Below are 57671 nucleotides of genomic sequence, written 5' to 3'. Positions count from 1 at the left end.
ACCGACTGGAAAGATGGACTTGCCAGCATGTGATGCTGATGCGAATTGGGTAGCTTTCCAAATATCTTGCGCAAACGTATCATCGTTAGATAACCAAGCACGAGCGCTATATATTGTTGCATTAATGGAAAATTCTTGGTCAAGTGAGACGGCGGGTTTCGGTTCTTTTGGTTCTTGCGGTTCATCTGGAAGCTGGGCGAGAAGGCCGGCGCACATATATTTCACCTACTTTCAATAGTAACTGTTATAGCATATTAAACATGTTGTTTATAAGGCACGACAGTTACCTATTCACGTATAAGTTTGTGCAACAAATTTGAAGATAAAATTCTCTTTCTTTACAATGGAGGTAGGTGTTATTTCTATAAAATATGGAAAACGTAAAGAGTATGTAAAAAAGAAGGAGTGGTAAAGTGAACTATGTCATTATTGGCGGAGATGCAGCTGGTATGAGTGCAGCGATGCAAATTGTTAGAAACGATGAAAATGCAAATGTTGTAACTTTAGAAAAAGGTGAAATTTATTCATACGCTCAGTGTGGATTACCGTATGTCATTAGTGGTGCTATCGCTTCAACTGAAAAGTTAATCGCGCGCAACGTGAAGACGTTTCGTGAGAAATATGGAATTGATGCGAAAGTGCGTCATGAAGTAACGAAAGTAGATACGGAAAAGAAAATGGTGTACGCAGAGCATACGAAGACGAAGGATGTCTTTGAATTTCCATATGATCGATTATTAATTGCGACTGGAGTGCGTCCTGTTATGCCAGAATGGGAAGGACGGGAATTACAAGGCGTTCATCTTTTAAAAACAATTCCTGATGCTGAGCGCATATTAAAAACGCTAGAAACGAATAAAGTTGAAGATGTAACGATTATTGGCGGTGGTGCAATCGGACTGGAGATGGCAGAAACATTCGTCGAACTTGGTAAGAAAGTAAGAATGATTGAGCGAAATGATCATATCGGTACGATTTATGATGCAGATATGGCGGAGTATATACATAAAGAAGCAGATAAACATCATATTGAAATTTTAACGAATGAAAATGTAAAAGCGTTCAAAGGGAATGAACGAGTAGAAGCAGTTGAAACGGATAAAGGTACGTATAAAGCGGATCTTGTTTTAGTATCTGTCGGAGTGAAGCCGAATACTGATTTTCTTGAAGGAACGAATATACATACAAATCATAAAGGGGCAATCGAGGTAAATGCATATATGCAGACGAATGTGCAAGACGTATATGCAGCTGGTGATTGTGCGACACATTATCACGTGATAAAAGAAATTCATGACCATATTCCAATTGGAACAACTGCAAATAAACAAGGGCGACTTGCCGGACTGAATATGCTGGATAAACGAAGAGCTTTTAAAGGAACGTTAGGTACAGGCATTATTAAATTTATGAATTTGACGCTTGCAAGAACAGGCTTAAATGAAAAAGAAGCAAAAGGACTACATATCCCGTATAAAACAGTCAAAGTAGATTCCACAAATATGGCGGGCTATTATCCAAATGCGAAACCACTTTACTTAAAATTACTATACCGTTCTGACACGAAACAATTATTAGGTGGACAAGTAATCGGAGAAGAAGGTGTAGATAAACGGATTGATGTAATCGCAATGGCACTCTTCAATAAAATGAGCATTCACGATTTAGAAGATGTCGACTTAAGTTATGCACCACCATATAACAGCGTGTGGGACCCAATTCAGCAAGCGGCAAGGAGAGCGGAATAGCACTTTTTAAAGTGCTATTTTTTTTACAATGAGGGAGTAAATAAAGTTTCACTTTATTTTGAATATACCGTGCCCCCTTGAAAACATCGTACGTATCGCTTATATTTTCATATAGTATTTATTTTTTAAACGAAGCAATGAACGAACCAGGGGGCGCAGTATGGCAATTAACATGAAAACAATCGAAGAATGGATTGCTGAATCAAATGCAAGACATGAAGAAGATTTTGGACACGTTGTGGAAGAAATGAAAGAAGTATGTGTCGGACTTGATAACGCGACATTAATTTATACGAAAAATGTATTTTGTTTCGGTAAAAAAGTAGAAGTATTTTTCTTCTTCCAAGACCATGTCGTGATTGGACAAGAAAAAGACGAATATGTTGAGATTGAAAAATTAAAGTATGATGCCATTACAAATAGTAACTTAAAAACAAATGACAAAAATACAACGTTAGAATTAAAGTTTGCTAACGGACAATCTATTAATTTAGATAGTTTAAATGATAACTACGGTACGAAAAATTGGTTATTTGCTAGACAAATTAAGAGTATTTTTAAGTTAATCTAGTAAAAAAGCACGCCGTCCATCGGCGTGCTTTTAACTATGCAAAGCCCCTTTTAACCAATTCCGCGCCCGATATGCCCCAACTGGAACTTGAATAAGAGATGTTTCATTCCCAGCATCAATACCGTACAATTGATCACATGAATTTGTATCAAAACTTAGTAACGGATGCCCGCCCATCCCCATAGCAGTTGCAGCAAAAACGAGTTTATGAACGAGTATACCAGCTTCCATTTGGTGAATGCGGTATCCTCTATAGCCTAATGCATTTGTATAGTAATCTTTCTTTCCGACTACATGTAAGCAAAGTGGTACTTGAAAAAGGTTCACGTTATCCATCGTCATACTAGACTGAAGTGGGTAGCGAAGGTCTCCATATCGAATTGGTTGTATGGAATGTGTTTTACTGTTATAAGCGTAAGCCCCGTTTTTAATATTTTTCACGTTATAAAAACATCCATATAAGGAGACGCGTGTATTTTCATTTGTATACTTACCGTCAAGATCGTTGTAATAGGGGAAGGAGAGACTCGCTTCTTGTAGTAAAGTAGCGAGCTCAGCTGCACCCCATTTCGTTAAAATAAAGTCAGCATCAGGGGAATACCGTTTTCTGCAAAGTTGTAAGAAATCATAAGATAAACGCTCTACTTTCGGCAGTTGTACAGCGTGCGCATGATGTTGATAGTGCTCTTCATGAGCTAGTGTTTGGAACTGTGCTGTCGATTCGATCATAGAAGCCTCATTTATTTTTGTTATCATCGGATACTCATTTACATGCTTTGAGCGAACGAAATGTTCATGTGCGAGCGGCGGAATTTGTTGCAACAACTCATGAGAAGTAACTGTTTTATTTTCACGGTAATCATTGTGAAACCAATTAGTTTCTGGCTCTGTACTTAAAGGAATAACGGCATACACACTTTCTTCACCTTCTGACAATCCGAGTAAATGATTCAGTGCACGGTCTAGAAATTGAAAGTATACGCCGTTCGTATAACCGAACTGTTTTGCACATTCTAGTAATTGTCCAATGAGAACCCCGCTATCTAATCCTTGAAGTCGATATGAAAAGTTATTGTATTTAAAGAAGTTTTTCCAAAACATAGTGGATACAAATGCAGCACCGAAACAATCATGTATATTACAGCGATTACCGAGTGCGTCTGCTAAATAAGAATCGAAATTTCCTTCGCGAAGTAAAATAAGTCGGTGATGCGCGGTGTCATAATGGTAAATGCCGTTTGGATAATCGTCAATCTTTAAATAGATATACAATTCATTCGGGTATAAGGCACCGCCTGAAGGAATGGATCTACGTAATACATTTCTCTCGCTATTTAGCTGACATAATTGTGTTACACCAAATGAATACCAAAGGTAGTGACCAATCTCATTTAGAGTAGGTGTAGTAGAAGAGTTCGATAAAGATAACGGGATTTCTAAGGAGAGCGGGATGGTAGGTACATTTCGATATAATTTATAAGGAAGCGGTGCGTCTTTCCAGTCCACCTCATGATTCGGCATAATTTCGTCAATAGAGAAATGGAGATGATGTAAAAAAGTATCTAGCTGCATGAAATCCCTCCTTTACTATGGAAACGGATGTGGATGTGGATTTAATCTTTCATTCGTTAAAGGTTCATCTGTATATCCAAGTGTCATCGGTACGGTATATACACGGTCCAGTCCTGTAACCCGAGTAAGGTGGTGTCCGAACGTCATCGGTAGCATGCCTGGAATAATAACTTTTACACAATGCAATCCGTTCTTTTCTATAAGGGGAACAGTTTGATCTACAACGATTATTTCAAGATTAGATTGATGCAAACGATTTAAAAGTTGGTGGAGATCGGATGTTAAATCCATATCAAATGACTGTGATACATTCATTTCTTGGAACGTTTGCACCGGTGCATCTTCTCGTAAAAGGAAGTAAAGACGTTCTTCCGTTTCTTTCAATCCGTACAGCATACTATGGTCTTCCATTTTATTAACGAAATAAGGATCTTGTAAGCATTTTTCGTAGTATTCTCTTTTGTGCTCGAGCTCATCGTCCGTTATAAGTAACATGCCTGCTATTTCTTGAATGGCGCTTTTTAAGGCTCGAATAGGATCTAAATGAGCGCCTCCCGCACAAACAACGTTCATTCCATTTTCACGCGTATTTTTTGCAATTACCCATAAGCTCGGGATGCCGTGTTCCATCGTCGCGTTAAAAGCGTGTAATTCATATCCGGTAATCGTACGTAACCGCTGGATCATTAATTGTAATTCCGTATCATTTGCTGAATTAAGATCAAGGCGGGGAAGAGGTAATTCGGCATACCAAGTGAGTAAGAAGGCATCACGCTCTACAATTTCTAAAATGCCGTGAAAAATCGCTTCTTCTAAACTACCGCCAATTGCACATCCATTTGATGTTTCATACACGAAAGCATCTCGATGACCGAGGCTATAATAAGCAATTGATTCAGGAACTAAAAGCGGTCTGTTTTGTGATAAAGAATATCCCCATACCCAGTTTTGCTCATAATCAGGATCAAACGGCTTAAATGGAAAATTATCACGATTGTAATGTTCATTTGTATGTACACCGAGTGTGAGGGGATTTAGTGCATGTTCCTCTAAATCATGAAAACTACCATGCACATTTGTCTTTTTCCCGCGAGGCGACATACCGCAATATCGTTCTAAACCTTCTAAAATAGCAGTTGCTTCACTCACTGCAAATGAATGAGTTCGGCCTGCAACACCTTCATTTCCGAACATTAATGGCATGTTTATAATGACGTCAGCGAATGGTAATAATGAATGCTGCATTTTGCCGTTCAACATACCGACCCGATAATCTAAATAGTCTCTCGTTAAAAATGTGTTTAATTCATGAATAGAACGGCAGCGATACGTTTCGGTGCTTACTTTTAAACTCGGTTGTAAAGAAATTTCCGCTGCATCCGCAGTATCATTAGGTAAATTACTACATACAGGACAGAGAGGATCTGGAAGAAAAGAATGCCGCGTACATTGTAATGTTTGTAAGTTTAGTAAAATAAGTTCATTTTCTAAAGAAGAATGGTTATGAGTTAATATTTTTTCTGTTTCTGCGCAAATAAGATGGCACATTTGTAACATTCCATTTTGGGTGGCACGTACATCACGCCTCGTTACATCATCTGCTTTAAAGGCATATTTCCGCTGTAGTTCCCACATTTCTTTTTGGTCAAAGCCAGCGATAAAACGGCGTCCATCAGAACAATGGGAACATCCGGGCGTAAGAGGATGAATGTAAGGACCGATAATACCTTCGCCAAATGAAGTAAAACCACGTAGCCATGGAATATGATTTGACCGAAAAATTAGCTCAGCGTCATGATGAATAGTAGAAGGAGATCCGTCATGTAATACGAGAGCGAGATGAATATTTTCAGGAAGTACTTCTGGAAGGGTATGCTGACGAATGATGGAATATTGTTTGCATAATTGATCATGTACATAGTCTGCAAGAAGGCCATCTCCTATAAGCAATATATTTTGAGTCATAGACCGTCCTCCTTTGCAATTAATACCCCATACACACCGTCTAAGTTTTCTTTCAAAAATGGTTCGATTGCTAAATCAAACACGAAGGGATAAAAATTATGTTCTTCTAAATGCTGTAAGGCAAGCTGTAAAGATTGTGCGCTTGGAATTTCTTCTTCCGCTTGTATTTCCACTCTAAAAGAATCCGTGTCATATAAAATAATAGATGATTCAGGCAAGATATTAGCTCTGTAAGGAGTCTCTTCACTTTGAATGTGGAGCAGTGATAGTTGTAGTGCGTTCCGTAAGGCTAACGTCATATTAATATTAGATGCACCGTACCATCTATCATTTATACCAACCCAAATGACTGGAAAACTGAGAATCTCTTCACTCATTGCAATTTTAGGTGTTTCATGAATTGTAGCAAGAGCATCGTAATAAAATCTACAATGTTTATCGTGAATATCAGTTAAATCAATCGTTGTAAGTTCTTCTAGCATATGTGACTGCCGCTCATACAGTTTATTGTTTAAATGTTGTTGTAGTGCCCGGTAAAATCCTTCTGTCATCGTTTCTCCAGCACCGATACCGATATCGTTATGTTCAGGAATAAGGCGGTGAATGATTTCTGCTACATATGTTTCAATTCCTGTTAAACCGGCTTCTCGGCGTGCTTCATTATGAGTCAATCCACTGCAAGTCATAAGAGGCAGAAGGGGAGCTGGGCCATCTGATAGTGGAGTGGCTACTTGAATATAGCACTGTGATAACGGTAATTGATATGAATCTTGTTCATCCCATACATGGAATATACCGGCTTCTTTAGAAGTTAATGAGTCGAAAAAGCGGAATATATCAGTTGAAGTATGTTGGCCATACCGATGCTCAAGTTTTTCAGAAAGATTTTCTATCGTATCAATTGTAAAACTTTCATCAGTTGCAAGAGGGTGTTTTATAAAAGGATGCCACGTTCCTTCAAGTGTTTCATAGTTTAATAAAAAGAATTGTGATTCTTTTTCACGATAAGAATCATCCGCGACATGTTTAAACAATTCAAAAACGATTACATTTGCTAACATGGCAGATGTAATTTGTGAGAAGGAATCCGATGAATTTTCATTTTGCAAAGTCGTTTCATGTAGCCGATGCCATGCGGATTCCCAGCATTCATCACGGTTTTCCATTACGACAGGTCCAGCTATACCGAGTGTTGATAAACAAATAGCTGGTATAAAATTCTTTTTCGTTTCTCTACAAATAGTGTGAACTGTTTTTAAACCGTCAATGTCTCCATTTTGAGAAACATATAAAATCCAATCAAAAGGTTCGAATACTTCATGTAAGGGACGGTCAATTGTAGTATCGATTTCTTGAAGGAGTACACTGTTATCAACTTCATATGCACGTTCTATTAGCTCATGTATTCTGTCATAGTTTGTTTCATCTCGATCTGTAACGAGGTAATGAAATGTAGGTAAACCAGATTCTAATAAAGAAGAAACTAAGGAAGTGAGCATATCCCCAGAACCAAGTACAAGGACATTTGCTCCGCGGTACGTTTCGAATTTTAAAGCACCTGAATGAGAATCGGCTTCTAAAAATTCAATTTGCGAAGCATATCTGTCGAGTAATGTACTGTTTAATTCATGAGGTGCATCTTGATTTGCATCGCGAACGAAACCATTTTCATATAAAATCTCTCCAATTTCAAATACACGATTTTGATAGGGGAGAGGGAGTCCATCAGTTATTTCTGCTAAAGAATAATTTCCGTTAAACATTGGCATTAATTTTTCAATCCAGTCATAAATTCCATCACCGTCCATGCGAAATGAACTGGCGTTATTTCGAAAATAGACACCCCCGTTTGAATCGGGAAGGAAGAAAGTATCCTTATTTACTTTAAGTTTTGCATGAATTGGAAGGTTATTCATTTTAATCCTCCTTACGTTTAGGCATACATTATTACTTTATGTCATGAAATTTGTCCCGTATGAACACAATAAAAAAAGGCTGTAGAATGATTCATTCTACAGCCTTTAATAGATTTTTAATCTATCAACCTTCTAATAATAATGACTTTGGATCTTCAAGCATATCTTTAACAGCAACAAGGAAGCTAACTGCTTCTTTACCATCAACAATACGGTGATCGTAAGATAAAGCAATGTACATCATTGGGCGGTTTTCCATACGCTCGTTATCAATTGCAACTGGGCGCACTTGGATTTTATGCATTCCTAAAATACCAACTTGAGGGCTATTTAGGATCGGTGTTGACATTAGAGAACCGAATACACCACCGTTTGTAATTGTAAATGTACCACCTTGTAGTTCTTTTAATGAAAGTTTGTTATCGCGTGCTTTTTTACCTAATTCACGAATTTCGCTTTCGATTTCAGCGAAGTTTAATTGGTTAGCATCGCGTACAACTGGAACAACTAATCCATCTGGAGCTGCTACTGCAATACCGATATCATAGAATTTTTTAATGATAAGCTCGTCACCTTGAATTTCAGCATTTAATAATGGGAATTGTTTTAATGCTGCAACAACTGCTTTTGTGAAGAATGACATGAAGCCAAGACGTACATCATGTTTTTTCTCGAAAGCATCTTTGCGTTCTTTACGTAATTCCATGATCGCACTCATATCAACTTCGTTAAATGTTGTTAACATTGCAGATGTTTGTTGAACTTCTACAAGACGTTTTGCAATTGTTTGACGGCGGCGGGACATTTTCACGCGCTCAACTGGTTTTTCGAATTCCGTTTTTGCAACTGGAGCAGGAGCTGGACTCTTTGGAGCAGCTGGTGCTTCTTTTGGTGCTGCAGCATGAGCTTGTACATCATGTGGTCTCACGCGTCCAAGTGGATCTGTACTACGTACGTCGTTTAAGTCGATTCCTAATTCACGAGCCATCTTTCTAGCAGCTGGTGATGCGATAGGACGGTTTGTATTTGGTAACCCTTGTAGTGTTGCAGTTTGCTCAGCACTTGGTGCCGCAGCTTTCGGTGCTTCAGCTGTTTCTTGTTTTGGTTGCTCAGCAGCCGGTGCAGGTGTACTTACTGCAACTGGTGCTCCATTAGCATCTAAAATTGCGATAGTTGCGCCAACTTCAACTGTATCCCCAGGTTCGCCTAGTAACTTCGATACAATACCTGAATCTTCTGCAATGATTTCTACATTGACTTTATCAGTTTCAAGCTCAACAACGCTGCCACCTTTCTCAACTTTGTCGCCTACGTTGATAAGCCATTGTGAAATAGTTCCTTCAGTAATAGATTCTGCAAGCTCAGGTACTTTAATTTCGATCATTTTAAATGTCCTCCCCTTATTTGCCTAACGGTGTGTTTTTTCTTCTTTTGTCTTCGGTAATCTCCATTTGTTAGCCTGGCCTTGGGCAGATATTCTGCCCAAGGAACAAGCTAGAAACCTTCATTGTTACTTTTTAGTTGCTGTAAACTTCAATTTCTTGTTTATCTTGACGGAAGTTATACTTCACATCTAAAGCATGTGCAACAATTAGCTCTTGCTCAGCTTTGTGAGCGAATGGATCGCCGCCAGATGGACTAGAGCGATCAGGACGTCCAATGTAGCCTGTTTTCACTTTATCTCCAGCAAGTTCGAACAGAATTGGAGCCATGTAATGCCATGCGCCCATATTACGAGGTTCTTCTTGAACCCAAATGATTTCTTCTAAGTTTTTAAAGCGTTTAATAATAGATTGAACTTTCTCAGCAGGGAATGGGTACAATTGCTCAATACGAACGACATGAACTTCGTCTAAGTTGTACTCATGTTTACCAGACTCGATTTCTGCTGCTAAGTCAATCGCCATTTTACCTGTGCTTAAAACAAGACGTTTGACTTTATTTGGTTTCATGCCAAGGTTTTCTTGTTCTAAAGCAGGTTGGAAACGTCCTTCGCTTAACTGACTAGCAGTTGAAAGCGTAAGTGGGTGACGTAATAAACTCTTCGGCGTCATCAGTACTAATGGTCGAACAGCTTCTGTTCCTAAGATAGATGCTTGACGACGCAGGATATGGAAGTATTGAGCCGCGCTCGTTAAGTTTGCAACTGTCCAGTTATTCTCAGCAGCTAACTGTAAGAAACGCTCTGGACGTGCACTAGAGTGTTCTGGCCCTTGACCTTCATAACCGTGTGGTAATAGAAGAACTAAGCCAGATTTTTGACCCCATTTTGCTCTTCCAGCTGACACATATTGATCAAATAATGCTTGCGCAGTATTTGAGAAGTCACCGTATTGCGCTTCCCACATAACAAGAGTTTCTGGAGCGAATACGTTATAACCATATTCGTAACCAACAACAGCAGCCTCTGATAACGGACTGTTATGAACAGAGAACGATGCATTAATGTTTGGTAAGCGATGTAACGGTGAATATGTTTCATTTGTATCAGTATCGTGTAATACGATATGACGGTGTGCGAATGTACCACGCTGTGAATCTTGACCAGTTAAACGAATTGGCGTACCTTCTTGTAAAATAGAAGCGAATGCTAACGATTCAGCAAGTGCCCATTCAATTTTACCGTTCTCTTCAAGAGCATCTTTACGGCGCTCAAGAATTTTCTTCACTTTCGGATATACGTTAAATCCTTCTGGCCAAGATAGTAGACCTTCATTAATTGCACGAAGTGAGTCAATCTCAACACCAGTATCAATTGGTTGAATACCTTTTGCAACAACATCTGGTACTTTAACGTGAATTGTTGCGTCGCTCGTATCAGCTGGTGGTACTTGTGCATAATCGGATTTTAATTGCTCTTGTGTAAACTGTGTAATTGTTTCAACCTCATCTGCATTTAGAACACCAGCAGCTTGTAGTTGATCTGCATAAATTGCCCTTACAGTTGGATGGTTTTTAATTTTTTTGTATACTTGTGGTTGCGTAACTGCTGGATCATCCATTTCGTTATGACCGTAGCGGCGGTAACCAATTAAATCGATTAAGAAATCTTTTTTGAACAACATGCGATATTGAATCGCAAGGTTAGCAGCTGCAAGACAAGCTTCCGGATCATCAGCGTTCACGTGAACAATCGGAATATCGAAACCTTTTGCAAGGTCACTAGAATATTTCGTAGAACGAGAATCATAGCTATCAGTCGTAAAACCAACTGCATTGTTTGCGATAACATGAATCGTTCCGCCTGTTTGATACGCGTTCAATCTGCTTAAGTTGAGTGTCTCAGATACAATACCTTGACCAGGGAATGCAGCATCACCATGAACTAAAATTACGAATGATTTTGAAGTATCTTGATCTGGAAGACCAGATTTTTTACGATTCTCTTGAGCAGCACGTGCGAAACCTTCTACTACAGGATTCACGAACTCAAGATGACTCGGGTTATTTGCTAATGTCACGCGAGTGCTAACTTCTTCGTTACTAACGACTTGTTCTCTACCTAGGTGGTATTTCACATCGCCAGTCCAGCCAGAATTAGCCACTGCGCCTTCTATTTTTGCATGTTTGAACTCAGCAAACATGTGGCTATATGGTTTTTCTAATACGTGAGCAAGTACGCTTAGGCGACCGCGGTGAGCCATACCAATCATGACATCCTCAACGCCGTTTTTAGCACCTTCTAGAACAATTTCATCTAAAACAGGTACAAGCATATCAACGCCCTCGATAGAGAAACGTTTTTGCCCAACGAATGTTTTATGCAAGAATTGCTCGAAACCTTCAACAGCTGTTAAACGTTTTAAAAGAGCAGTTCGTTTTTTATTTGATAGTGGTTGACGCAATGAATTTGATTCCACCATTTGATGCAACCACGCGCGTTCTTCACTATCTTGTATATGAGAAAATTCATAAGCTAAAGATTTTGTATAAACGTCTTTTAATCTATGAATTACATCAAGTGCAGTGTGAATACCTTCTGGTGCATCTGGCCATACTGTTTTCGCTGGAATCGCTTTCAAGTCAGCATCGCTCAGTTCGTTCAATGCTTTCTCAAGAAGAGATTGTCCATTTGCAGCATCTTCCATCGGGTTGATGTGAGCCAACGTGTGCCCGAAAGAACGAATCTGCTCAACAAGTTGAACGACTTTAAGAATTTTTTCAATGTTACCTGTGTTTTGAGGAGAAAAATGTGTTGCTGTGTTGTCCCCTGTTACGACATCATCTTGAAACGAAGGAGCTCCAAAAATTTCAAAAAGCTCTTGTAATTCCGGATCAACAGAACCTGCTCCAGTTACGTAAAGATCATACTGCTCAATAACATAACCAAGGTTCGGACCGTGGAACTTGGCCCAAGGGTTTGTCGTTGTATTCTTCCTCGTCATTTGTTTAAACCTCCCAATGCATATAATCCTTTTCCATACAAAGGTGCATTTTGCTCTTTTTCAATAAGTAATAAATCAATAATCAATGTAAATGTTTTCTTTACTCTTATGTTATTACAATAATTTACATAATACCAAACACTATTACTTATCTGTTTTGTAAAAAAACATTCACAATAACTTATCACCCAAGTTAATCTTTCATGTTATAAAGTAATTTTACAGAAAAATGGGGTGGATATATTTGGTATGCCTATACTAATAGCTATAATTGTTGCATTTAAATATAGGTATAATAGTTAGAATGTTTCGATAAAATTAGTTTGAATTATGTATATTGAAATAATAAGCGCTTTCATAGATATTATACAACAATATAACGGAATATAGTATAAAAAATAAAAAATTATGAATTTATCGTAAACTTTATTTAGATAGTGTTAAATATTGAAAGGAAAGTGAAGGATTTCTACAAAAAAAGTTGCTAAACATAAAAAATGCTCCATAAACAGTTAGTTTCTATAAATATGACGAAAAACACCGTAAAACAAATAACGTATTTCGTGAAATAAAGAAATAAATGAAATGTTTTAAAAGGATAAAACAAATATGGAGATATTAAATTTTAAAAAAAGAAGTGAGGAGATATAGTAACAGTTATTTACAGTGTTCCGTGTTTCGCTTCAAAATAGACGTGCTGAAATTGAAAAAAAGTTTCTTCTATATAAATAGCGTGAATAATAATCAAAATATATGTAAAGGGAACTTGACGTAAAGTTTCCTTTACATATATACTCGGTATATGGAAGGAGGGAGAAATTTCCTTGGAAAATAAAATGGTCGAATACCGAAAAAAATTTGGACTATCTCAAGAAAAGTTGGCTGAGAAACTTGGAGTTTCCAGACAAACCATTATCTCAATTGAAAAAGGGAAATACGATCCATCACTTCCGCTAGCATTTGAAATAGCGAAAACATTTCAGACAACAATAGAACATGTATTTATTTATAAAGGAAAAGAAGAGGGGGAATAGGGATGAATTATTCACAAAAGTACTTTGTAATTATGGGGATTATTTTTCTATTTATGAGTGGATTTATGATATTAACAGGTATAATGACGCATTCTTCACCGCCAGCCATAACGTATCCATTGCTTGGGATGATGATTATGAGTTTCTGTCTAAGCTACTTGCACCCGCAATTTAAAGAAAAAGATGAGCGAATGAAACTTATTCGTTATAAAGGAATGTTTGTAACCTTTTTTGCGTTAACGGCATATTATCTTCTTTTCTCTATCGGCTTAAACTTAAAAATACTTACACTATCTGCTACTGAATTATTAAATATACTTATGGCACTTACAATGAGTACAGTTTTTATCTCATTTGTTGTTTTATCAAAAAGATATTAAGATGGAAGAGAGAAAGGAAGATTAACATATGCAAATGATGTATGCTTTTGGCATTGGGCTTGTATTATTTTTAGCCGTATTCTTATTTATTCGTAAAGACGTTCAAGGCGGGACGTTAACGAAACGAGGATTTTATAAATTAATCGCCTGTTTAGTTGTTATGCTTATAGCGATTATTGTAATGATTGTTTTAATAAGTCAGTCACTATAGAATGTAAAAACGGAACCTTACTTCGGTAAGGTTTTTTTATATTATTCAACCTAAAAAATACCATTAAATCCATTTACTATAAATAACTTATATTATATAATCCAATGAAATGATAGATAAGGAGTGTAGTATATGAATAAAAAAACTATCTTCTATTTATTAACTTGTCTACTACTTGTAGCTAGTACTACTTATATAATATGTAACAAAAGAGAACAAGTGCCACCTATATTAGTATGGGACGAACAAGAATATTATGTTACGAATGAACCTGCCAAAGTAGAAGAAGTTGGGCGAAAACTTGGCGAAGTAACAAGGGAAATTAAAACAAGTAAAAAACCTACTAAAAATAGAGAATCTAATACATTACAAGAGAAAACAGAAGTATTCACAATGATTGAGGAAGAAAAAAGTGAATATCCGCCTTTAATCATAAAGGAAGCTTATAGTGATGAATATAGGGTAGTGAGGCCGATGTCGAAGCAGGTATTGTGATGAAAAGGAGATTCTTTTGTAGACATTAATTTCGTATCCGTGGTGGTTGTGCTCTACCTAAAAAATCCTTAACATCACAATTTCCATCAAAAGAGATGGGTGTCTCCTTTTTTATATAAGGGGTACTCTCGACGAACTATAACATTATATCTATTGGAAAGGGGGGAGTAAAACTAACACTCCTGCAATCAGAATTGAAATTATCACCGTATAAAATGAAAAAAGTGATATTAACAGACATTATTTTCACATGTGTTAGACAGAACATATTACGATTTGTTTTGTGATATATAGTACATTTAAGCACAAGTGTATAAGCTGCATATCATACTTTAGGGTCATAAATTTATTGAGCACGCATATTATTTTAAGTGAATTAGTCAGCTAACCGTAGATAAATTAGAAGTGGAGGTGTTTGATTTGAAGGATAAAAATGAGTTGATAAAAAGTATAGAACAATTCCAATTAGAGGTCTTGGAACAAGTAAAGGTAGAAGAAGAATCTTATATTATTAATGAATTAAATAACATGGTGGAGACGCTTACTGAAGCAAAAAGCCAATTGGAAGTTGAAAAGTATAAAATAGTTTTCATTGGGGAGAAAGGAAATGGAAAAACTACCCTTGCATCTCACCTCTTTGATTTGATTTCTTACAGTAAACCAAGTTCCAAAGAGAGAAAGTTATTAGGGGATGAGGTTAAGAAAGTGAATGAATTACTCACGACAGGGTCTGGTGGTACAACAATGAGTGAGGTTGTTATTGTACCAGATTCTGAAACATTTATTGAAATTAAGAAAATGGAAAATAGTAAGGTAATCAGCTTATTAGAAATACTTTGTCATTCGTATTGGAGTGAAGTAAAGGAGGATAAGGGTAATAGTTCTACTTTACCTGAAGAGTACAATAGAGGACTGAGAAACCTTATTAGATTAACAGAAGATGAAATTATAAAACTAGCTTCAGATTGTAAAACTGTTGGTGATTTTATTGAGGAAATTGTAACTCGAGCTAATCTTAATCATCGTACGACCGAAAAAATTGTATATTGTGGTGAAGGAACTTTGGAGGGACAGAAAGATTGGCTTAGAAGGGAGTTTGGATTAATAAATCGAGTTGCACGTGAAGATATGAGTATCCCCGAGGTTATCAACGTACATGTAAATAGTGCAGTCCTTAATGATAAGGCTATTTTGAAAGTAGAGAGCATTATTGATACAAGAGGACTTGATTCAAAAGGATGGGAAGCTAGAGAAGATTTACATAACTACCTTAATAAACAGAAAAATACAATTTGTGTTTTTGTTGGAGGGTTTAATAATCCTATTACTTATAATACAAAAGGTTTAATTGATAATGTTATTGTTAATCCACCTCATAGCAATAAATCCAATTTAGTATTGCTTGTAAATTGGGAAGAAGGACAGCCAGAGAATACCATTGGAGATAACGGAGTAGTTGAGGATGAGGAAGAAGGGATAAATCATAAAAGAAATGCTATTTGGAGAGAATTGCATGACTTAGATTTTGATAAAGAAAATATATTATTTTATAATCCGTTTGGTTGTTTCGTAAAGGGGAAAGTGATTTCTAATTCCAGTGTAGAAGTTTATAATCAGGAAAAGATCCCTTTCATTGATACAATTTTTAGTGTTATAAGGAAAAGGGAAGAAGGTTTGATTAAATATATCTATAAGGTGAATGCAGACTTCCGCAGGCTAACAAATGGACGCATAACCAAGAGTGATATGCAGTATATAGAAGTCATAAAAAGGAATGTTGAGTCATTAAAGCTAAATAACAATTTTATAAAAGTTGAAGAATTTAATGAACTATTAACACAATGCATAGCTTCTTGGCATCCAAGTACTATTAATGCCACAAATAAACTTTTTGGTGAATGGTACAATGGCAATGTTTATCAATCTGGATATACAGTGATGGGTCAATTTGTTGATTCAATATTTGAGAAGGAAATATTAAAAGTGGTCCACCTAATATCATCGCAGAAACAATATAACATTAGTCGTTCTTGTCGCACTTTGCTAAGCCTATGGGAAGAAAATATCATTAAATTGTATAATGAGTTTAAGGATAGTCTTGGTGAAAAGACTAAGAATTATTTAGGACAACATATTTTAAGTCCAAAGGTTAATAGTAGTCCATTTTGGAGTTCTGTTATTAGCAGATATGGTAAAGGGAAAGGATACGTTAAAGATGTAACACATATATATAAAAAGGAATTAGATACTAAGAGTGGTCTTATATATAGATTATTCGTTGCTTGTTGGGAAGAAGAATTTTTACTAAAGATAGATACGCTTATTAACTATAAGAAAATTAACATTTGAACAAATAAGAAGATAATATCTCAGTAAAGATATTATCTTCTTATTTGTTCATTTAATATTTGTATGAAGTGTATTAGGTGTTATATCTTCATGATATTCTTCTAAATATCGGTGAAATACTAAGAACTATTCCTTCTTATTTTCAAGGGCTCTTCTTGTGAGGCCTTCTGCTTTTTTTTTTGCAAATATATAAATGTTAAATAACTCTTGGAACGTGTAAGTTTCAATCTGTGTAACCTCAATACTTGTACGACTTAACTTTGCTGTACTGTACCTCTTTTATCTGTTCTGGACAAAATAAAACGCCTCGTTATATCGGTAATTTGGTTTACCGTATAAGAAGACACGAATGACCTGCACCCTACAAAATAAGTGAACGCAGCACTAGGGTGATTTTGGGTGTGCAAAGGATAACGCCTTAACACTTACAAACTTTTGTAGAGCTATGGCCTTTTTAAAGGATATGACCCCGGAGAGGCTCGAACTCACGACCGCCACCCTGTCAAGGTGGCGCTCTCCCTGCTGAGCTACGGGATCCCAACTATAAATGTTACCATCAGCAATGTGTTTTCATTTCATTCGTGTAATCGGAGGATTTTTATAATTTATTGAATATTGTAACATTTGATGTATTTCTATAATAGCAACAAACCTTAATAGTGTAAAGATTTAATTTTCTGAATATTATCATTCTAATTTGTATATATAAAAAATAAGCCCCGAAGAGCTTATTTCAATAATAATAATAATAATATCACCGCAATTATCAATGATATCATCAAAAATACAAGTATAAATAATGGAGCTTGTTCATGAATTATCTTCCTGTAAGTGTCATTGAAGCTGTATAAATTGTATCTACAGAACCGTCAACATTTTTAATTTCAACTTTGTAACGATATTCCCCGTTTTCTGAAAGTTGTCCACCCCAACCAGTTGTATTGTAAAATTCTTCGTTTGTTCCAGCTGGTAATTCGGAGCCGAAATTGAAGTCAGTTTCATAGTAACCCCAGCCACTTGCCCATTTCTTTTCAATAGTTACACGATAGCGCACATCTTCAGCTCTATCATTTGTGATTTTTGCAATCATATTTTGGCCGTAGCTGTACTCTGTAGCGTGTACTTGAACTGTAACACCGTTCAACGTTTCGCTAGGACCACAAATATAACGACAGAACTCGCTTGCTGCGTCAGCATGTGCTTTTGGTGTTTCAATGTTCATAACCGTTAAACCGCCTAAAGCTAATGTGCCAGTTAATAATACTTTACTAAATGCCTTCACTTGAAATTCCCCCTAAGTATATTCTCAATTCGTTCGATAGGCGTCACATTAAATAGTTTTATAAGATTAATCTAATCGAACACTTTTTTCCTCGAGTGTATTCGCTATGAATCTTTCATCTTGTAGTAATCTAACCTCTACATAAAATTTCATAGTTTTGATTTCATATATGTATCATGATTTACATAGAACAAATCTGTTAATACGTTTTGGTTATTTGCTTATCCCACTACTCTTTATTACCTTTTATTGGTAAAACGTTGGTTTTATTATATACCATTATTATCTATTTACAAGAGAAAACAATACTGTATGCAAAAATGCATAATAAAAAACACTACTTGTATTCTGAATTACAGAATACAAGTAGTGTTGGGTTTCAATTAATATTTAATTGGAACCTAATGCTAATTTTTTATGTTTAACAGTATACATATATCACTGTTTTTTTAGTCATAATTGATAAAATTTGTTCAGGGGACGCTCTTCCTGTTGAGCTATGGGATCTTTAAAAGGGAAAGTATAAGCGATTATGAGAGTAATGTATGAAGGGATAATGATGAGAAGCGAATTTAGTAGAAAGTAGTCTTTGGATGTAGAGGTTATATTATTTCCGATACCAATCCAAAGGACCTTCATCACTCAAATCAACAAGAAAAGGGAACAAGAAGTGTAAAGGTAAGCTTATAAGTTCTGGCATAGCGTTCACTGTTTTCTTTGATAGATATTGCCTCCCAAAACAATACGGACAATCTTTTTCAAATGTCACGAGTATTGACCATACATCTTTTACTTTCCACTTCGTTTTACAATACGTACAACGCGCCATTGAGTTCCTCCTCAGTTTAAGGTGTTTTCTAATATATTCTACTTTATTGTACGAAAGTCATTTGAATTTGATGTGGTAAAATGCAAAACAAGCCTAACCTCGTTCTACATTCAGGGAGGGGTTAAGCTTGTTTTAATTCCGTTCAAAGTCTCTTTGTATCAGGCTGTTTATACATTGCCTAGATAGCTTCGTGTTAAATTCGGGAGAATAATTTTTCCATCTTTACTGTATTTTTCGAATAGCTCTGATAGGAGAAAAATAAAGTTTTTATACTGTTCGTCATTTTCTTTCGGAGCATAAGATGCTGATAAATTCCTTCCCAAAAACCCTTCATAATCAAAAAGTAAATCATTTTGATATTCTTTAAAATCATACTTTCCATCTTTAAAAAAGTTGTTAAATACTTCTGGAGTTTCATCTATTCCACCGCTAAAGCCTTTAAAGTTTGGACAGGTTTTCTGGCAAATTTCTGCATTCTCTTTAATAAGTGGACTAGTTAAATCTCTACTATTCCAAACAAGTGCAACATTTGCTTTTATGGATTGAAAACGAGAATATAGTTTTAACGATTGCTCAGCGATCTTCCTCATATCATCATTTGGTTCAACTCCAATAACATGTAAACCACTTTCAAGCAGCTGGTGGCTAAATATCCCCGTACCTGAACCAATATCAGCCACAATCCGATTCCCTTTCAGTTGGTTAGCTGAAAGCAAGTAATCAATATATTCATTAGGATAACTAGGGCGATATTTTGCATATATATCGGCCCTGTCAGTAAAATTTTCTGTTGTTTTCACAGTACTACCTTCTTTCTTACGATATGATGTACAGAAATAGAAATTAAATATGAATTCAGGCATCAGTCTTTAAGTCTACAACTTAAGAATCCAGCTAAATAGAGGGCCTCAGTTTCTTTATTCAAATATCCTTTATCCGTTTAGTATACTATTTTAGATAATATCTTCCAAAAGACTAGAATGGCTTACTCAATTATGTTTTAAAGTGTATATTTTTATGGATTTATTTAATAATTTATGAGCGATTGTATGTCGTATTACGTTTACGTAGGTAAGAGATTTTTATTTTTGCTATTTAAATTGGCCAATATATCCTTTTTACAATTTACTGAAAATCATGTATAACAGAGATACATGATTATTTTATCTCGCTATTTGTGGGCAGTAAGATCCCTTACCTCGAAATTCAGCAAAAGTAAAGAAGTTAGGTTCGGGTCGGAATGCCCGTAAAAGTCCGATTCGTGAGGGTTGATGAAAGTTTCACTTTATAAATATTCAGAAGTAGAGGGAGAAAAGTTGTAATGGTAAGAAAAACGTTCAAGATGCGCGTGTCTAAAAATAGAACGATTTCGATTAATGGATCGATTCTTGATGTGGATGTTACACATGATGAATTTTTACAAGAGTTTGTTGAGTGGGTTGATTCTAAAGGTTGGTCGTTTATGGGAATAACAGATGAGATTACGCCCGAGGAAGCTAGTCAAAAGTTAATAGATTCGTTGATTGATGAGAAGGATAAGAAAGAGTAATTCCTTCTTATTTTTATTGTATATTTATGTTCTTTATCGTAAAAGTATGATATAGTAAAAAATAGTGAAATTTCTTCCAATATAATACAAATTACATATAATTGGTAGATTTATTATTTTGTTAAGGAGTAAATGGAAAAGGGAGAGTCATATGGTAAATTTTAAGAAAATTTTGGTTTTTATTACAGTTATTTGTTCGTTTTTTTTGACGCCCATAACATTGCGTGCTGAGACGAATATTGGAGTAAATCCAGAACAAGTTGCACCACCACCTGCGGAAGGACCGAATGTTTTTAGTCAGTTTGCAACGACAATTGATGCGAAAACAGGAGATGTTTTGTATGATAAAAACGCATATCACCGAGCATATCCTGCTAGTACGACGAAGGTGTTAACAGCGATTTTACTCATGGAGCATACAAAGCCAGAGGATCAATTTACATTTTCACAATTAGCATTAGATCAAGAGAAGAGTAATTATCAAATTGAGTTTCAACCTGGAGAGACAATTAATAGAAATACTGCGCTTATGATTTTAATGGTGCTGAGTGCGAATGATGTGTCGTATGCGATTGCGGAGCGGATTGGCGGGAGTGTTGAGAATTTCGCTAATATGATGAATGAGAAAGCGAAGCAATTAGGAGCGAAAGATAGCCATTTTGTAACACCGAATGGATTGCATGATCCGAACCATTATACGACGCCGTATGATATGGCTATGATTACGAAGGGTGTGCAAAAGTATCCTGAAATTTTACAAGCGATGAATACGAAAAGAACGACAGTTACGACGTCTAGGCAGACGGTGTCTATTTTTAATAAATCTAATTTTTTTGAAAATCCATATAGCATTGGCGGTAAGACAGGGTTTACGAATGAAGCACGTAATACACTTGTTTTATTAAATGAGAAAGATGGAAATCGTATTATAAGCGTAGTAATGGCTTCTCAAAGACCTGAAATTTATGAAGATTTGAAGCAGATGGCGGAATATTCTTTCGGTCAATTTACGAAGCAAATGGTGCTTGATAAACATAATTGGCATCAAAAAACAACATATTTAAATAAAGATGTTAATTCTGAGTTGGAACAAAGTGCGGAGCTTATGCTTAAGAAAGATGAAGGGAAAAATGTGAAAACTATTTTCCGGGCGGCTTCATTAGATAAAGAATCTTTATATCATAAAGGAATACATCGTGGTGAGGTAGTTGGTGCAGTTGATATTACGAAAAATAATCAAACAATTGCGACGGTAAATGTTCTTTCAACAGAAGATGTCACTTTTACGATGCCTAAAAAAGATACAACTATGCCTGAAGTAAAAGACTCAAATGTGAAAGTAATAAGTGTTGGGATAGGTGCGATTATATTATTTGGAGCAATTTTATATGTAGTGTTGCGCCGAAATACAAAAGGAATGAAATCAGAAGGTAAATAAATTACTAATAAAAAGACTGTGTAAAATTTTGGCACAGTCTTTTTTCTATATTTTAAATAACTAATAATTGTAAATTTTCTTATTGCAATAACTTAAAGTTCGTTATATCATTTACTTGTGTTCTTGTTAAAGAACAAAGTGGATATTGCATACTTCAAATAATATAAAACAACGGAGAGGGAGAGAGACGATGAAATTAATATGGAAGATAATTAGCAACGCGATCTCATTTGTTTTATTTGCATTGATGGTTTTTTTAGCTTTTGTAGTTATTTCTTCAAAAGCAAGCGGTGGTGATCCGACAGTGATGGGATATCAATTTAAGAGCGTTCTTTCAGGATCAATGGAGCCGACGTTTTTAACAGGATCAATCATTGCAATAGAACCAAACAAAGATGGTTCTAAATATCAAAAAGGTGATGTTATTACCTTTAAAGAGAAAGATCAAAAAATTATCACTCACCGTATTATCGGTGTGAAAGATACAAATGGAAAAGTAATGTATGAAACAAAAGGGGATAACAACAACGGACCAGATTTAGAGCCAGTACTTGCAGAAAATGTAGTTGGAAAGTATGCAGATATTACAGTTCCGTATGTTGGTTATTTACTGAATTATGCGAATTCAAAAGCGGGAGCAGCATTGCTTCTTATTATTCCAGGAGTCTTTTTGCTTGGTTATTCCGCTATTTCTATTTTTGGTGCTATTCGTAGCATTGACGGAGAAAAGAAAGATAAAAAAGTAGAACAATCCGTCTAGTTCGTTTGGTTATACTTTCCGTTTAGGAAGTTAACAAATATATATTAAGGGGATATGGACATGACTTTAAAGAAAAAATTAGGAATGGGTATTACATCAGCAGTATTAGGAGCAGCTTTAGTTGGTGGAGGAACATTTGCATTTTTCAGTGATAAAGAAGTGTCAAACAATACATTTGCGGCTGGAACACTGGATTTAGCATTAAATCCATCAACAGTTGTTAACGTATCGAATTTAAAACCTGGGGATACAATTGAAAAAGAATTTAAACTAGAAAATAAAGGTTCTTTAGATATTAAAAAGGTTCTACTGAAAACAGATTATAATGTAGAAGATGTAAAGAAAGATAATAAAGATGATTTTGGTAAACATATTAAAGTAACATTCTTAAAAAATGTAGATAAGCATGAGACAATTGTGAAACAAACTACTTTAGATAAATTAAAAGGTGACACACTTACAGCTGTAGATAATGATTTATCGGCTTGGTTCTGGGATGAAAAAGGTATTTCAGCAGGTAAATCTGATAAATTCAAAGTGAAATTTGAGTTCGTTGATAATGGAAAAGATCAAAATCAATTCCAAGGCGATAAGTTACAATTAAATTGGACGTTTGATGCACAACAAACAGCAGGTGAAGAAAGATAATAATAAAAAGGGCTATCACATGGATAGCCCTTTTTCTATTTTTCTAGTATTTGTCTATCAATTTTAATAGTTCTTTACTATAATATAGATAATGTTCTGTATAAAGAACGTAATGTTCGATGGGAGAGATTAAGATGCTGAAAAGACCGCGTAATTTTAAAAAGATGCTTATATTGCCGTGTATGTGTTCTATTACGTTTTATTTAGGATCTCAAATTATGACGCATACAGAAGCGGCGTTCATTCATGAAACGAAAGTAGAAGCGACGCTTTCTACAGCAATTATATTTCCGAAAACAGTTAATACGTTAAAAGAGCAATCTGAGAAACATAAACAGTTTATTGAGCGTGAGTATGGAACGATGAAGGGGAAATCGAAAGCAACTTCTATTGAAGAAATAAAACAGGCGATTTCTGTATGGCAACAAGGGCGTGAGAAAATTGTTGCTGAGAAGGAAGCTCTGCAAAATGTATATACTGAAATAGAAGCTCCTTACAATCAAATACAAGAAGAATTAAAGGTAAATAAAGATGAGTCGATGCAGCAAGTGTCCATATATGTAAATGAAGGCTTTCGCAGTATCAAAGAGAAGCGTGACTATATTGAGAAAGAAATTAGCTTGAAAGCTATTGATGAGCAAATTCAGGCTCTTCAGCAACAATTAAACGTTGCAATTGAAGCGGAAGGACAAAAGAAAGTAGAAGAACAGAAGAAAGCAGAAGAACAGAAGAAAGTAGAAGAACAGAAGAAAGCAGAAGGACAAAAGAAAGTAGAAGAACAGAAGAAAGCAGAAGAACAGAAGAAAGTAGAAGAACAGAAGAAAGTAGAAGAACAGAAGAAAGTAGAAGAACAGAAGAAAGTAGAAGAACAGAAGAAAGTAGAAGAACAGAAGAAAGTAGAAGAACAGGAGAAAGTAGAAGAACAAAAGAAAGTAGAAGAACAAAAGAAAGCGGAAGAACAGAAAAAGCTAGAAGAGCAGAAGTAAGCAGAGTAACTGCTTTAGTGAAACAGCTGGAAAACAAGAATGTGGTGTAAGAGAGAGTGAACGAATAAGCAAGACTAGTAATATTTATACGAGTGTGAGGGAACGTTAGCCCTCACCTCTTTATTTTTCTTTTTTCTTATAGTATTAAATGATTTGAGTGTGAAAAAAGATATAAATTATCAATATTTTTCTGAAAAGTCTGAATGATATTGAGAAATAAAAATAACTGAAAATATTAATAAATATGTGTTGTGTTTATATAGGATTGTTCGTTATAATGAACATAAGGTTTTTAAAAAAGAACACATATTAGCTAAGCTAATATAGTTTTCTTTACATCTCTTATTGAAAAATAAGTGATAAAAATATAAAAAAAAGCTAGGGGGAATTGATTGTGAGTCTGAAAAAGAAATTAGGTATGGGAGTTGCATCAGCAGCATTGGGGTTAGCTTTAATTGGTGGAGGAACATTTGCATTCTTTAGCGATAAAGAAGTATCAAACAATACATTTGCAGCTGGGACGTTAGACCTTACATTAAACCCTAAGACGCTTGTAGATATTAAAGATTTAAAACCAGGGGATTCTGTTAAGAAAGAGTTCTTATTACAAAACAGCGGTTCGTTAACTATTAAAGACGTTAAATTAGCAACAAAGTATACTGTTAAAGATGCAAAAGGTGATAATGCTGGTGAAGACTTTGGTAAGCACGTTAAAGTAAAATTCCTTTGGAACTGGGATAAACAAAGTGAGCCTGTATACGAAACAACTTTAGCAGACTTACAAAAAGTTGATCCAGATCTTTTAGCTAAAGATATCTTTGCTCCTGAGTGGGGAGAAAAGGGTGGATTAGCAGCTGGTACAGAGGATTATCTATGGGTACAATTTGAATTTGTAGATGATGGAAAAGATCAAAATATCTTCCAAGGTGATACATTGAATTTAGAATGGACATTCAATGCTAACCAAGAAGCTGGGGAAGAAAAATAATAAAAAAGCGGGTATTCCCGCTTTTTTTTATAAAGAAAAAGAAGTGCTGGTTGTAAGCACTTCTTTCTATTATTATTTTTGATTTTGCTTCCACTTTGTAAATTCAAGAAATTCACGAAATTGTTCTTTGGAGACACCAGAGTTCATTGCATCTTTAACGAGTTGTGTCCATTCGGAGTCTAGGTTAGTTTCCTTTGTTGTTTCATCATGAAGTAAAGTATCAACTGGAATTTGTAGAACTGCTGCGATCTTTTCAAGAAACTGAATGGAAGGGTTTTTTTGTAAATTTCGTTCTATAGAACTAATGTAAGATTTAGCAACGCCAGCTTTTTCGGCAAGTTCAGTTAATGAAATACCTTTTTGTAAACGAAGGCGTTTTATACGTTCTCCAATCATATTTGCGCACCTTTCTATCAATATGTAGTTGTCTTATGATGTCATTATTATAACATAAACTTCGTTAAAAAGAACAAACCTATTGAGCCTGACTGGATGGCTTCATACGTTGGAAAAATTGCTCGATGTCTTGCATGGCGATACCAGCATCTAGAGCTTCAAGTATTAAATCAATCCATTCTTGATCCAGTGCGTCTGTCTTATCTTTGTACAAATGTAATTCCTCCCTAATTATCGGTCATAATTGCTGCTACAGAATACATGATAATGCAATCCGATTTTTTGTTTTATATAGTGAATTATCAAATATTGTGTAGATGAAACAAAGATAAAATCCCCATTAAACTCCCTCTATGGAAATTATAAATTGTTCGATAAAAACTTTCAATATTTTCAGAAAACATTGTTGAATTGTGATATATTCGTATGCTAACTATGAAATTTTTACAAATATATTAAAAACATTACATAATATGACTAAATATTGAAAAAATATTGAATTTTTAATAAAATTCAATTTGTAATACATATTATTTATTAGGGGAGGAAATATGGGATGAACAAGAAACCGTTCAAAGTTTTGTCATCAATCGCTTTAACAGCTGTATTAGGCCTTTCATTCGGAGCTGGCACTCAATCTGCATATGCTGAAACGCCTGTGAATAAAACAGCTACGAGCCCAGTTGATGATCATTTAATTCCGGAAGAACGTTTAGCAGATGCATTAAAAAAACGTGGGGTAATTGATTCGTCAGCTTCAGAGAAAGAAACAAAGAAAGCTGTCGAAAAGTATGTAGAGAACAAAAAGGGTGAGAATCCTGGGAAAGAAGTACCGAATGGGGATCAACTTACGAAAGAAGCATCTGATTTTTTAAAGAAAGTGAAAGATGCGAAAGCAGACACGAAAGAAAAATTAGATAACCCTGCAACAGGAACACCTGCAGCGACAGGACCAGTTAAAGGTGGTCTAAATGGTAAAGTACCAACATCTCCAGCAAAGCAAAAAGCGTATAACGGTGATGTACGTAAAGATAAAGTACTCGTTTTACTTGTAGAGTACGCTGACTTTAAACATAACAATATCGACAAAGAGCCTGGTTATATGTATTCGGAAGATTTTAATAAAGAACATTATGAAAAAATGCTATTCGGTGACGAGCCGTTTACATTAGATGATGGAAGTAAAATTGAAACGTTTAAACAATATTACGAAGAGCAATCTGGTGGTAGTTACACTGTAGATGGAACAGTTACAAAATGGTTAACAGTTCCTGGTAAAGCTGCTGATTACGGTGCAGATGCTGCTAGCGGCGGTCATGATAATAAAGGACCAAAAGGACCACGGGATTTAGTAAAAGATGCATTAAAAGCAGCTGTAGATAGCGGTCTTGATCTATCAGAGTTTGATCAATTTGATCAATATGATGTAAATGGTGATGGAAATAAAAATCAACCGGATGGTTTAATTGATCACTTAATGATTATTCATGCAGGTGTTGGACAAGAAGCAGGTGGTGGTAAATTAGGTGATGATGCAATTTGGTCACATCGCTGGACAGTTGGACCAAAACCATTCGCAATTGAAGGTACACAAGCGAAAGTTCCATATTGGGGTGGAAAGATGGCAGCGTTCGACTACACAATTGAACCAGAAGATGGAGCAGTTGGTGTATTCGCGCATGAATATGGTCATGATTTAGGTTTACCAGATGAATATGATACACAATATAGCGGTGCTGGTGAGCCAATTCAAGCTTGGTCTATCATGAGTGGCGGAAGCTGGGCTGGTAAAATTGCAGGTACAACACCAACGAGCTTATCACCACAAAATAAAGAGTTTTTCCAAAAAACAATCGGTGGTAACTGGGCAAATATCGTAGAAGTAGATTACGAGAAATTAAATAAAGGTATCGGCCTAGCAACATATTTAGACCAAAGTGTTACGAAATCTAACCGTCCGGGTATGATTCGTGTTAACTTACCAGACAAAGATATAAAAACAATTGAGCCGGCATTCGGAAAACAGTATTACTACAGCACAAAAGGTGATGATCTTCATACGAAGATGGAAACACCACTGTTCGATTTAACAAATGCAACGACTGCAAAATTTGACTTCAAATCATTATATGAAATTGAAGCAGAGTATGATTTCCTGGAAGTACACGCTGTAACGGAAGATGGTCAACAAACGTTAATTGAAAGACTTGGTGAGAAAGCAAATAGTGGAAATGCAGATTCGACAAATGGAAAATGGATTGACAAATCATATGATTTAAGCCAGTTCAAAGGTAAGAAAGTAAAATTAACATTTGATTACATTACTGATGGTGGTTTAGCATTAAATGGTTTCTTACTTGATAATGCTTCATTAACAGTAGATGATAAAGTAGTATTCTCTGATGACGCAGAAGGTACGCCGCAATTCAAATTAGATGGTTTTGCTGTTTCTAACGGAACAGAGAAGAAAAGCCATAACTACTATGTTGAGTGGAGAAACTATGCTGGTTCAGATAACGCGTTAAAATTTGCACGTGGTCCAGTATATAACGCTGGTATGGTCGTATGGTATGCAGATTCAGCTTACACAGATAACTGGGTAGGTGTACATCCAGGACACGGTTTCCTAGGTGTAGTTGATTCTCATCCAGAAGCAATTGTAGGAACTTTAAATGGTAAACCGACAGTGGAAAGTAGTACGCGATTCCAAATCGCAGATGCGGCGTTCTCATTCGATAAAACGCCAGCTTGGAAAGTTGTATCTCCAACGCGTGGAACGTATACGTATGATGGTTTAGCAGGTGTACCGAAGTTTGATGATTCTAAAACGTATATTAATCAACAGATTCCAGATGCAGGACGTATTTTACCGAAGCTTGGTCTGAAGTTTGAAGTAGTAGGACAAGCTGATGATAATTCTGCAGGTGCTGTTCGTTTATATCGTTAATACTGTAAAACTACCGAGAGATTTTCTTTCGGTAGTTTTTTTGTGAGCAATGAATTTTATATAGCTGAAAAAGTCATATATAATGTAACTTTAAGAATAGAAATTTGTTATATATGAAGTCTATATAAATAATGAAAGAATTGGATAAAAATAGTGGGAGAAGGTGAGTGAATGAGTATTTCCTCTATTGTAAGTAGGCAAAAGGAATATTTTTTAAAAGGGCATACGAGAAGCATCGAAATGCGAAAGAATAATTTGAAGAAGCTTTATGAAGGCATTCAGCATTTTGAAGAAGAAATATTTCAGGCATTGAAATTAGATTTAAATAAGTCAGTTCACGAGTCGTTTACAACGGAAGTTGGATATGTATTAAAAGAAATTTCCTTTCAATTGAAACATATGTCATCGTGGAGTAAACCGAAACGAGTTCGAACAGCACTTACTCATTTTGGATCAAAAGGAAAAGTAGTGCCAGAACCGTATGGTGTGACACTTATTATTGCACCGTGGAACTATCCTTTTCAATTAGCAATTGCACCACTTGTAGGAGCACTGGCAGCTGGAAATACAATCGTTTTAAAGCCGTCAGAGTTAACACCAAGCGTTTCAAAAGTGCTTAAGAGAATGTTAGATGAATTATTCCCAGAAGAGCTTGTAGCGGTAGTAGAAGGTGGCGTTGAAGAGAGTACATCTTTGCTGAGGGAACCATTTGATTATATTTTCTTTACTGGTAGTGTTGGCGTTGGAAAAGTTGTAATGGAAGCAGCAGCGAAACAGTTGACGCCGCTCACTTTAGAACTTGGCGGGAAAAGTCCTTGTATTGTACATAAAGATGCAAAGATAGAGATGACAGCAAGAAGAATTGTTTGGGGTAAGTTTTTAAATGCAGGGCAGACGTGTGTAGCGCCTGATTATATGTATGTGCATTCTTCCGTGAAAGAAAAGCTAATTGAGGCACTGCGACATGAAATTATAGAGCAGTATAGTAAAGAACCTTTGCAAAATGAAAATTATGTGCGTATTGTAAGTGAGCGTCATTTTGAAAGATTATGTGGATTTTTACAAGATGGTCAAGTCGTAATTGGTGGAAACTATAAGAAAGATACATTACATATTGAACCGACAGTACTAGCGGATATTACATGGAAAGATACTGTTATGGAAGATGAAATTTTTGGTCCGATTTTACCAATCATAGAGTACGACAACATAGAAGATGTAATTGGCACAATCCAGCAACATCCGAAGCCGTTAGCGTTATATGTATTTTCTGAAGATAAAGAAGTACAAAAGAAAGTGACGAGTAATATTTCATATGGTGGAGGCTGTATTAATGATGTTGTCTATCATCTTGCCACGCCATATTTACCTTTTGGGGGTGTTGGAAGTAGTGGATTAGGGGGTTATCATGGGAAAGAAAGTTTTCGGACTTTTTCACATTATAAAAGCATTTTAGCCCAATCTACAGCATTCGACATGAAAATTCGTTACTCTTCTACAAAAAGTGCTTTAAAATTCATACGAAAGTTGTTAAAATGATGATGGTGTTTATCAGTAGGCGTAGCCGTATGATAAAAGCCCCTTCGCAATGGAAGGGGTTTTTCTGTTCGACGTTATGTATCATGCGAAAATGAATCAAACATACTACATAAAGAATAGAAACGAACGCTTGTTAAATAACCATTTTTGTTTGGATCGAAACAAAAAATAGTCTATAGAACATAAATATTTATTCATGAATATAAAAATTTTAAATTTAAGGTAGATAGGACGGGAAAATGAAAAAGATTATTAAAGTTGAAGCAGTTGAAAAATATTTTGGAAATCAAGTGATTATCCCACCTCTTTCTTTAGATATTAAAGAGGGAGAGTTTTTAACAATTTTAGGGCCGAGTGGCTGCGGGAAAACGACTTTACTTCGTATGATCGCAGGATTTGAAACTCCAACTAAAGGGAATCTTTTATTAGATGATGAAAGAATTAACGATTTGCCGCCATATAAACGTCATATGAACCTAGTGTTCCAACATTACGCACTATTCCCACATATGACAGTAGAGAAGAATATTTGTTTTGGTATGAAAATGCAGAAAGTATCAGCAGCAGAGCAGAAAGAGCGTGCTGAAGAGGCAATGCGTTTAACGCAGTTACTTGAGTTCCGTAATCGTAAACCTGCGAAGCTTTCTGGTGGACAACAGCAGCGTGTTGCAATTGCAAGAGCGATTGTAAATAATCCGCGTGTATTACTATTAGATGAGCCACTTGGAGCGCTTGACTTTAAGTTACGAAAAGACTTGCAACGTGAATTGAAAAACTTACAACGTAATTTAGGAATTACGTTCATATACGTAACGCACGATCAAGAAGAAGCAATGAGCATGAGCGATCGTATTGTCGTTATGAATAAAGGACATATCGAACAAATCGGAACGCCGAAAGAAATTTATAATAAGCCGAAAACATTGTTCGTTGCGACATTCATCGGTGAAAATAATATTGTGAAGAACGGGGAAGGCTATGTAGCAATTCGCCCTGAAAATGTAAAAGTACGTTCGGTTGAAGAACCAATTTTAAAAGAATACCATCTTGGACATATTGAAGATATTGAGTTTGTCGGAAATATGGAGAAGCTTTATGTACGTGATGAGAAAACATCAGAATTACTAATGGCATATCAAACTGCTGAAGAGGCAGCGCAGTGGAGCATTGGAGATAATGTATATGTAGGCTGGGAGCAAGAGGACGAGGTGACCTTAAATTGAAAAAAGGGAAATTACTCGCACTACCTACAGTCGCGTGGCTGTTAATTTTCTTCCTAATCCCGCTCGTATTCGTATTAGGATTCGCCTTCATGCAGCGCGGAGCTTACGGGACAGTAGAAATGCAATTTACGCTGGAGAATATCTCCCGTGTATTTGATCCATTGTACTTAGGAACGTTATGGGAAACTGTTAAGATCGCAGTTATTACAACAGTAATATGTTTATTAATTGGTTATCCGTTTGCGTATACAATTACAATTGTTGACCGCAAATACCGCTCTATTCTTTTATTATTGGCAACGATCCCGTTTTGGATTAACTTTCTTGTTCGTTCATACGCATGGATTGTTATTTTACGTTCACAAGGTCTTGTGAATACGTTGTTATTAAAGCTTGGCATTATTAGTGAACCGTTAAATTTATTATATAATACTCCTTCTGTAATACTCGGAATGGTCTATTCTTTATTACCATTTATGATTTTACCAGTGTATGCAGCAATTGAGCAGCTGGATAAGCGTAAGCTAGAAGCGGCTTATGATTTAGGAGCAACACCAATAAAGGCATTTTGGAATATAACAGTGCCGATGACGATGTCAGGAATTGCGACTGGTTCTATTTTAGTATTCGTTTCTTCTATCGGAATGTTTGTTGTATCAGACGTGATGGGCGGATCGAAAGTAGCATTAATCGGAAACGTTATTCAAAATCAATTCTTAGGTGCACGTGACTGGCCGTTTGGATCTGCGTTATCGATTATCGTTGTTCTATTCTCTGTTCTGTTAATTTACTTATATTATCGTGCAACGAAAGTATATAAATATAATGAGAACGGAGGGGAATAGGCAAAGATGAAGAAGTTTTTAGTTTCTTATTCTTGGTTAATTTTGTTATTCTTGTATTTTCCAATGATGGTTTTAATGGTCTATTCTTTCAACGACTCTCGCATTAATGCGGAGTGGGAAGGTTTTACATTCCATTGGTATACAGATTTATTTCAAAAACAAGATGTTATTGATGCATTTGTAAATAGTATTACGATTGCAGTTATAACAACGATTGTGACAACGGTACTTGGTGTATTCTTTGCAATTGCTTTACATCGTTATAAATATCGTTTCGAAGGGGCTATTAATGGCCTTGTATATTTACCAATTTTAATTCCTGATATTTTAATGGGATTATCTTTACTAATTCTTTTCAGTCAGTTAGGAATGGAACTTGGACAAACAACGATTATTATTGCGCATATTACATTTAGTATTTCGTTTGTTGTTGTTATTTTAGCTGCGCGTCTTTCAAGTATGGGACGTGACTTAGAAGAAGCTGCAAATGATTTAGGAGCAACACCTTGGCAAACGTTTCGTTATGTAACGTTCCCAGCAATTGCACCGGGAGTTATTTCAGCAGCATTATTAACATTCACATTATCAATTGATGATTTTGTAATTAGTTTCTTCGTATCAGGACCAGGATCAACAACATTGCCACTATACATTTACAGTATGGTTAAGCGCGGAGTATCACCAGAAATTAATGCTCTTTCTACAATTTTAATTGTGGCTATCGTAGGATTAATGGTTCTATCTGAAATCTTCCGGAACAAAGGTGCAGATGGTGAAGAAAACTCTGGAGGACACCTTCCTTTATAATACGAACGATATAGAAAGTACAAGGGGGTAATAAACAGATGAAATTAATGAAAAGAATAGCTGGCGTAGCAATTAGCTTTAGCCTTGTTGCTGGTGTGCTTGCTGGTTGTGGTGAAAAGAAAGAAGAATTAAATATTTATAGCTGGGCTGACAATTTTGATGAGCAGGTGCTAAAAGATTTTGAAAAGAAATATAATGTGAAAATTAACTATGACAAGTACGCAAGTAATGAAGAAATGCTTGCGAAATTACAAGCTGGTGGCGCAAAGTATGACTTAATCCAGCCGTCTGATTACATGGTTAAAACAATGGCGAAAATGGACTTATTAGCACCGTTAGATAAAAAGAATATCCCGAATATCGAAAACATGGTTTCTAATTTTAAAACACCTGCGTTTGATCCAGAGAATAAATATTCTTTAGTGTACACTTGGGGTGTAACAGGGATTGCATACAATAAAAAGTATGTGAAAGAAGCACCTACAAGCTGGGCTGACTTATGGAATGAGAAATATAAAGGACATGTAACGTTACTAAACGATTCTCGTGAAGTATTAGGAATGGGTCTTAAGAAGCACGGGTTCTCAAACAGTACGAAAGACGATGCACAATTAAAGACAGCAGCAGATGATTTAAAGAAGCTGCTTCCAAACTTATTAGCGTTTGATACAGATAACATTAAACAAAAATTCATTACAGAAGATGCTTGGATCGGAACAGTTTGGTCTGGAGATGCAGCATTTATCGCAAAAGATAATAAAGATGTAGAATATGTTGTACCAAAAGAAGGCGGCACAATTTGGGCTGATACGTTAGCAATTCCAAAAGGTGCAAAACATAAAGAGCTTGCTGAGAAATTTATGAACTACTTACTAGATGAAAAAGTAAGTGTGAAAAACTACGAATCAATTGGTTACAGTAATCCAAATGAAAAAGCTCATCCTCTTCATAGTAAAGAATACCGTGATAATCACATGATTTTCTTAACGAAAGAAGAGTTAGATCGTACAGAATGGCTTGTTGATGTGGACGATAAGTTAAAAGACTATGATCGTTACTGGACAGAGCTAAAAACAAAAGGTAAATAAGTAAGGAAATGCGGTTTCTAAAGTAGAAATCGCATTTTTTCATAGTAGGAGGAAATCGTTTGAAGAAGAAGTTACATCAGTATGAGCTAATGTGTATCGGTTTGTTATTTGCTGTATTTGGTATTGTTGCTTGGCGCGTACATGCAGGTGGCGTTACAGTGATGGATACATATGTCCGTGGATTAGTAAGAGGGCTGCAAACGGAAAGTTCTCTTACATTTTTCTCGTACTTTACAAAATTGGGATCAGCAATTGGGATAGTCGCTACGCTCGTTATAAGTTTGCTTGTTTTTTGGAAGAAGCGTTATTATGCTACGATGATTGTATATCCATTGGGAATTTTAATAACACATCTTGTGAATAAAGGGATAAAAGAGATTGTAAAGAGAGAACGTCCGTCATTAAATGAAGCGCTAGATGCACTTGGATATAGTTTTCCTAGTGGACATGCAATGCTATCGATTATGACATTTGGATTTCTTACTTATATCATTGCTGCTAATTTGAAAAGCGTAGCTGGCAAATGTGCCACAACGATTTTGATGGGTATAGTAATTGTATCGATTGGATTAAGTAGAGTCATTTTAAATGTACATTACCCAACTGATATTTTAGCTGGTTACTGCGTAGGTGGTATTTTGTTAATTATGGCGATTTACTACCATCGTTTACTTACTGAGAGATTAGGGCTTAATAAAGAGAGATAGAAAGAAAGACGTCTGGAAAAACTATCATTATAGTTTTCCAGACGTTTTTTGTTTATATCAAGATGTGATACAGTATAAGTGACAATTGAATCATGTAAAGTAGGTGAAAATGTGTGAAGACAAATGTACATAAAGTTGATAAGTGGGGGAAGTTAGGAGCCTTTTTGTATCAGTTCCGTTATACAGTAATTGTAGCATTACTGTTGCTCGCAATCGCACTTGGGATTTTTGCTCCAAAGCTACCGGGAGTATTAGGTGGTGATGGTTTCCAAACGGAAGGCGACTATCAAAAAACGAAAGAAATTTTAGATAAAGATTTTAAGAAGTCTCAAGATACGCTTCTGCTCGTTTTTGAGAAAAATAAAGATGCTTCGCATGAGGAATTTAAAAAGCGAATAGATGAAATTGTAAAGAATGTTCAGGAGAAAGAGAACTATGAATCTTTCCATCACCCAATCCAAAATAAAGAAATGCTACAAGATGACATCGGTTATGCGACAATTTTATTTTCCGGGAAAACAAATAAAGAAAGAATGGAAAAGACATTACAATTTGCTGATGAGATTGAGAAAGAAAGTAATGTAGCATTAAAAGTAACACCTACAGGATTTCCGAAAATTAATCAAGAGATTAATGAAAGAACGCAAAATGATTTAAAAGTAGCAGAAATGATTGGATTACCAATTGCGTTTCTTGTATTACTATTTTCGTTTGGTAGTCTTTTGGCATCAATTTTACCGATTTTGAATGGGGCGCTTAGTGTTATTAGTACGATGGGGATATTGTATTTCATCGGTGTTGATAAAGAACTATCTATTTTCGTGTTAAACGTTGCACCGATGATTGGACTTGCATTATCTATTGATTTTGCGCTATTATTTGTGAACCGTTTTCGAGAGGAAGTTGCTAAACGAACGGTAAAAGAAGCGATAGCAATTACATATCAAACGGCAGGACGTGCGATTGTATTTTCAGGATTATGCGTATTTGTTGGGTTATCCGGTTTGTTTTTCTTTAAGATAGATTATATTCAATCTGTCGCGATTAGCGGAATGATTGTTGTCATTATGAGTATTTTATTCTCACTCACACTTCTTCCAGCACTATTATCGTTAATCGGTAAAAGAATATTAAAAAAGAATCAAGTAGCACATACGCCGGCAAAAGCATGGCGTAAATTTGCAAAATTTGTGATGAAACATCCAATTGCAATGATTATTGTTGTTACAACATTTATTGTTATTTGCTTATTACCGTTACGTACAGCTAATTTGCAGTTCCCTGGTGTTGAAGCTTTACCTGAAAAGAGTGATACAAGGATTGCATATGAAAAGTATGAAGAAGTATTTAATGAAACTGTCAAAACACACGCTGATGTTACGTTAGTTGTAGAGACGAAAAAAGATATGAAAGAAAAAGAAAGTCTACAAAAGATAGAAGAAGTCGTTCAAAAGTTAAAAGATGATAAGAAAGTACATGAAGTAAGAAGTTTATACGACGGGTTAACTGGAATGAAAGCAGATCAAGTTGTTGGAATGTTGCAGTCGCCAGAATCAGCGAAACTAACTCCTGTATTTGAAGCATACACGCAAGGGAATAAGACGACGATAGAAATCTTTTTGAAAACAAAACCACGTACAGAGACTGCAAAACAGTGGGTACGTGACTTTAAAAAGAACTATAAAGAAACGGATGTTATGTATTATCTAGGCGGAATGACGACGTTTCAACAAGAATTAGAAGATGAAATTAAAGATAAAGTTGTAATTGGTATGTCTGTTATATTTGGATCGACCTTTGTTATATTATTATTTGCATTCCGATCTATACTCATTCCAATTAAGGCAATTGTTATGAATATACTTAGTTTAAGTGCAACCATTGGAATTGTTGTTTGGTTATTTGAAGGTGGTCATTTCGGTTTAGAAGCAAGTCCGGTTCTGTTTGTCTTACCAATCTTCATTTTTGGCCTCGTATTTGGGCTTAGTATGGATTATGAAGTATTTCTTATTTCACGTATTCATGAGCTCTATGAAGAAACAGGAGATAACGATCAAGCAACGTTAGAAGGGCTCGTTTCAACAAGTAGAATTATTACATCAGCTGCTTTAATAATGATTGTTGTAACTGGTGCATTCGCATTTACTGATATTTTACCAGTAAAGCAGATGGGTCTTGGCGTTGCATTAGCAATATTTCTTGATGCAACAATTATTCGTCTTATGCTCGTACCAAGCTTAATGAAGTTATTTGGAGACTGGAACTGGTGGTTACCATTTCGAAAAAAAAGAGAAAAAGCATCGTAAAAAATGCTCATCAATATGATGAGCATTTTTTATGAATAGCCAAGCCTACATTTTGCAAATAGTATGTGATAAGAACATTACATAATAAGTAGGTGAAGGCAATGTTTCGTTATTTTAAGTTTAAGTTAAATGATACAGTACAGTTTGCCGAGAACGATGGGCATATGTATCGCATTGTCGGTTATCGGTTAGAAAAAGGATTTTATCCAAAAGATGAATGGACTCATATCATTTATGAACTACTTAGAGAATTTGACGGGTATACGATGGATGCAGAAGAGGAAGAACTTGTAAAGGTCGTTCAAGTAGAGGATGAGTATTACAAAATACAAGAAGTATCAGGTTATCGCTATCCAGTAAAAATGAAACAAAAACAACAAGTAATGAAAATAGAAAAGATGGACGATTTATTAGATGCTTACAATGACTATAAAAGGTTGGCGGATTTCTTTAAAGATTTATCGTATGAACAAAAAGCTGAAGAAGTATTGTTAGAAATGAAAAGACTTAGAGCTTGAGGGGCAGTCTATTATAAGACTGTCCTCTATTTTTGACAGTGCATCCAAGCATGTTTTCCGTTACAATGAGAGAATCAATAGAAATAAGGTGATAAACAGTATGGAAACAAAGAAAAAGGGCGAATGGTGTGAAATTACTGTTCCAGCTAAATGGAATGGTATAAGTATTGAATCGGTATTAAAAGTAGAATGGGAAATACCGAAAAAGCTATTACATCAGCTTCGTATGGAAAAAGGTGTTACGGTTAACGGGGAACAAAGAAGATGGAATGAGCTTTTAAAAGAGAACGATAAGTTACAAGTCCATATGTTTGCGGAGGAAGAGTACGGTGTAGATCCAGAATATGGCGAATTACATGTAGTATACGAAGATGATCACGTACTCATCGTAAATAAACCAGAGCAAATGGACACACACCCTGCTGAAAAAGGTGGAACCGGGACGCTTGCAAATCTTGTTGCTTTTCATTTTCAAATGCAAGGTTTAGAGACGAAGGTGCGTCATATTCATCGTTTAGATAAAGATACGACAGGTGGTGTCGTGTTTGCTAAGCATAGAATTGCTGGTGCAATTATGGATCGTCTATTAATGGAAAGAAAAATTAAAAGGACGTACGCAGCGCTCGTTGAAGGGAAAGTAAAGAAGAAACAAGGAAAGATTGATGCTGCTATTGGAAGGGATCGCCATCATGCTACAAGGCGTCGTATTTCTCCAAAAGGTGACCAAGCTATCACATATTATAAAGTAGAAAAGTATTTTAAGAAGCAAAACACGACTTTCGTAACATTACAATTAGAAACGGGTAGAACACATCAAATTCGTGTTCATATGAGTCATAATGGTAATCCACTAGTTGGGGATGTATTATATGGTGGACAAACAAAATATATGTCCAGTCAAGCATTGCATGCGATGAAGATAAATTTCTTGCATCCAATTACGAAAGAAGCGATTGAAGTTGATGTGCCGTTTCCTACAAAGTTAAATAATAAAATAAAAGAATTTCAAAAAGAAAATGCGTAAAGTATAAGTTTTAACTTGAAAAAAGTAGATTTTTGCAGGGATTTCTCTAAAAGAAGCGAAGCCGTTAAGAGAAAAGAGAGGTGAGAATCGCTTGATCAAATATAAGTATGTACTTGGAATATTTTTCGCTTGTCTTTTACTTACACTATGTTTTTATCCCTATTTACCAAATCGTATGGCAGTACATTGGAATGTAAATGGTGAGCCAAACGAGTTTATGAGTAAACAAATTGTTGTAGCATTTATTCCCTGTTTTATTATTTTTTCATATGGATTTTTGTATATTATTTCACATAATATATTTAAGTTTAATGAAAGAGAGCATGGTATTATAGGCGGATTTATAAAGAAAATTACGTTATTTATATTGTTTATTCATATGCTTATCCTCTTTATTAATTTTGGGGATTTGATATCCTTTCAAACAGGATTAACGATTGGGATTAGTATGTTTCTTTTTATGCTGAGTAAAGAATTTAAGAAAATAAAAGGCAAAGAAAAAGAAAAAGACCCAATTAAATTACAAAAAATTCGTTTAGTGAGTAGACGGATTTTTCAAGTGATGGCATGTGGCATATTGTTTTCATTGTTTTTGAACTTAGAGTGGGGATTTTATGTATTGCTTAGTGTAGTAAGCTGTGGATCTATGTTGTTTATGTTATATATTTTCTATTCATACATAATAGAAAGCTATGAAACTTAAAAAAGAGCCTTCTCATTATGAGAAGACTCTTTTAATCTATTTACTTCGTAATAAATTGTTGTGTCCAGTAGTTGCCGCTTTCTACATAACCAACACCGATGTGAGTGAAGCCGTTATTTAAGATGTTTGCACGGTGTCCAGCGCTGTTCATCCAAGCTTGTACTACTTCTTCAGGTGTACGTTGGCCTTGAGCGATGTTTTCACCTGCAGATGTATAAGAAATGCCAAATTTCTTCATCATGTCAAACGGAGACCCGTATGTAGGGCTGTTATGATCAAAGTAGTTGTTTTTTTGCATATCTTCAGACTTAATACGTGCTACTTTGCTTAATTCAGTATCGATTTTTAGTGCTGGTAAGCCTTGTTTTGCACGCTCAGCGTTTGTTAATTCAACAACACGTTGTTCAAACTCGCTTAAAGATTTTGCTTCTTCAGCAGGCTTTTGCTCAGCTGGTTTTTGTTCAGCAGGTTTTTGAGTATTGTTGTTTTCAGCAGGCTTTTGAGCTTCTGGTTTTTGAACTTCTTCAGCAGGCTTTTGCTCGGCAGGTTTTTGCTCAACTGGCTTTTGAGTTTCTGGCTTAGCTGTTGGTTGCTCAGTTACAACATTTTCAGTAGGTTGTTGACCAGGAATGAAGCAGTTTGGTTGGAAGTTTCCTTGTTGCCATTGTGCTAATGATTCAACTCCCATAGATTGTAAGAATGCTTGTAATTCTTGTTGGCTCATTTGTTTCATCATTACTTTTGAATGCTGAATATTTTGAACCTTTACGTTAGATGGTTGTACTGTTGCAGCTTGTGCATCTAAAGAAGATACTCCTAAAGTAAGAGCTGTTGCAGCAGCTACAGATAATAAAACACGCTTTTTCATGATGTGTGTCCCCCTATATAAAGTTTTAATTTGTTTTCACACGATTTGTTTTTGACAGCCTGTCTGACTGACAAATTCATCGTAGCATACAATTTGCGAGAAAAAAGATGGAAAAAAATTCATAGACTTTAAAATTACCTAATTTATCCTAAGAGAAGAAGGGAGCAAAAATAAGAGAAATATAGAGTATAAAAGGAATTTATAGTGTTTTTATACTTGGTTTTAAGAGGGGGTTTTTGGATAAAGTTACCTAAATAGAAAATGAAGAATCCTATTGTATCAATGGTTTGAACGATTTTTTGAGGAATATAATGGATTGATTTTTACAAAACTGTAATGTTTCTGTTGTTCTTTTTTATAATAAAGTAACATATTTTTAATGTTGTAGCAGACAAAAAAGCGGCTATCTCTTTACATAGACGAAGGAGATAGCCGTTTTCCTATTATTACGTATGTTACGAGTTATTACGAGTTAGTTTCAATTGCTTCTAATAATAAATCCACAATGTGAATTCCTCTCATTTTATGAGAAAGCCCTTCTCGCTCAATGCCCAATTTCATTTGTAATAAACAACCTGGATTTGCAGTAACAATGGTTGCTGCTTCTGTTTCATGCACACGGTCCATTTTGTAATCTAGAAATTCCATTGATAACTCTGAATGAACAATATTGTAAATACCAGCAGAGCCACAGCAGCGGTCGGCATCTTTCATTTCTCGATATGTTGCACCTTGGATAGCCTCTAGTAACATACGAGGTTCAGAAGATGTGCGCATAACATTGCGTAAATGACAAGAGTCTTGATACGTAATAACCTGCGGCGTGAGTCGTAAGTCAGTTCGCTTATGGAAGTCTAGTTCTACTAGTATAGCAGTAATATCTTTAATTTTAGAAACAAACTGCTTAGCACGTTCAGCCCAATCCGGATCATCCTTTAAAAGATAATCATAGTCTACAAGATAAGCCCCGCAACCACCTGCATTCGTAATAATGTAGTCGATGTTTAAATTTTCGAATGCTTTTATATTTCGCTTTGCTAATTCTTTTGCTCCACTCTTTTCACCAGCATGTCCATGCAATGCACCGCAGCAACTTTGTGTTTTCGGAATAACGATATCACAACCAGCTAATTGAAGAAGTTTCATCGTTGCGTTATTTGTTTCTAAAAACATCGTATCCATTAAGCAGCCTGTGAAGAATGCAACTTGTTTTTTCTTTGTACTTTCTGCAGATAAAAATGAAGGACGATCTTTCATCGCTTTCATTTTAGGGACTTTTGGTAAAACGAGATCCATCGTTGCAAGTGTTTCAGGGAATAACTTCATAATCCCTGTTTTATGTGTTAGCGTTTGTAAACCAGAACGTTGATAAAATCCGATTAGTCCAGTTAATGTTCTCATTCGATTTTGATGGGGGAATAATCCTTCAAAAACGACTTTTCGAACAGCTTTCACTGGCACTGAGAATTTTTTATTTTGATTAATAATATCACGAGCTTCTTCTAATAAATGTCCATAATTTACACCAGATGGACAAACAGGCTCACAAGCACGGCAACCAAGACAAACGTTTAATGTATTTTCAACATCTTCATCTGGTTCGATTAAACCATCAACGACTGCTTTCATTAATGCGATACGTCCGCGCGGTGAATGTGACTCTTTATATCCAGATTGAATGTAGGTAGGACAAGTAGGTAAACAAAAACCGCATCGCATACAGTTTAATAATTCATCTTCACTTAATCGTTCTTTAAATTCTTTTTGAATATTTTCTTTATTTAATGTGGTCATCGCTCAACCACCACTCTTTTTCGAGTGTCTTTCGCGAACATTTTTCCAGGATTCATAATGTTATTTGGATCGAAAGCTTGCTTTATTCCTTGCATAGCTGCAATACCTTCTTTACCTAATTTCATTTCTAAATATGGAGCTTTCATTGCACCAACACCATGTTCACCAGTAATTGTGCCACCAAGTTCAATTGCTTTCGCAAATATTTCAGCAAAAGCTTGCTCAGCTCGGTGCATTTCTTCTGCATTACGAGCGTCTGTCATACAAGTTGGATGTAAATTCCCATCACCAGCGTGTCCAAACGTACAAATAGGAATATTATATTTTTTTGCAATGGCATTAATAGCTTCAACCATCGGAGCGATTTGTGAACGTGGTACAGTCGCATCTTCTAATATTGTAGTAGGTTTTAATCGTGCGAGCGCTGATAGAGCACTACGGCGAGCGGTACGAAGCGCATCTGCTTCTGTTTCATCTTTTGCAACGCGAACATCAACCGCATTCATAGAGTGACAAACGTTAGCCATTTTTTCAATATCTCGATTGACTACCTCGGGCGGACCGTCTTGTTCGATTAATAAAATTGCTTTTACATCTGTAGGTAAACCGATTTGTGCAAACTCTTCTACTACTTCAATTGTCGGTTGGTCTAAAAACTCCAGTGTTGCTGGAATGATTTTATTTGCAATAATAGAAGAAACAGCACGTGCAGCTTCATTAATATCTTCATATAGTGCAAGCATTGTTTTCTTTGTTTCAGGCATAGGAACAAGTTTTAATATAGCTTCTGTTACCACGCCAAGTGTTCCTTCAGAACCGATAAATAAACGAGTTAAATCGTAACCAGCTACATCTTTTGCTAATTTACCACCAGTGCGAATAATATCGCCATTTGGTAAGACAAGTTCAAGCCCCATTACATAATCACGTGTTACGCCATATTTCAAACCGCGTAATCCACCTGAGTTTTCATTAATATTACCGCCGATTGTAGAAATTTTCATCGAACTTGGATCTGGTGGATAAAATAAACCTTTTTCTTCTACCGCTTTAATAATATCAAGTGTAATGACACCAGCTTGTACAGTAATTGTTAAGTTTTCTTCATCAATTTCTAAAATATTGTTCATATGGCGGAAAATAAGGACGATACCGCCTTCAAGTGGACATGTTCCTGCGCAAAGGTTTGTTCCAGACCCGCGCACATACACAGGGATTTTGTGAGTGTTACATACTTTTAACACTTCAGCTACTTCATTTGTATTACGAGGAGCAATGACTGCATCAGGCATTGCTTGGAAGTTTGGAGTGGCATCATAACTATAAGTTAAACGCCCCATATTGGATGTATCTACATTATCTTCGCCAACAATAGATACGAATGAATGAATAATTTGTTTTTCTAACATTGGAAATCCCCCTCAAACTGTTAACGTGTTTAGTTATAATAAACAACGTGGTAACAGTGCTTTCATTATAATGATAAAAAAGTCGAGAGATTCTTTCTATGTATGATCATCTAAAGATTAATCTGTTTTATCATTCTTTTTTGTATAATTATCTAATAGGAGAAGTGCGAAGTACAAAACGTTTAAGTCTTTGAATTGTTTTGGATCAAGTCCTGTATGTTCTTCAATCTTTTTTAGCCTGTAATGTAATGTGTTAATGTGTATATGTAATTGTTTAGCCGTCTGTTTATAAGATTGGTTATAATCGATAAATAAGCGTAAAGTTTGCATAAGCTCAGGAAATGATAATAAGTTTTCGATGGTACGCTCTAGAAATTGTTCACGCGTTTCGACAGAAATATCTTGTAAACACATTTCTAAACGTAAATCTTCATTAAATACAATTTTTTTCGTTTCCAATGATACAGAAAGAGCGCGTAATGCTTGTTCGTAACATATGCTCATATTGTTTGGGGTAACTGTTTGTCCAATCCCTATATATAAAGGAATAGAAAATAAAGTTTCGCAGTCTTGTTTTAATCGTTTTAAAAATTGATAAGTTTGTTCTTTGGAGCTCATCGCTGTAAATAAAATAAAACGATCATTTCCCCAGCGAACAAATAGATGCTCTTTTGTTAAAATATTACGTATGTGTTGCCATATTTTACGCTGGAGCATCGTGTCATTTTTGCCAATAGAAAACAAAATAAGTTGTTTTTTCTTATATAAATCAATGCCAAGTGTTTTGGCGCGATCAAGAAAACTCGGGGACCACTCTGTATTTTGAAGCCAATCAAAGACAAAAGCTTCATAAGAACGGTGCTCAAGTTCTAATTGCTCTAAAAAGTAGTTTTCATGAATTAATAATTCGGTCATCTTACGCAATATTTCTCCGTAGCGTGAAATATTTTCAGGTTCTCCTGTAATCCCAATGACACCAATTACTTCATCATGAAATAATAGAGGAAGATTCATCCCAGCCTTTACACCTTGCAATCGCCTTTCATCTTCTTTTGTAATGATGACGGTTTTCTTTTGTTTAGCGCAGCGGAGTGCACCTTCATGAAATTTGCCAATTCTTTCTGTATCTGTACTTGCGATAATAACGCCTTCTATATTAATGATAATAATATTTTCTGTAATTAGTCTGCGTACTTCTCGTACAATTTTATTCGCTAAATCAGGAAATAGCATAATTGACACACCTCAAATTCTATTTGTTGTACATTATATATGTAAATTGAGTAAGAAAGGGGAATTTCACACTTTCCACACATTTATTTGTTATTTTACAATTATAACGAAATCATCTGAAGATGGAGGGAATCTTTTGAGAAAGTATGTTTTTCTTCTCTGTTTTTTATTTCTATTAGTAGGGTGTCAAGGAAGTTCATATACACCAATTGCTAAAGATAAAAATGTTATTATAACTACGAATATAAAAGAAGGCAGTATTAGTTTTATTGATAAAAAGGATAAAAAGTTAATTACGACATGGGAACTAAATGAGCCAATGGCCGGAATCACACTGCTTCCAAATGGCGATGAAATACTTGTATACGGTAAGCAATTAGAATATATGTATGTATATTCACTAGCGGAAGGAAGGCAAGTGGAAAAATATAAAACTGGAAAGGGCATTGTAAATGTAGTCGTATCAGCAGATAAAAAACAATTATTTGCTGCTGATCAAAATGTTCAAAAGGTAAGGTTCTTTACGATAAATGGGAAAGAGACAGGAAATGTTTCAACAGGAAAAGGGCCTATAACGATGGTAGAGTATCAGAATCGGTTATCTGTACTAAACTTTTATGATACGAAACTAACGACAATTGATACGAAGAAAAAAGAAGTTGTTCAATCCTTTATGATTCCGCCAGCATCAACAGGAGCGACGATTAGTCCTGATGGGAAAGAAATATGGATTGGCGGACATGGTGATGGAAATCAAGTGAATGAGAAAGTATTAGTGTATTCTTTACAGAGCGGTGAAATGGTACGTTCTTTACACGCTCCATTTATGCCTGTGAACATAACGAAAGATAATAAGTACGTATATGCATTAAGCCACGGTTCGAATATGCTTAGAAAATTTGATATTAGTACGTATAAAGAGGTAGCTTCCGTTGAAATAGGCTCAAATCCATTTGCGTTTTTGAAAAGCGGAGCAGAAGGATATGTAGCAAGTTATGATAGTGATGAAGTGTGCGTCATGGATATGAAGAGTATGAAAATAAAACAAACAATTAAAGTCGGAAAAGGACCGTTTCAACTCATAGAGAGGGAAGGGAAGGACAATGAATAAATATAGAGTGCTAGTTGTAGATGATGAAAGTGATATGAGGCAGCTTGTTGGAATGTATTTAGATAACTTTGGATATGAGTGGGGAGAAGCTGAGAATGGAAAAGAGGCTCTTAAAAAACTAGAAACGGATCATTATGATTTCGTTGTATTAGATATAATGATGCCAGAAATGGATGGACTTTCAGTTTGTAAAGAAATTAGAAAAACGTCAGATGTGCCGATTATATTTTTAACCGCAAAAGGTGAAGAGTGGAATAGGGTGAACGGCTTACGTATGGGAGCAGATGACTATATTGTAAAACCGTTTAGTCCTGGTGAATTGGTTGCACGTATGGAAGCTGTGCTAAGAAGATATACAAAGCAAGAACAGCAAGAAGAGATTCAATTTGGACCAATTCTTATCAATGAAAAAAGCAGACGAATTGAGGCGAATGGTGAGTCGATTTCTCTTACTGTAAAAGAGTTTGATTTACTATATTTTCTTTGTCAGCATACAGGACAAGTATTTAGCCGGGAGCAATTACTTGAAAAGGTATGGGGATATGATTATGCCGGAAGTACAAGAACAGTAGATACGCACGTGAAAACGATGCGCTTGAAGCTTGGAGAAAGTGGAAACTACATTCAAACTGTTTGGGGTGTAGGCTATAAATTTGAGGTGTAACATATGTTTACGATGGTACAAAAACTTTGGCTTACAGTAGTATGTGCAGTATGTGTAACAGTGTCCTTTCTTTATTTCGTATCTTTATACTCGTATGAAAAGTTATACGTTGATAATTTAAAAACTTCGTTAGTAATGGAAGGGAAAAGTCTTGCTGCTCAATATGATAAGCGTGAAGGAATATCAACTTTTGAAGAGAAAGTAAGATCGTTTGATCAAATATCTAGTTCAGACGTTATTTTCGTATCTAATCCGCGTGATTTAAGCGCATGTTTGCCTTTTGATGTGCATCATCATTCTCTTATAAGTGAAGGAGATAGGCAAACGCTATTAGATGGGAAAACTGTGACAAAAATAGGATATGAAGAACATTTTGACCGTAATATTATGGGGGTTGTCATTCCTGTATTGGAAAATAAAAAATTAGTCGGAATTGTCTATTCGTATATTCCTTTAAAAAGTATAAAAGATTTAATCTATGATATGGGTCTTATTTTAGCACCGCTAGCAATTGCTATGATTTTAATTACGATATGGGTTGGAAGAAAAATTATAATTGCAATTACGAAGCCACTTTCGCAAATGGAGCGGGTTGCAAATCATTTGGCTACGGGAGATTTTTCGGAGCGGATTACAGTTTCTTCAGAGGATGAAATTGGACGATTAGGAAAAGCATTTAATAAAATGGCAAATTCATTAGAAACAGAAGATGTAAAGCGTAAGGAATTTTTAGCAAATGTTTCGCATGAACTTAGAACACCACTTAGTTATATAAAAGGGTATAGCGAGGCTATTTTAGATGGTGTTGCAAAGGGAGCTCAGCAGGAAAAAGTAACTCAGCTAATTCATAAAGAAGCAGGTCGTATGCAGCGTCTCGTTCATGACTTGTTAGACTTAGCACAATTAGAAGGTGAGCACTTTCCGTTAAAGAAGCAACCTATCGTTTTTTCACAGCTGATTGAAGACGTATTAGATACGTATGAGATTAAGTTTATAGAAAAGGAAATTCATATTTCAACCAATTTAAATCCAGAGGTCATTGTCATGATTGATGAGGATCGTATGCAACAAGTGCTTCATAATGTGTTAGATAATGCGATACGATATACAAATCAAAAAGGAAATATCGTTATAACTTTAGAGCAAATCGATGATTACTGTGAATTAAAAATAAAAGATACAGGAATTGGCATTGATATAGAGCATTTGGAGAATCTTGGGGAACGCTTTTACAGAGTTGATAAAGCGAGAAGTCGTCAACATGGTGGAACAGGTTTAGGCCTTGCTATTGTGAAACAAATTGTTCATATACATGGTGGACAGTGGAAAATTGAAAGTGAAAAAGATAAGGGAACAACGGTTATTATTAAACTGAATGTACAGGATGAGGGGGGCATGTTCTAATTTTTAGGGCATGTTCTTTATATTGAAGAAAATATTTATCCCGCTATTCTCCGGTCAGTAAGACCCTCACCTCAAAATTCAGCGGAAGCAAAGAAGTTAGGTGGAGGCACTGCTGCCCGTAAAAGCCCGATTGGTGAGGGCTAATAATCAGTGGGGGATGAACAAAACCCTCACTGATTAAAGTTTCACTTTATACGTAAAAATATAAATTAATATGTAATAAATATCGAAAATTTGACTATTTTATGAACAAAACATTTGTACTTCTTATCAATTCGGTCTAAAATAGTTATGATGCAAAGTTCTTATAAATCGTTTCAATTGTTGTTTGGAAGATACTGAGGTGATTTAACTGGAGTACAAATCTATTAAACCAAAAAAAATTTACGAAGAAGTATCTGAAGCTATTTTAACAATGATTAAAAATGGTACGTTAAAACCTGGTGACAAACTACTCCCTGTGCATCAATTAGCTGAGCAGTTTCAAGTTGGCAGATCTGCTGTTCGTGAAGCGCTAAGTGCGCTAAGAGCGATGGGCTTAATTGAGATGAAACAAGGAGAAGGTACATATGTGAAGAACTTCGATTCTTCTTCATTAACGAAATCATTAAATAATAGATTATTAATGAAGAAAGAAGATATTTTGAATTTATTAGAAGTGCGAAAGGTGCTTGAAGTGGGGGCAGTTCGAGTAGCGGCGGCAAAACGTACGGAAGATAATTTACAAAATATGAAACATTGGTTAGATGAAATGGCAAAGAGCATTGGAGATGAAAAGGCTGGCGAAAAAGCCGATTTTCAATTTCATATGGGAATTGCAGAGTCTTCGCATAATAGCATTTTGCTTGAACTCATGAATCATGTTTCAGAGATGATTGCTGAAACGATTGGTGAATCAAGACGCATTATTTTATATGGTGAACAAACGACATCAGAACGACTTATAGAAGAGCATCAAGTTATATATGATGCGGTGTTAAAACAAGATGTAGAATTAGCGCAGCAAGCAATGCTAGATCACTTAACAAATGTAGAACATATTGTCACAGGTAAAAACGATATAAATTCGTAATTTAATCTTTTAAAAATTTAATTTTCTGATAAAATAGAGAAAGATTAAGTAAGCGTTTTCTTTAGGAGAGGGAGAGGATAGGCCATGGTTGAGCCTATTTCTTCTCTACTAAGTCATCTGATGACCATATGTTTGTTGGTGAAGTTGTAAAAAGGGGGAGTAATAGTTATGAAAGTTACTTTATTTGTTACTTGTTTAGTCGATATGTTTGAAACAAATGTCGGCAAAGCAACAGTTGAAGTGTTGGAGCGTTTAGGTTGTGAAATTGAATTTCCAGAAGCACAAGTTTGTTGTGGGCAGCCTGCTTATAATAGCGGCCATGTAGAAGCAGCAAAAGAAGCGATGAAACATATGATTGAAACTTTCGAAGATGCAGAATATATTGTTACGCCATCTGGTTCTTGTGCGACAATGTTTCATGAGTATCCGCATGTTTTCAAAGATGATCCAAAGTGGGCTAAACGTGCACAAAAAGTTGCTGATAAAACTTATGAATTTACACAGTTTATTGTAGATGTTTTAAAAGTTACAGATGTTGGTGCAAGTTTACCAGGGATAGCTACTATTCATAAATCATGTCATATGACGCGTATGCTTGGAGTAAAAGAAGCACCAGGAATTTTATTATCAAATGTAAAAGGATTAACTGTGAGAGATTTGCCAAACGTGCAAAATTGTTGCGGGTTTGGGGGAACGTTTTCAGTTAAGATGACTCCAATTTCTGAGCAAATGGTAGACGAAAAAGTAGATAGTGTCATGGAAACAGGTGCAGATTATTTAATCGGTGCAGATTGTGGGTGTTTGTTAAACATTGGCGGACGTATTGAGCGTTTAGGAAAAGAAGTAAAAGTAATGCATATTGCTGAGGTACTGAATAGTCGCTCATGAAGGGGGAACATAAGCTATGTCTATGAAAATCAGTGAGAAAAAATTTAATGATCGCGTTGGTGATGGAATTCAAGATTCGTTTATGCGCGGAGCAGTATCTTCTGCACAAACGCGTTTATATACGAATCGCTTAAAAGCTGCAGATGAATTAGGAAACTGGGAAGAGTGGCGTGAACTAGGTGAACAAATTCGTCAACATACGTTAGAAAATCTGGATTATTACTTAATGCAGTTAAGTGAAAATGTATCAAAAAGAGGCGGACACGTGTACTTTGCGAAGACGAAAGAGGAAGCTGCAAAGTATATTCAAGATGTTGCCAAAAAGAAACAAGCGAAAAAAGTAGTAAAATCAAAGTCGATGGTAACAGAAGAAATCAGTATGAACCATGCGCTTGAAGAGATTGGCTGTGAAGTGTTAGAGAGTGACTTAGGAGAGTATATCTTGCAAGTAGATAACGATCCACCTTCACATATTATTGCACCTGCACTTCATAAAAATAGAACGCAAATTCGCGATGTATTTAAAGAAAAGTTAGGCTATGAAAATTCTGATGACCCGTATGAAATGACAAAGTTTGTTCGTAAACAACTTCGTGAGAAATTTATGGATGCAGAAATTGGTGTAACTGGTTGTAACTTTGCTGTTGCAAATACTGGCTCTCTTTGTTTAGTAACGAATGAAGGTAATGCCGATCTTGTCATGTCGATTCCGAAAACACAAATTGCAGTAATGGGTATGGAACGTATGGTTCCTACAATGGAAGAATTAGATGTTTTAGTTGGTTTACTATGTCGTAGTGCAGTAGGTCAAAAGTTAACAAGTTATGTAACGGTAGCGGGACCAATTCAAGAAGAGGAAGTAGATGGCCCAGAAGAATTCCACTTAGTTGTGGTCGATAATGGTCGTTCTCAAATTCTTGGATCTGAATTCCGCCAAGTATTGCAATGTATTCGTTGTGCTGCTTGTGTTAACGTATGTCCTGTATATCGTCACGTTGGTGGACATTCATATGGATCGATTTACTCAGGACCAATCGGTGCGGTATTAACACCGCTTCTAGGTGGATATGATGATTACAAAGAGCTTCCTTATGCATCTAGTTTATGCGGAGCATGTACAGAAGCTTGTCCAGTAAAAATTCCATTGCATGATTTATTATTAAAACATCGTCAAGTCATCGTTGAGCAAGAAGGTCGTGCACCACTTGCAGAAAAACTGGCTATGAAAATGTTTAGTATGGGTGCTTCTTCAGCTGCTTTATATAAAATGGGTTCAAAAATGGCACCAGCGGCAATGAGTCCATTTACATCTGGTAATCGTGTATCAAAAGGTGTTGGACCACTTAAAAACTGGACGGATATTCGTGAATTCCCAGCTCCAAGTAAAGAACGATTCCGTGATTGGTATAAAGATCATAAGAAAGGCGGGGATAAATAATGACAGGATTAATTCAAAACCGTGATGCCTTTCTAGATAACATTGCAAAAGAACTTGGGCGCGCGCGTAAAACAGAAGGTGTAGAGCGTCCAGTATGGAAAAGTAATGTGAATATAGAAACGTTAAAAGATTATTCACAAGAAGAATTACTAGAAGTGTTTAAAGAGCAATGTACAAACATTCATACAACTGTAGTAGAAACGACAAATGATCGTTTAGGTGAAGACCTTCAAAAAGTAATCATGGAAAACGGCGGGGGACCTATTTTATTATCAGCAGATGAGCGTTTTGATGCATATGGTTTAACATCTTTATTTAAAGAAGAACTTCCAAAGCGAGACGTTGAAGTGAACGTATGGGATCCAGAGAGAAAAGACGAAAATATGCGTTTAGCTGAAAAAGCGAATATTGGTATTGCATTTAGTGATTATACATTAGCTGAATCTGGTACAATTGTTGTACAAAGTCATAAAGGGCAAGGACGTTCTTTACACTTTTTACCGACTGTATATTTTGCTATTATTCCACGTGAAACACTTGTGCCTCGTATTACACAAGCAGTTCAGGATATGAATTCACGCGTAGAAAATGGGGAGACAGCGGCATCTTGTATTAACTTTATTACAGGACCAAGTAACTCGGCTGACATTGAGATGAATCTTGTTGTCGGAGTACATGGACCATTAAAAGCAGTATATTTCATCGTATAAAAGAGGGGAAAGCAGGCCAGAAAATGGCCTGCTTTTTTAGTAGAATAAAGGATAATATGAAGTAGAAGTTCTCTCCTTTTTTTGCTATGTTTTTTGGGAAAGGAGAGGAAGGGATGTTCACTTATTTATATGCACTGTTAGCAGGGATGGTGTTTGGTTCTTTTTTTATGCTAGTTGCGATGAGGGTTCCATTAGGTGCGTCTATTATTACCCCGCGTTCACATTGTGATTATTGCAAATATGTGCTAAGGACAAAAGAACTAATCCCCATCATTTCATTTTATATACAAAGAGGCTATTGTACGAATTGTAAGAGGAAAATTCCAATTATATATGTAGCATTTGAATGTATAACAGGAAGTATATTTCTTCTTACCGTGTATATGATTGGAATAGAACGAGAACTTATTATCATTTTATCCCTTTTTTCGCTACTTCTTATTATTTCAGTTACAGATTACTTATATATGTTAATTCCTGATTGTATTTTAATTTCGTTTGCCGTTTTACTCATTCTCGAAAGTGTTTTTGTACAATTAGTTACTTGGACAGATAGTATAGCTGGTAGTGGTGTTATATTTATTTTGTTATATTGCATGCAAAAGATATATCCAGAAGGGCTTGGCGGAGGAGATATAAAACTGCTTTCGTTACTTGGTTTTATAGTAGGAGTGAAGGGAGTTTTTATCGTTTTATTTTTAGCATCTTGTTTTAGTCTTTGTTTTTTGGGGATTGGTATCGGATTAAAACGTATAGAAGTACGAAAGCCAATTCCATTTGGTCCTTTTATTAGTCTTGGGGCAATGTGTTATGTATTAGCTGCTTATTCAAATTAGAGAGTGAATCGAAAATGAACGTATATATGGATGATCAAAGAAGTTGCCCGTTCGGGTATGTGTCCGCAACTACAGTAGAATGTGCCTTGCAAATGGTTCGGGATTATGATGTGAATATTCTTTCCCTTGATTATAATATGGGCTGGGGAGCAAAAAATGGACTAGATTTTGTAGAAGCTGTTTGTACAGAGGGATTATATGTAAATGAAATTCACCTTCATACGAATGATGTCATCGGTATGCATAAGATGAAACAGAGAATGGATAAGGGAAAGGAAGAGGGAGAAATTAATCCTCACCTTGTAGTTAAATACGTGGGAAGCTAAAAACTCCAAAGTAAAACTTTGGAGTTTTTAATGTTTCATATGTGCTTGTAAAGGAATAATCTCTTCTTGTTGAGCTGTTGGGATTTCAGTTTTTTCCTGTTGAAAGTCAGGTGTTTTCTTTGTTAAGTAGTGGTATACCATACCGACAAATACTGATCCACCAATAATGTTACCGATTGTAACAGGAATTAAGTTATGAATAGCACCTGAAAAAGAAATTGTCTCAGGATGCGGTGAAACTAAAGATAAAGCAAAGAGTGATAAGTTTGCAATACTATGTTCGTAACCAGATAAGAAGAATGTGAAAACAAGTAGCATCATGACCATTATTTTTGCTGTGTCACCTTTAACCTGAGAAGGTAAGAAACAAGCAAGACATACGAGCCAGTTACATAAAATAGCTTTAAAGAATAACTGCATCGTAGGTGTGTTCATCTTTCCTTCAACGACTTTACTCATTAAGTGACCATGATCAATTGCTTCGAAAATTCCAGTTGCGTAAAATAGTAAGGCAAAGAATAACGCGCCGGCTAAGTTACCTGCATAACAAGCAACCCAGTTACGAAGTGTATCAGAAATCGTTGTTTCTTTTCTTAAAGTTGCTACAGTAAAGTACATTGTGTTTCCAGTAAACAATTCAGCACCGCCATATATAATAAGTACGAGAGCAATCCCGAAAAACATAGAAGCAGCTAAATACGTTGCTGGTGAATCTGCAATGTGAAAAAAGTTACCTAATTTAAAACATAGTACAATAATAAAACCGATATAAATACCCGCAAGTGCAGCACGAATGAAATATTGCATTGGGTTTGTATCTAGTATTTTCTTTTTGTTTTTAGCCAGTTTGACAACATAATCTAGTCCTTGTTCTAGCATGAGTAATACGCTCCTTTAGTAAATCTTCTATAAATACTTCTTATATGAATAAAGTACATGGAATTGTTCTCACTTTCAATAAGTTTGTGCAATGTTTCACAAAAAGGACATACATACATTGAGAAAACGTTTACAAAAGGTAGTATAATGGAATTTTTTCTGGACATTGAGAGGAAGAACGGAAAAAGAAAAAGCGCTGTAATTACAGCGCTTTTTCGTCTAAATTCTTTTCTACTTTTACTTCTACTTCTTTTGAGAAGAACCAACCACCAACTGCGATTCCGACTAATACAATCCAGAATGTAAGCTTCCACGGAGTGGATTCTGGGAATGAATGTGGTATTACATTTAATGCAGGGTGTGCTAATGTATAAACTGCTAGCTTTACACCAACCCAACCTACAATTAAGAATGCTGCAGTTTCAAGTCCTGGTTTACGTTTTAAAATCTGTACGAAAGCAGTTGCTGCAAATCGCATAATGATTAATCCGATAAGTCCACCTACAAAGATAACAACGAATTGCCCAGTATCAAGACTACCAATTGTACCTAATCCTGTTTTTGGTAAAGTCATTGCTAGTGCAACAGCAGCTAAAATTGAATCAACTGCGAAGGCGATATCAGCGACCTCAACTTTAAATACAGTCCACCAAAAGTTCTCTTGTTTTTTCTTTGCTTCTTTTTCTTCTGTTTCTTCATCTGTATTCTTTTTAACATATGTTTTAAATAAGTGATTACCAGCGATAAACATAAGGTAGATGGCACCGATTGCTTGCACTTGCCATACATCGACTAAGAACGAAATCATAAATAACGATCCAAATCGGAAAACAAATGCCCCCGCTAATCCATAAAATAGTGCTTTCTTTCGTTTTTCTTCTGGTAAATGTTTTACCATAATTGCAAGAACAAGAGCGTTATCAGCCGCTAAAATCCCTTCAAGTGCAATTAGGATGAGTAATACCCAACCATACTCCAATAATAATGATACATCCATGTACATTCTCCTCTCATTTCTATAAGTTCTAAATAAGTGAAGAATTTCCCCACTATTTAGTTTCCCCATACTCCTGCCTATTAACTTTGGAAGAATCTGGAAATGAATACAAAAAAGACCTCTGCCGTTAATAGGCAAAGGTCTTGCTAGACATATGTAATAAAAAATGCCAACAAAGCCGGAAGAACTAAGTTCTACGTAATGACGACTTTGTTTCCAAGAAATATTCTTGGACGCTACTCCCCTTTGGAGATATGTTATTGTATTCTCATTATATGGATAATTTATACGGTTGTCAACCTGTTAAAATATCTTCATTCGGATATTTTATTTTCCGGTTCTTTTTACGAGCAAATGAAAAAGCCAATGTTAAAGGACCCATTTTCCCAAAAAACATCATAAAGATAATAATAGCTTTTCCGATTATAGTTAAGTGGGGTGTTAAATTCATACTGAGACCAACAGTCCCAAATGCTGAAAATACTTCGAAAGCACTCATCAATAGAGGAACTCGCTCAGTAATACTCAAAATTAAAATAGCAAAAAAGATAAATGAAATGGAAATAATAGTAATGGTTAATGATTTGACAATGAGAGTATCTTTAATGGATTTTTTAAATACGACAATATCCTCTTGTTGTTGTAAAAATTTAAATACGCCAAAAAATATGATTAAAAATGTTGTTAACTTAATCCCACCACCAGTTGAAGCGCTACCAGCACCAATAAACATAAGGAGCATCATTAATAGGAGGGAAGGTTTTGACAATGTAGAAATATCAACTGTATTAAACCCGGCAGTTCGCGTTGAAATTGCTTGAAAATAAGAGGCCAATCCTTCTTCAAATGGGGTAAAACCTCTCATAGAAAGGGAGTTATGGAACTCGAATATAAAAATAAAAAGGGTAGCAATAATGTTGACGATTAGAGTAGAAGAGAGCATAAGTGTTGAATGTAGTGTAAGGTTTTTAAAGTTTTTCTTTCTTTTTATGTCTACGATTACTGTAAAACCAATTCCACCTAAAATGATGAGAGAGGAAATGACGAGATTGACAAGAATACTATGAGAATGGGACATTAAATTATCGCTCCACACAGAAAAGCCAGCATTGTTAAAGGCTGAGATTGAATGGAAAAAACTATAATAGATCCCTTTCGTAACCCCGTATTTTGGTACCCATTCAAAAGAAAGAATTATAGTAGCGATACATTCGACTGTAAAAGAGAATAAAAATAATGCTTTGGCAAGACGGATGACGCCGCCGATATTCGTTTGGTTTAATGCTTGTTGCAGTAAAATCCGATTTTGAAGACCAATTTTTCTTCCAAGCATAATCGCAATTAAGACAGCAAAGCTCATAATGCCCAGTCCGCCTACTTGTATAAGTGTTAAAATGACACATTGGCCAAATAAGGTAAATACTTTCCCTGTGTCTACCACACCAAGCCCTGTAACCGTACAAGCAGAAACGGTTGTAAATAAAGCATCTAGCCATGAGATAGACGTTGTTGTAGCAATTGGCAACTTTAATAAGCATGTACCGATAAGTGATAACATAATAAAAGCCAATGTAAGAACACGGGGAGGACTCATGCGAATATTAATCCGTTTCATGTTACGTATCGTTCCTTTCAATTTGCTTTTACTAGTATGTGAAAAAGTACGATTATGTATGTTAAAAATAGAAAGAGGCAGAGAATATCTGCCCCTAAGCCATATGTTATATTATTATCCACGTAGTTGTTGTTGAGCTAAAGCAACAAGACGTTTTGTTACTTCACCGCCAACTGAACCGTTAGAACGAGATGCTGTATTAGATCCTAAGCTTACACCAAATTCTTGTGCAATTTCATATTTAAATTGTTCAAGCGCTTGTTCTGCACCTGGAACTAATAATTTGTTTGTTTTTACCATGTTGATACACATCCTTATGAGTAGTCCAGTTCAGCTAAGTTCTTATCTAAACTGGTAACGTTATTTTATGTGGAAACGACGTACTCATACGCGGAAGTAATCGGTGCGATTAGAAGTTCTTGGATAGAAAAAAGAGTAGCAAATTTGCTACTCTTTTTTTAGTATTGTCGCTGTTCCTTCCACGACAATATCATCTGATTGATTATATATGTTTGTTTGCAACGTAATGATTTTTTTATCGTCACGCTTCTTAATAACCTCTGCCACAACGCGAAGTGTATCACCGATTTTGACAGGGGCACGGAATGAAACATTTTGGGATAAATAAATCGTATTTTTGCCTGGGAGTTTCGTTCCAAGGATGGTAGAAATAAAACTCGAAACGAGCATTCCGTGAGCAATACGTTCTTTAAACATTGTCGTTTTTGCAAAAGAATCTAAAATGTGAATAGGATTCACATCTCCAGTCAATTTTGCAAAATTAATAACATCTTCATCTGTAATTGTTTTTGTAAGGGATGCTTGATCACCGACTTGAATCTCATCATAGCGAAGCTCCGGAACAGTTTGTGCTTCTTGAAATGGATTCATTTTGTCCTCCTTCTTTTCCATATCGAAAAATGTTAGCCATCTTGATGTAGTAGGAGGAAGAAAGAGTTTTGTTTGTGCTGCGGTTAGCTCCCACATTTTTCTTACTTGATGGAAGTAAATAGATTTTTTGAGTTTTCCTCGAACTTTTTTGCGAGTTCCAACTGTTTTGACTTGAACTCTTCCAAAAAACCCTCTAACTGTTTTTGAGCCTCTTCACGTTGTAATTGTTGTTGCTCAATAAATTGTTTTGTTGTTTCTTCAAATTGACCGCTTGTTTGTGTAAGAATTGACAAAGAAGTTTTTGTAGGAGAAACGGTAAGCTGATGC

54 protein-coding genes, 1 tRNA gene and 1 riboswitch (2 of these 56 running past the window's edge) are annotated in these 57671 nt (G+C 35.7%); of the genes, 33 read left to right on the top strand and 22 right to left on the bottom strand.

The window, feature by feature from the left end; genetic code table 11:
* Positions 1-216: the beginning of a hypothetical protein gene (locus MKY38_RS15665; protein WP_065223889.1), read on the bottom strand. It extends 222 nt beyond the left edge of the window; the window shows 216 of its 438 coding nt (coding positions 1-216); the start codon lies at positions 214-216; its stop codon lies off the left edge, out of view.
* A 197-nt stretch (positions 217-413) separates the two neighbouring features.
* Between MKY38_RS15665 and MKY38_RS15660 the strand changes: the two genes are divergently transcribed.
* Both MKY38_RS15660 and MKY38_RS15655 read left to right on the top strand, forming a co-directional pair.
* The gene (locus MKY38_RS15660) at positions 414-1748 is read left to right on the top strand and encodes an FAD-dependent oxidoreductase (RefSeq protein ID WP_088349954.1); all 1335 of its coding nucleotides are present in this window, start codon (positions 414-416) and stop codon (positions 1746-1748) included.
* 160 nt (positions 1749-1908) lie between these two features.
* Positions 1909-2319, top strand: coding sequence for a DUF3908 family protein (locus tag MKY38_RS15655; RefSeq protein WP_000996782.1), 411 nt, complete (start codon positions 1909-1911; stop codon positions 2317-2319).
* Between the two features lie 30 nt (positions 2320-2349).
* Here MKY38_RS15655 and MKY38_RS15650 read toward each other — a convergent pair whose 3' ends face one another.
* From MKY38_RS15650 to odhA, 5 genes are all read right to left on the bottom strand, one after another.
* Positions 2350-3891, bottom strand: a complete 1542-nt coding sequence (locus tag MKY38_RS15650) for a SagB family peptide dehydrogenase (protein ID WP_341049148.1) — start codon at positions 3889-3891, stop codon at positions 2350-2352.
* 15 nt (positions 3892-3906) lie between these two features.
* Complete coding sequence (locus tag MKY38_RS15645) at positions 3907-5856, bottom strand: TOMM precursor leader peptide-binding protein (protein ID WP_078439331.1); 1950 nt, start codon at positions 5854-5856, stop codon at positions 3907-3909.
* The gene (locus MKY38_RS15640; protein WP_001061555.1) at positions 5853-7772 is read right to left on the bottom strand and encodes a putative thiazole-containing bacteriocin maturation protein; all 1920 of its coding nucleotides are present in this window, start codon (positions 7770-7772) and stop codon (positions 5853-5855) included. The genes MKY38_RS15645 and MKY38_RS15640 overlap by 4 nt, the downstream gene beginning before the upstream one ends.
* Positions 7773-7896: 124 nt before the next feature.
* Entirely contained in the window at positions 7897-9156 is a 1260-nt protein-coding gene (gene odhB / locus MKY38_RS15635; protein WP_000569896.1) for a 2-oxoglutarate dehydrogenase complex dihydrolipoyllysine-residue succinyltransferase, read from the bottom strand.
* Positions 9157-9289: 133 nt separating this feature from the next.
* A complete protein-coding gene (gene odhA, locus MKY38_RS15630) occupies positions 9290-12157 on the bottom strand; it encodes a 2-oxoglutarate dehydrogenase E1 component (protein WP_000197120.1) in 2868 nt (955 codons plus the stop codon).
* 824 nt (positions 12158-12981) lie between these two features.
* Here odhA and MKY38_RS15625 point away from each other — a divergent pair.
* The 5 genes from MKY38_RS15625 to MKY38_RS15605 all read left to right on the top strand — a co-directional run bounded on the left by MKY38_RS15625 (position 12982) and on the right by MKY38_RS15605 (position 16626).
* Positions 12982-13191: a helix-turn-helix transcriptional regulator gene (locus MKY38_RS15625; protein ID WP_000428513.1), complete on the top strand. Its 210-nt coding sequence runs from the start codon at positions 12982-12984 to the stop codon at positions 13189-13191.
* A gap of 2 nt (positions 13192-13193) precedes the next feature.
* Positions 13194-13571 carry a permease gene (locus MKY38_RS15620; protein ID WP_341049147.1) on the top strand — a complete coding sequence of 126 codons (378 nt, stop codon included), beginning with the start codon at positions 13194-13196 and terminating at the stop codon, positions 13569-13571.
* Between the two features lie 28 nt (positions 13572-13599).
* Positions 13600-13782, top strand: a complete 183-nt coding sequence (locus tag MKY38_RS15615) for a DUF3976 domain-containing protein (RefSeq protein ID WP_001178291.1) — start codon at positions 13600-13602, stop codon at positions 13780-13782.
* Positions 13783-13914: 132 nt separating this feature from the next.
* Positions 13915-14277, top strand: coding sequence for a hypothetical protein (locus MKY38_RS15610; RefSeq protein WP_001036583.1), 363 nt, complete (start codon positions 13915-13917; stop codon positions 14275-14277).
* 420 nt (positions 14278-14697) lie between these two features.
* A complete protein-coding gene (locus MKY38_RS15605; RefSeq protein WP_341049146.1) occupies positions 14698-16626 on the top strand; it encodes a hypothetical protein in 1929 nt (642 codons plus the stop codon).
* A gap of 464 nt (positions 16627-17090) precedes the next feature.
* Here MKY38_RS15605 and MKY38_RS15600 read toward each other — a convergent pair.
* From MKY38_RS15600 to MKY38_RS15585, 4 genes are all read right to left on the bottom strand, one after another.
* Positions 17091-17163: transfer RNA gene (locus MKY38_RS15600), tRNA-Val, on the bottom strand.
* Between the two features lie 280 nt (positions 17164-17443).
* Positions 17444-17908, bottom strand: coding sequence for a hypothetical protein (locus tag MKY38_RS15595; protein ID WP_065223896.1), 465 nt, complete (start codon positions 17906-17908; stop codon positions 17444-17446).
* Between the two features lie 607 nt (positions 17909-18515).
* Positions 18516-18737, bottom strand: a complete 222-nt coding sequence (locus MKY38_RS15590) for a hypothetical protein (protein WP_000090221.1) — start codon at positions 18735-18737, stop codon at positions 18516-18518.
* Positions 18738-18904: 167 nt separating this feature from the next.
* On the bottom strand, positions 18905-19537 hold the full coding sequence (locus MKY38_RS15585) for a class I SAM-dependent methyltransferase (protein ID WP_341049145.1): 633 nt from the start codon (positions 19535-19537) through the stop codon (positions 18905-18907).
* Positions 19538-20058: 521 nt separating this feature from the next.
* On the opposite strand from MKY38_RS15585, the gene MKY38_RS15580 reads away from it, so the two are divergent.
* The 6 genes from MKY38_RS15580 (at position 20059) to calY (ending at position 25106) form a co-directional block, all read left to right on the top strand.
* Positions 20059-20286, top strand: coding sequence for a hypothetical protein (locus MKY38_RS15580; RefSeq protein ID WP_000251856.1), 228 nt, complete (start codon positions 20059-20061; stop codon positions 20284-20286).
* A gap of 151 nt (positions 20287-20437) precedes the next feature.
* Positions 20438-21724 carry a D-alanyl-D-alanine carboxypeptidase family protein gene (locus tag MKY38_RS15575; protein WP_000247031.1) on the top strand — a complete coding sequence of 429 codons (1287 nt, stop codon included), beginning with the start codon at positions 20438-20440 and terminating at the stop codon, positions 21722-21724.
* A 190-nt stretch (positions 21725-21914) separates the two neighbouring features.
* Entirely contained in the window at positions 21915-22484 is a 570-nt protein-coding gene (gene sipW, locus MKY38_RS15570; RefSeq protein WP_000767792.1) for a signal peptidase I SipW, read from the top strand.
* Between the two features lie 60 nt (positions 22485-22544).
* Entirely contained in the window at positions 22545-23132 is a 588-nt protein-coding gene (locus MKY38_RS15565; RefSeq protein ID WP_000172852.1) for a CalY family protein, read from the top strand.
* 134 nt (positions 23133-23266) lie between these two features.
* Positions 23267-24118 (top strand): DUF4047 domain-containing protein, encoded by an 852-nt coding sequence (locus MKY38_RS15560; protein WP_341049144.1) that lies wholly within the window; start codon positions 23267-23269, stop codon positions 24116-24118.
* A gap of 394 nt (positions 24119-24512) precedes the next feature.
* Positions 24513-25106, top strand: a complete 594-nt coding sequence (gene calY / locus MKY38_RS15555) for a biofilm matrix protein CalY (RefSeq protein ID WP_000053713.1) — start codon at positions 24513-24515, stop codon at positions 25104-25106.
* 72 nt (positions 25107-25178) lie between these two features.
* Here calY and MKY38_RS15550 read toward each other — a convergent pair whose 3' ends face one another.
* The gene (locus MKY38_RS15550; protein ID WP_000578885.1) at positions 25179-25502 is read right to left on the bottom strand and encodes a helix-turn-helix domain-containing protein; all 324 of its coding nucleotides are present in this window, start codon (positions 25500-25502) and stop codon (positions 25179-25181) included.
* A gap of 79 nt (positions 25503-25581) precedes the next feature.
* A complete protein-coding gene (locus MKY38_RS15545) occupies positions 25582-25716 on the bottom strand; it encodes an anti-repressor SinI family protein (RefSeq protein WP_000276219.1) in 135 nt (44 codons plus the stop codon).
* 342 nt (positions 25717-26058) lie between these two features.
* On the opposite strand from MKY38_RS15545, the gene inhA1 reads away from it, so the two are divergent.
* The 11 genes from inhA1 to MKY38_RS15490 all read left to right on the top strand — a co-directional run bounded on the left by inhA1 (position 26059) and on the right by MKY38_RS15490 (position 39209).
* Entirely contained in the window at positions 26059-28449 is a 2391-nt protein-coding gene (inhA1, locus tag MKY38_RS15540; RefSeq protein ID WP_078439327.1) for a M6 family metalloprotease immune inhibitor InhA1, read from the top strand.
* Positions 28450-28620: 171 nt separating this feature from the next.
* Positions 28621-29988 carry an aldehyde dehydrogenase gene (locus MKY38_RS15535; RefSeq protein WP_000028375.1) on the top strand — a complete coding sequence of 456 codons (1368 nt, stop codon included), beginning with the start codon at positions 28621-28623 and terminating at the stop codon, positions 29986-29988.
* A 239-nt stretch (positions 29989-30227) separates the two neighbouring features.
* On the top strand, positions 30228-31211 hold the full coding sequence (gene potA, locus MKY38_RS15530; RefSeq protein ID WP_065223900.1) for a spermidine/putrescine ABC transporter ATP-binding protein PotA: 984 nt from the start codon (positions 30228-30230) through the stop codon (positions 31209-31211).
* The gene (gene potB / locus MKY38_RS15525; RefSeq protein ID WP_000715500.1) at positions 31208-32056 is read left to right on the top strand and encodes a spermidine/putrescine ABC transporter permease PotB; all 849 of its coding nucleotides are present in this window, start codon (positions 31208-31210) and stop codon (positions 32054-32056) included. Before potA ends, potB begins: the two co-directional genes overlap by 4 nt.
* Before the next feature lie 6 nt (positions 32057-32062).
* Positions 32063-32863: a spermidine/putrescine ABC transporter permease PotC gene (gene potC, locus MKY38_RS15520; RefSeq protein ID WP_000714192.1), complete on the top strand. Its 801-nt coding sequence runs from the start codon at positions 32063-32065 to the stop codon at positions 32861-32863.
* 38 nt (positions 32864-32901) lie between these two features.
* Positions 32902-33951 (top strand): spermidine/putrescine ABC transporter substrate-binding protein PotD, encoded by a 1050-nt coding sequence (gene potD / locus MKY38_RS15515; RefSeq protein WP_000772493.1) that lies wholly within the window; start codon positions 32902-32904, stop codon positions 33949-33951.
* A 59-nt stretch (positions 33952-34010) separates the two neighbouring features.
* Entirely contained in the window at positions 34011-34658 is a 648-nt protein-coding gene (locus MKY38_RS15510; protein WP_341049143.1) for a phosphatase PAP2 family protein, read from the top strand.
* 113 nt (positions 34659-34771) lie between these two features.
* Positions 34772-36964, top strand: a complete 2193-nt coding sequence (locus MKY38_RS15505; RefSeq protein ID WP_070179967.1) for an MMPL family transporter — start codon at positions 34772-34774, stop codon at positions 36962-36964.
* A gap of 101 nt (positions 36965-37065) precedes the next feature.
* A complete protein-coding gene (locus MKY38_RS15500; protein WP_000490301.1) occupies positions 37066-37482 on the top strand; it encodes a hypothetical protein in 417 nt (138 codons plus the stop codon).
* A 100-nt stretch (positions 37483-37582) separates the two neighbouring features.
* On the top strand, positions 37583-38506 hold the full coding sequence (locus tag MKY38_RS15495; RefSeq protein WP_000448348.1) for an RluA family pseudouridine synthase: 924 nt from the start codon (positions 37583-37585) through the stop codon (positions 38504-38506).
* 91 nt (positions 38507-38597) lie between these two features.
* Positions 38598-39209, top strand: a complete 612-nt coding sequence (locus MKY38_RS15490) for a DUF1648 domain-containing protein (protein ID WP_078384965.1) — start codon at positions 38598-38600, stop codon at positions 39207-39209.
* Between the two features lie 40 nt (positions 39210-39249).
* Here MKY38_RS15490 and MKY38_RS15485 read toward each other — a convergent pair whose 3' ends face one another.
* The 4 genes from MKY38_RS15485 to MKY38_RS15470 form a co-directional block, all read right to left on the bottom strand.
* A complete protein-coding gene (locus tag MKY38_RS15485; RefSeq protein WP_000747596.1) occupies positions 39250-40077 on the bottom strand; it encodes a CAP domain-containing protein in 828 nt (275 codons plus the stop codon).
* Between the two features lie 465 nt (positions 40078-40542).
* Positions 40543-41871: a (Fe-S)-binding protein gene (locus MKY38_RS15480; RefSeq protein ID WP_065223903.1), complete on the bottom strand. Its 1329-nt coding sequence runs from the start codon at positions 41869-41871 to the stop codon at positions 40543-40545.
* On the bottom strand, positions 41868-43280 hold the full coding sequence (gene glcD, locus MKY38_RS15475) for a glycolate oxidase subunit GlcD (RefSeq protein WP_065223904.1): 1413 nt from the start codon (positions 43278-43280) through the stop codon (positions 41868-41870). Before glcD ends, MKY38_RS15480 begins: the two co-directional genes overlap by 4 nt.
* 117 nt (positions 43281-43397) lie before the next feature.
* Positions 43398-44522 (bottom strand): CdaR family transcriptional regulator, encoded by a 1125-nt coding sequence (locus MKY38_RS15470; RefSeq protein ID WP_114556160.1) that lies wholly within the window; start codon positions 44520-44522, stop codon positions 43398-43400.
* 127 nt (positions 44523-44649) lie between these two features.
* Here MKY38_RS15470 and MKY38_RS15465 point away from each other — a divergent pair, with 127 nt between their 5' ends.
* The 9 genes from MKY38_RS15465 to MKY38_RS15425 all read left to right on the top strand — a co-directional run bounded on the left by MKY38_RS15465 (position 44650) and on the right by MKY38_RS15425 (position 52962).
* A complete protein-coding gene (locus tag MKY38_RS15465) occupies positions 44650-45624 on the top strand; it encodes a YncE family protein (protein ID WP_001234146.1) in 975 nt (324 codons plus the stop codon).
* On the top strand, positions 45617-46288 hold the full coding sequence (locus MKY38_RS15460; RefSeq protein WP_001046400.1) for a response regulator transcription factor: 672 nt from the start codon (positions 45617-45619) through the stop codon (positions 46286-46288). The genes MKY38_RS15465 and MKY38_RS15460 overlap by 8 nt, the downstream gene beginning before the upstream one ends.
* A gap of 3 nt (positions 46289-46291) precedes the next feature.
* Positions 46292-47692, top strand: coding sequence for a sensor histidine kinase (locus MKY38_RS15455; RefSeq protein ID WP_000494818.1), 1401 nt, complete (start codon positions 46292-46294; stop codon positions 47690-47692).
* A 382-nt stretch (positions 47693-48074) separates the two neighbouring features.
* Positions 48075-48764 carry a FadR/GntR family transcriptional regulator gene (locus MKY38_RS15450; protein ID WP_254904472.1) on the top strand — a complete coding sequence of 230 codons (690 nt, stop codon included), beginning with the start codon at positions 48075-48077 and terminating at the stop codon, positions 48762-48764.
* Positions 48765-48932: 168 nt separating this feature from the next.
* Entirely contained in the window at positions 48933-49652 is a 720-nt protein-coding gene (locus MKY38_RS15445) for a (Fe-S)-binding protein (RefSeq protein ID WP_000869148.1), read from the top strand.
* Positions 49653-49668: 16 nt separating this feature from the next.
* Positions 49669-51090 carry a LutB/LldF family L-lactate oxidation iron-sulfur protein gene (locus MKY38_RS15440; protein ID WP_000061927.1) on the top strand — a complete coding sequence of 474 codons (1422 nt, stop codon included), beginning with the start codon at positions 49669-49671 and terminating at the stop codon, positions 51088-51090.
* Entirely contained in the window at positions 51090-51800 is a 711-nt protein-coding gene (locus MKY38_RS15435) for a LutC/YkgG family protein (protein ID WP_065223908.1), read from the top strand. The genes MKY38_RS15440 and MKY38_RS15435 overlap by 1 nt, the downstream gene beginning before the upstream one ends.
* A 113-nt stretch (positions 51801-51913) precedes the next feature.
* Positions 51914-52636, top strand: a complete 723-nt coding sequence (locus MKY38_RS15430) for a prepilin peptidase (RefSeq protein WP_065223909.1) — start codon at positions 51914-51916, stop codon at positions 52634-52636.
* Between the two features lie 14 nt (positions 52637-52650).
* On the top strand, positions 52651-52962 hold the full coding sequence (locus MKY38_RS15425) for a cyclic-phosphate processing receiver domain-containing protein (RefSeq protein WP_065223910.1): 312 nt from the start codon (positions 52651-52653) through the stop codon (positions 52960-52962).
* 27 nt (positions 52963-52989) lie between these two features.
* Here the strand turns inward: MKY38_RS15425 and MKY38_RS15420 are convergent, their stop codons facing one another.
* From MKY38_RS15420 to phaP, 6 genes are all read right to left on the bottom strand, one after another.
* Complete coding sequence (locus MKY38_RS15420) at positions 52990-53841, bottom strand: formate/nitrite transporter family protein (RefSeq protein WP_065223911.1); 852 nt, start codon at positions 53839-53841, stop codon at positions 52990-52992.
* Between the two features lie 202 nt (positions 53842-54043).
* A complete protein-coding gene (locus tag MKY38_RS15415; RefSeq protein ID WP_000383326.1) occupies positions 54044-54838 on the bottom strand; it encodes a TerC family protein in 795 nt (264 codons plus the stop codon).
* Between the two features lie 82 nt (positions 54839-54920).
* Positions 54921-55095: riboswitch (yybP-ykoY riboswitch) on the bottom strand.
* Positions 55096-55133: 38 nt separating this feature from the next.
* Positions 55134-56453, bottom strand: a complete 1320-nt coding sequence (locus MKY38_RS15410) for a TrkH family potassium uptake protein (RefSeq protein WP_070179971.1) — start codon at positions 56451-56453, stop codon at positions 55134-55136.
* A gap of 114 nt (positions 56454-56567) precedes the next feature.
* Positions 56568-56753 (bottom strand): alpha/beta-type small acid-soluble spore protein, encoded by a 186-nt coding sequence (locus MKY38_RS15405; protein WP_000241212.1) that lies wholly within the window; start codon positions 56751-56753, stop codon positions 56568-56570.
* A 147-nt stretch (positions 56754-56900) separates the two neighbouring features.
* A complete protein-coding gene (locus MKY38_RS15400) occupies positions 56901-57344 on the bottom strand; it encodes a MaoC family dehydratase (protein WP_001067916.1) in 444 nt (147 codons plus the stop codon).
* A gap of 101 nt (positions 57345-57445) precedes the next feature.
* On the bottom strand, positions 57446-57671 hold the end of the coding sequence (phaP, locus tag MKY38_RS15395; protein WP_000448594.1) for a polyhydroxyalkanoic acid inclusion protein PhaP. 299 nt of this gene lie beyond the right edge of the window; the window shows 226 of its 525 coding nt (coding positions 300-525); its start codon lies beyond the right edge, outside the window — the gene reads right to left on this strand; its stop codon occupies positions 57446-57448.

Origin of the sequence: Bacillus sp. FSL R5-0585 (assembly GCF_038004545.1) — a bacterium.
GTDB classification, from domain to species: Bacteria; Bacillota; Bacilli; order Bacillales; family Bacillaceae_G; genus Bacillus_A; species Bacillus_A cereus.
This window is presented reverse-complemented; position numbering and strand designations above follow the sequence as displayed.

Coding starts and splice junctions, on each gene's coding strand:
- MKY38_RS15560 (WP_341049144.1), top strand. CDS start 23,267: ATGCTGAAAAGACCGCGTAATTTTAAAAAGATGCTTATATTGCCGTGT.
- MKY38_RS15460 (WP_001046400.1), top strand. CDS start 45,617: ATGAATAAATATAGAGTGCTAGTTGTAGATGATGAAAGTGATATGAGG.
- MKY38_RS15565 (WP_000172852.1), top strand. CDS start 22,545: ATGACTTTAAAGAAAAAATTAGGAATGGGTATTACATCAGCAGTATTA.
- MKY38_RS15550 (WP_000578885.1), bottom strand. CDS start 25,502: ATGATTGGAGAACGTATAAAACGCCTTCGTTTACAAAAAGGTATTTCA.
- MKY38_RS15655 (WP_000996782.1), top strand. CDS start 1,909: ATGGCAATTAACATGAAAACAATCGAAGAATGGATTGCTGAATCAAAT.
- MKY38_RS15420 (WP_065223911.1), bottom strand. CDS start 53,841: ATGCTAGAACAAGGACTAGATTATGTTGTCAAACTGGCTAAAAACAAA.
- MKY38_RS15415 (WP_000383326.1), bottom strand. CDS start 54,838: ATGGATGTATCATTATTATTGGAGTATGGTTGGGTATTACTCATCCTA.
- MKY38_RS15405 (WP_000241212.1), bottom strand. CDS start 56,753: ATGGTAAAAACAAACAAATTATTAGTTCCAGGTGCAGAACAAGCGCTT.
- MKY38_RS15500 (WP_000490301.1), top strand. CDS start 37,066: ATGTTTCGTTATTTTAAGTTTAAGTTAAATGATACAGTACAGTTTGCC.
- MKY38_RS15535 (WP_000028375.1), top strand. CDS start 28,621: ATGAGTATTTCCTCTATTGTAAGTAGGCAAAAGGAATATTTTTTAAAA.
- inhA1 (WP_078439327.1), top strand. CDS start 26,059: ATGAACAAGAAACCGTTCAAAGTTTTGTCATCAATCGCTTTAACAGCT.
- MKY38_RS15645 (WP_078439331.1), bottom strand. CDS start 5,856: ATGACTCAAAATATATTGCTTATAGGAGATGGCCTTCTTGCAGACTAT.
- MKY38_RS15640 (WP_001061555.1), bottom strand. CDS start 7,772: ATGAATAACCTTCCAATTCATGCAAAACTTAAAGTAAATAAGGATACT.
- MKY38_RS15455 (WP_000494818.1), top strand. CDS start 46,292: ATGTTTACGATGGTACAAAAACTTTGGCTTACAGTAGTATGTGCAGTA.
- MKY38_RS15615 (WP_001178291.1), top strand. CDS start 13,600: ATGCAAATGATGTATGCTTTTGGCATTGGGCTTGTATTATTTTTAGCC.
- potC (WP_000714192.1), top strand. CDS start 32,063: ATGAAGAAGTTTTTAGTTTCTTATTCTTGGTTAATTTTGTTATTCTTG.
- MKY38_RS15575 (WP_000247031.1), top strand. CDS start 20,438: ATGGTAAATTTTAAGAAAATTTTGGTTTTTATTACAGTTATTTGTTCG.
- MKY38_RS15620 (WP_341049147.1), top strand. CDS start 13,194: ATGAATTATTCACAAAAGTACTTTGTAATTATGGGGATTATTTTTCTA.
- MKY38_RS15430 (WP_065223909.1), top strand. CDS start 51,914: ATGTTCACTTATTTATATGCACTGTTAGCAGGGATGGTGTTTGGTTCT.
- MKY38_RS15410 (WP_070179971.1), bottom strand. CDS start 56,453: ATGAAACGGATTAATATTCGCATGAGTCCTCCCCGTGTTCTTACATTG.
- sipW (WP_000767792.1), top strand. CDS start 21,915: ATGAAATTAATATGGAAGATAATTAGCAACGCGATCTCATTTGTTTTA.
- glcD (WP_065223904.1), bottom strand. CDS start 43,280: ATGTTAGAAAAACAAATTATTCATTCATTCGTATCTATTGTTGGCGAA.
- MKY38_RS15650 (WP_341049148.1), bottom strand. CDS start 3,891: ATGCAGCTAGATACTTTTTTACATCATCTCCATTTCTCTATTGACGAA.
- MKY38_RS15400 (WP_001067916.1), bottom strand. CDS start 57,344: ATGAATCCATTTCAAGAAGCACAAACTGTTCCGGAGCTTCGCTATGAT.
- MKY38_RS15495 (WP_000448348.1), top strand. CDS start 37,583: ATGGAAACAAAGAAAAAGGGCGAATGGTGTGAAATTACTGTTCCAGCT.
- MKY38_RS15435 (WP_065223908.1), top strand. CDS start 51,090: ATGACAGGATTAATTCAAAACCGTGATGCCTTTCTAGATAACATTGCA.
- MKY38_RS15425 (WP_065223910.1), top strand. CDS start 52,651: ATGAACGTATATATGGATGATCAAAGAAGTTGCCCGTTCGGGTATGTG.
- MKY38_RS15590 (WP_000090221.1), bottom strand. CDS start 18,737: ATGGCGCGTTGTACGTATTGTAAAACGAAGTGGAAAGTAAAAGATGTA.
- odhA (WP_000197120.1), bottom strand. CDS start 12,157: ATGACGAGGAAGAATACAACGACAAACCCTTGGGCCAAGTTCCACGGT.
- MKY38_RS15440 (WP_000061927.1), top strand. CDS start 49,669: ATGTCTATGAAAATCAGTGAGAAAAAATTTAATGATCGCGTTGGTGAT.
- potA (WP_065223900.1), top strand. CDS start 30,228: ATGAAAAAGATTATTAAAGTTGAAGCAGTTGAAAAATATTTTGGAAAT.
- MKY38_RS15445 (WP_000869148.1), top strand. CDS start 48,933: ATGAAAGTTACTTTATTTGTTACTTGTTTAGTCGATATGTTTGAAACA.
- MKY38_RS15485 (WP_000747596.1), bottom strand. CDS start 40,077: ATGAAAAAGCGTGTTTTATTATCTGTAGCTGCTGCAACAGCTCTTACT.
- MKY38_RS15610 (WP_001036583.1), top strand. CDS start 13,915: ATGAATAAAAAAACTATCTTCTATTTATTAACTTGTCTACTACTTGTA.
- odhB (WP_000569896.1), bottom strand. CDS start 9,156: ATGATCGAAATTAAAGTACCTGAGCTTGCAGAATCTATTACTGAAGGA.
- potD (WP_000772493.1), top strand. CDS start 32,902: ATGAAATTAATGAAAAGAATAGCTGGCGTAGCAATTAGCTTTAGCCTT.
- MKY38_RS15580 (WP_000251856.1), top strand. CDS start 20,059: ATGGTAAGAAAAACGTTCAAGATGCGCGTGTCTAAAAATAGAACGATT.
- MKY38_RS15480 (WP_065223903.1), bottom strand. CDS start 41,871: ATGACCACATTAAATAAAGAAAATATTCAAAAAGAATTTAAAGAACGA.